This window comes from Ochrobactrum quorumnocens, assembly GCF_002278035.1.
Lineage (GTDB): Bacteria > Pseudomonadota > Alphaproteobacteria > Rhizobiales > Rhizobiaceae > Brucella > Brucella quorumnocens.
The window spans coordinates 517,080-574,750 of the sequence record NZ_CP022605.1; the positions used below are offsets into that span (position 1 = coordinate 517,080).

Here is a 57,671-nt window from a genome sequence, read left to right on the forward strand (position 1 = left end):
ATCTGCTCAAGGAAGTGCCTGGTGCGCGCTTCGTTCGGGTTTTCGAAAAATATGGACGGTGGCGCTTCCTCGACGATCTTGCCCTGATCCATAAAGATGACGCGATCGGCGATCTTGCGCGCAAAGCCCATTTCATGCGTTACGCAGATGATTGTGATGCCGTCCTGCGCCAGGTCTGCCAACGTTTCCAGCACCTCCTTGACCATTTCCGGGTCGAGTGCGGAGGTTGGCTCGTCGCATAGCAGGACCGATGGTTTAACGCAGAGTGAACGCGCGATGGCTACACGCTGCTGCTGCCCGCCAGAAAGCTGCCGGGGATATTTATCTGCCTGCTCGGGTATTCTCACCCGCTTCAGATAACGGCGGGCAATGCCATCGGCCTCGTGGCGGGGTACCTTGTGAACCCACCGTAGCGCCAGCGTGCAGTTCTCCAGCACGGTGAGATGTGGAAAGAGGTTAAACTGCTGGAAAACCATGCCGACATTCTTGCGAACCGCATCCAGCACCTTTGATTTCTGCGAAAGCTCGACACCATTGACGGTGATCTTGCCGCCCTGAAAAGATTCAAGGCCGTTGATGCAGCGGATCATAGTTGATTTACCGGAGCCGGAAGGACCGCAAACGACGATCTTTTCACCTTCACGTACGCTGAGATTGATATCGTCCAGGACCTGGAAGTCACCGAACCACTTGCTCATCTTTTCAATTTCAATCGACTTTTCGATATTCGTGTCGGGCATGCCTGGCCCCTTTCTTTCAGATCATGGGCAGGGTGGTCACAGCGCTTCGACGCCTCCCCGCCCCGAAACGGAAACGAGCGAGAAAAGCATCGAGATAGCGACCCGTGTGATGATGGTGATGCAGAGATATATGATGCCGGCAATCAGCAGCGGCTCATAGATATCGAGCGTGCGTGAGCGGATTTCATTGGCAAAGCCCATGACATCCATGACCGTGACCGTAAACGCCAGGGCCGTCGACTTACAGAGCATGATGACTTCTGTCGTATAGGCGGCGAATCCGTTGCGCAGCATGGCTGGAAAAATTGCTACCCGGAAGGTCTGGAAGCCGGTCAGTCCCAGCGATCTGGCCGCCTCGATCTGCTCCTTTGGCGTCTGATAGTAGGAGCCACGCAGAATCTCCGACGTATAGGCCATTTCTACGATAGCCAGACACAGAATCGCGCACCAGAACGGGCTGGAAAATATGTTCCACAGAAACGTCTCGCGGATGATGGGCAGAACCGGAAAGCCGTAATAGATGACATAGAGCATCAGCAGCATGGGTACGCCGCGAATACAAAACATCAGGTTCCAGACGATTTTTGATGTCAGGCCGCCGAAACGGATCTGGACAAAGGCCATAAGCGCGGCGAGCACAAAGCCGATCAGCAGCGAAATGATGAACAGGCTGAGGGTGGTGGAAAGCCCGCCGAGAATTTCCTGCGTATAGGAGATGATGAGATCCATCACACGCCTCCCATCGGCTGGCGGGAGCGTCTTTCAAGCCGGTGAAACAGCTTCGCCGAGACGAATGCGAAGACGATGAAGATCGCGATGGCAATGCCGTAGAAGGTAAAGGGAGCACCGGTTGAACGCGCCCCGAGCGAGGCGATGCGCACGATATCGGAAATGCCGATAATGCTCAGAAGCGCCGTTTCCTTCATGCTGATCAGCCAGAGAGAACTGAGATGCGGGATCATTTTTCTGTAGACTTGCGGCAGGACAATGAGCCCCAAAGACTGCAAGCCAGAGAAACCGAGCGCCCGGCCCGCCTCATGCTGCCCGGCAGGAATATCCGCCCAGCCGGCCTTGAAGAGCTCGGTTGAATAAGCACCGAGCACGATCGATGTGGACATGATGCCCGGCACCAGCGGACTGATCTTGATGTGAGACATGCCCGGAATGACAGAGATCAGGCTGTTGAGAGTGCCATCAGCGGTGTAGAAAATCAGGATCAGCAGTAGAATGTCTGGAAGGCTCCGGAAAATATAGGTGTAAAGCCTGACGACGAAGGCTGCTCCCTTAAGTCGCGAACTGGCGACCATTGCAAGCATGATCCCGATCAGCATGCTGAAGGCGAAACTGAAGATTGCCACTATCAGGCTGACGCCGAAGGCTCTCGCAAATTGCCAGCCCCAGCCAGATTCCAGATACTCAAGCATGCAGATAACCCGTTTCTGTAGCGCCATGTCGACGCAAAATTTATGCCGATTTCCTGCCAAGCGCACATTTTTCCCGACGCTGCCCGGGAAATACCCGGGAAGCCAGAGGGTGCGACTCCTGATATTATTCGAAGCCGGGTAGTGGCTGCTTTTTAGGCGCTGGTGGAGATGGAATTTCAGGCTTGCTACCGCCCTCAGTTATCGGGGCAGCCGATCATCACAATTGCGCTATGGAAGCAACAGGCCACGAAATCACTTGATTGGCGGGCCCCATTTTTTGGCAAGCTCATCCCAGACACCGTTGTCGCGTGTCGTCTTGAGCGCAGCGTTGAATTCATCCCGCAGCGCCGTATCTGTCGGACGGAAAGCCATGCCTATACCTTCCGATACCTGGACCGGATCACCGATATTGATCAATTTCGGTGCGTCGTCTTTTTTCCCAACAAAGGGCTCGATATCGCCGAGAACTATATCAATACGACCGGTCTTGAGGTCAGAAACCAGGGCATCCATGGATGGATAACGCCGGACTTCCAGACCAGGATAGGTCTTTTCGATATAGGCCGCATTCGTCGTGCCTTGCTGCACGCCAATCGTCTTGTCCTTCATCGTTTCCGGTGAAATGTGGAACTCCTTGCCTTCGATCACACCGAAATATGAATAGGTGCGCGCATAGGGCTCGCTGAAGATAACACGCTTTTTTCGCTCTTCAGTAATACCCATGCCGCCGATGACGACATCGAACTTGTCCGCAAGTAGGGCGGGAATGATACCGCTCCATTCATTGGTCACGAAGCTACATTTGGCCTTCATGATCTCGCACATGGCATTGCCGAGATCGATATCGAAACCCTGGAGCGTGCCATCCGCGGCCGTCATGTTGAACGGAGGAAAGCCGCCTTCATTGGCGATAACAATTTCGCGCTGCTCTTCGGCTTGAACGCCTGACAACGAACCAGCAAACAGCGCAACAGTCAGCGCCGCAATTGATAGAGGCAATTTCATTGTTGTTCCCTTTTTTATTTGTAATTACAATTAAACCTCTCGCAATCCGGATGTCAACGGCATTGCCCAGTTTTTTTGTAATTACAAATGATGGATAGGCTCTCCGACAGCGATGCAGATGCTCAAGGTGACCCCCGCGCTTGCCAACGTGTTTGCAAGACTTTCGAAAATCGGAATAAAGGAATGGCGTCACAAGAGAATAAGAAAACGCAGGATTACCAGATCGAACTGCAATCTAAATGACTGATTGCCAGTCAAAAATCTTTGCTCTACGCAGTTAGTGTAGCTTTTAAAGCTACTTGGATCCGGCGATTTAGCATTACAAACATTAAGTTAACACAATCAAGGCCAGTCCTGCGACAACGAATATCGCTCCAACCCAAGCTCCTGGGGTTGGCTTTTGACCCGTGCGTAGCCACAGCATCGGAAGAATAATGACTGGTGTCGTTGCTGAAATCGTAGAAACTATGCCTGTTTCTCCGCCTGAAAGAGCGAATAATAGCAATGTCATACCCATCGCGAGCGAAAGAAACCCCGATAGAGCGGTCATAGATGCCACTTGCATAGACATGCGGTTACGCGGTCGAACTGCTGCTATCGGAAACGCAGAGAGAACGCTGAGGCAGCAGGCCGCCGTGCCAACACGAAGCAGTGAAGCGAGAAATGGATCGATACCACTTTCCATGACTGGTCGCACAATGATGGAGCCGATTGCCTGTCCAATCGCTGCCAGAAGACCCAATGAAATGCCCGCAACTAAAGAACCTCGAACTGTCTCCCACGGATGTGTAACCACACGGCGATTATTGAAGAATATTGCAAAGCATACTCCGACGATCGTGACTGCGATACCGATGACTATCCGAAGGTTTAGTGTTTCACCCAGCACTGCCCATCCGAGGAACGCCGCGATCGGCGCATTCATGGCGAACAAAATCCCTGCACGGCGCGGCCCCAATCTGTTGAGCGTTGCAAAGAGCATGGTGTCGCCAAGGAATATGCCTATGATGCCGGAAAGGAAAAGCGGGATCGCTGTGGCAATAGTCAATCCATGCCATGTTCCGGTCGCCACCACATAGATAATCAGCAAAAAACTGACAAATATCTGCCGCATCTGATTGAATGTGAACGCGCCGAGATGACCGGCAGGTCCAGCAGAAATGAGACCGGTAAGAGCCCAGCATATAGCGGCTCCTAATGCTGCCAGTTCATAAATAGGCATAGCGACCTTTGGAAAATCTGAAATTTTTAATTTTCGATGTGGGGTACCTGATGGGCTTAACGTTCACCTATCCGACGTCGATAGCGATGGCAAACATGAAACGAAGCTTCTGATAAGAGCAGCGACGAATATTTCGACTTACCTTTTCCCCGAAGATTAAAAGTAAAGATTTATACCCAAACCGCATAAATCCTATACCTGATTTGCGTTTGTTAAATCGAATGGGAGCTTTCAATATCGCGCTTAATAAAAGCACTGAGCAAAAAGCCAGAGGGAACTTGATGACACAGCCATTGATCGGAGACCCAGGGAAACTGGAAATCGTCCCACCGCGTCGTTGGGCAACGAAAGCTCTCGCAGTCGCGTGCGTCGTCGCAGTTTTGTTTCTTATCAGAGCTTTCTGGAAAGGTGACATTGCCTGGCAATATGTCTCTGCAAATCTGTTTGCACCTGCGGTGCTCTCTGGCGTCGTCAATACAATTATCATGACGTTCTGCGCGATGGCGATTGGCATATTGCTAGGCGTGGTAGCGGCAATGATGCGTATGTCGGATAATGGTGTTCTGCGTAGTATTTCAATCGGTTATGTTTGGTTGTTTCGCGGCATTCCAGCTCTGCTTCAATTACTTTTATGGTTCAATCTGGCGCTTATTTTTCCAACCATTGGTATTCCGGGACTTTTTTCAGTCAAGACTGTCGAAATTATGACCCCTTTTGTAGCGGCATTTCTTGGTCTTGGAATTCAACAGGGCGCTTATACTGCCGAGGTTGTGAGAGCCGGCATTATGTCCATTGATAAAGGACAAACGGAAGCCGCTCAGTCAGTTGGTATGACGAGTCTCCGAGCGATGATCAAGATCGTTCTCCCTCAGGCGATGCGTGTGATCGTTCCACCAATTGGCAATGAAACAATCGGCATGGTTAAGCTCACTTCACTGGCAAGTGTCATCCAATATTCAGAAGTCCTTCGAAGCGTTGAAGATATTTATTATGTCAACTCACGCGTTATCGAACTGCTGATTGTTGCTGCAGTTTGGTACATGGTAATAGTCACCGTGCTGAGTATTGTTCAGCTCTATGTCGAACGGCATTTCTCAAAAGGTTGGGGAAGACGCAATCCGAAGCAGCAAATTGTTCAGACAATCGCCGAGGAGGAAGCATGATGGAACCGATCATTCATGCTCGCGGGCTTCAAAAATATTACGACAGTTTTCACGTCCTCAAAGATATCAACTTTGATATTCATAAAGGTGAAGTCGTTTGCATCATCGGTCCATCCGGTTCAGGCAAAAGCACCTTTCTGCGCTGCATAAATCAGCTTGAGAAAATCAATTCGGGATATATTTCGGTCGATGCTGAAATAGCTGGCTTTCGCATTGAAGGAACGAAGCTCTATCCGCTCAGCGACAAGCAAAAAGCAAAACAGCGCCAGGCTGTTGGCATGGTGTTTCAGCGGTTTCATCTCTTTCCGCATCTCACCGTTCTGCAAAACATAATCGCCGGACCCACCGGCGTACAAAAACGCCCAAAGTCGCAATGTGTATCGGAAGCACAGCAGTTACTCAGCCGCGTCGGACTCATTGACAAAGCAGATTCATATCCAGCGGAACTTTCAGGCGGCCAACAGCAACGTGTGGCAATTGCCCGTGCGCTCGCCATGCGCCCCAAAGCCATGCTGTTTGATGAGCCGACCTCGGCCCTTGACCCGGAACTTGTTGGTGAAGTGCTCGGCGTGATGAAAGAACTTGCTGCATCAGGCACCACGATGATCGTCGTCACCCACGAAATCGGCTTCTGCCGCGAGGTGGCAGATCGTGTGATCTTTATGGATGAGGGTCGCATCGTTGAAACGGGAACACCTGATCAGGTGCTCAATAATCCTACAAATCCACGAATTAGAAATTTCGTGTCAGCAGTACTCTAACAAAAAAATAATCACGAGGAGAACATCATGAAGCTTACTACCCTTATCGCAACAGCTATGACGCTGTTATCAGCATCTGCAGCAATGGCAGACAACAATCTCAATCTGGTCAATGAAGGCGAACTGCGCGTATTGGTCAACCCCATTTACCCACCGATGGAATTCGTCAATCCAGAAACCGGCACACTTGATGGCCTCGACATTGATCTTATTAATGCCGTGGCAAAGAAGCTCAACCTGAATGTGCTTCTTGTAACTTCTGCATTTCAGGAACTGCAAAGCGGACTGCAAACCGGACGCGGTGACATTATCGTTTCCGGTATGAGCGACAATCCAAAGCGTCAAGAAAGCATGGATTTTGTCGACTACCTTACGAGCGGCCCCATTCTTTTCACAACGAGTGCAAATGCAGCAGACTATAAGAAGCCAGAAGATCTTTGCGGCAAGAAAGTTGCAGGAAGCCGCAGCACGACCTTCGGAACCAACGTCACCGACTGGAGCGCAACAAACTGCGTAGCAAAGGGCAAACCAGCAATCGTATTTGAAGGCACGGCAGATTCCAATGCTGCACGTCTGGGAATGAAGCAAGGCCGCTACGACGCCGTGGTACAGGGAATTGAAACCATTGCCTATCAGATGCGTCTCGAACCCGATACTTTCACACTCATCGGCGACCCGCTGCTAAGCAATGATACATTCGGCATGGGCTTTAAAAAATCGAACACCGCCCTGCGCGATGCGGTCGCCACAGCGCTCGACGAAGTTATCAAAGATAGCACTTACGCTGAAATTCTAAAGAAGTGGGGCTTGACCCACAACGCGGTCGAAAAGGCCGTCATTAACGGCGTTAAGTAAGCCTCAACAGAGCTTAACAATATCAAAATCAAACCAACGGAACGCGTTTGCGCGTTCCGCAGGCTAAGTGCGCGAACAATTTCAGTATCTGCAAATAAGGTAGCGAGCGTCTCAATGCTGCAGTCTTCTTTACATCAACGACCAATTCTCTGGCCAAAAGGGCGGCGCTCAGCGGTCGCTTTAGCGTTTGACGTAGATGGTCCGACTGGGGACGCGATGCTCGACGGCTCGCTGCGGGACAATGCACGATATTTCACCCAAGGTGCGTATGGCCCCTGGAAAGCCCTGCCCCGACTTTTGGAGCTACTGGCGCGATATGAGCTGAAGGCCACCTTCTTCATTCCAACCTGGGTTGTTTCACATTGGACCGAGCATTGCATCCGCATTGCTACCGAGGGACACGAAGTTGCCTATCACGGCCACCGACATGAGGTTTTTATAGACTGCACTGCGCAGCAACAGCTTGATATTATGGAAACTTCCAAAGCAATCTTCCAACGCTATCTCGGCGTGACGCCTGTTGGCTTCCGCACACCATCCGGGGATTGGAGCAATGAAACAGCAGAATTGCTCAAAACCTTTGGCATTATTTACTCAAGCTCCATGCGTGGTGATGACAGGCCTTACTTCCACGACACATTCATGCCCGGTCACGGTCTCGTCGAAATCCCGGCCCGATGGGACATCGACGACTATACTGCCCTCGCCTATACGGAAGAACCCGATTTTCCTGTTGGGCTGGATCGCATTTCCGATTACCGGACCGTTGAAGCCAACTGGAAAGCCGAATTTGAAGGTTATCATCGTGACGGTCTGTGCTGGACGACGATACTTCACCCAAAGGTTTGCGCCCGTCCGGGACGTCTTTCAATTCTCGAAGGTCTGTTTCGTGCGATCAAAGCGCATGGTGATGATGTGTGGTGCACACGCCTCTCGGAGGTAGCACAGTGGTGGATCGCGACAAACGGCGCACAAACAGACCGGGTGAAAAACTGATGTCTGTACAATCCCAATCACATCTAACCCAGACCATTGGGTCTCAATCGTTTTGGCCAGAAGGCAAGGGCTGCGCCGCTTCAATTTCTATTCTGTTTAGTGATGGACTGGATGCACTCGCCACTGCGCCCGATCTTGCTGATCGTAACAAAAGCTTCTCTGTATGGAAATATGGAGCGGCTCGCGGTGTCGAACGCCTGTGCCGTACATTCGAAGACAAGAAGCTGGCGACCAGCTGGTTCGTCCCCGCGACACTCACTGAGACACACGAAGCACTTCTTCGCGATATACACGCTAGCGGACATGACTTCGCGAGCCACGGCCTCACTATTGAACGTTACGATCTTCTAAGTCCGCAGGTAACGCTGGACCGCATCAGGCAATCGAAAACACTTCTTGAAACCTGCCTCAATCAGGAGATCACAGGTTTTCGGCTCCCAGCAGGCAACTGGCCTCATGGATTTGACCGGCAACTTCTTGAAGCTGGCTTCGAGTGGTCGGCATCGTTGAATGGCGATGACGTCCCATTTCTTCATCAATCGCGGTTGCTGGAAATCCCCGTGCATATCGAACTTGATGATCGTCCCTACTTTCAGTTCAACTTCACTCCAGCCTTTCCAAAAGGTCAGAGCAGGCTTCCGGCATATGAGGCGGTTCTTGCAAACTGGAAAGCTGAATTCGATGCCTATCATCGCTATGGGGGCTGCTTTGTACTGCAAATCCATCCGGAATGGAGTGGCACGCCGGGCAGGATCAGCATCATTGAAGATATGATAGACTACATCCAGAGTCACAATGACGTTTGGTTTGCGACAGCGCCTGAAATTGCACAATGGTGCCTTCAGCATTTGCAGCCTTCTCCACCACAACATCCGATAAATGTTTACAACGATTATGTGCAGGAGACCGCACAATGATAACAGATGCGCTTGCAGGTCTTCTCACTAAAACGCCTGAATCTGCTTTTTCGGAAGCGACAATCGACAAAACTAAAATACATGTTCTTGATACGATCGGGGTCTCTCTTGCAGGCGCACGATCATTTGAAACACAAAAAATGCTGGAAGTACTGCAACCATCTGGTGGCGAAGGTCATTGTGCGGTTTGGGGAACATCTTATTCCACGAACGCCCGCACGGCAGCTTTAATCAACGGTGTCTCGGCTCATGCCTATGAGCTTGATGACAGCGGTGGTTGCGATCATTCGGGCGCTGTCGTAATTCCCGCGGCGATTGCTGCTCTTGCAGATATTTCGGAGCCTGTGACCGGCGCGGCTTTTCTGCGCAGTATTATTCTGGGCTATGAGGTTGGTCGCCGTGTGCTTGAGGCCGCGGGTGGCTATGAGACCCATAACGGTCACGGTTGGCACTCGACCGGCACATGTGGCGTTTTTGGGGCTACGGCCGCAGTTGGCTCTCTTCTCAAACTCAACACGCATGATCTCTCCTCGGCGCTTGGCACGGCCTGTTCATTCGCTGCAGGAACATGGGCTTTTATCGGCAACGGAAGCTCTGCGAAAAAGCTGCACTCCGGACGTGCTGCCGAAGCCGGGGTTCTGGCTTCCTACCTGGCGCGAAGCGGCTTTAAGGGACCAGAGGCTGTATTTGAACCCGATCAGTGGGGAAGCTTCTTTGCAACCTATTGCGGAGACCAAGCTGATCCGCAGACACTTATACGCGATTACGGTGTATTCTGGCGTATCAATCGCTGCTCAATCAAGCCTTATGCGACATGTCGTGGAACCCATTCCGCAATCGACGCCATCAACCTGATTTTCGAGAAAGATGGTGTGAGCACTTCCAATGTGGCTAAAATCGAAGTTGGAATGAGTGCGTTTCAGTTTGCAATGTGCGGCAGCAAGTCAGTTATGACGCGTGCACAGGCGCAGATGAGCCTGCCTTATGCGATTGCCGCCAGACTGCATTTTGGCAAGGTTTTCCTGGATGAACTTGCCAACAATGCTTGGGAAGCGCCTGAAATTGCGCAGTGGCTCGACAAAATGACCATAGAAATCGACAAAACCATGGCCGATGAAGATGAACCGGAAGTCAGGATTATGACCCATAGCGGTGCGGAGCACCGGCAAGTGGTCGAAGCCCCTCTCGGCGGCCCGGACAATCCTCTTTCTGTTGAGCAGATCACCGGTAAATATCACGATCTTAGCAAAGCAATTCTGCCACTTGCGCAGGTTAACGCGATACGGGAACGGATCCTCAACCTCGAAAACATCCCCGACGTGAGGGCGCTTCTTCCCCTCCTGCAATCCCCAATGCAAAACTGAGGACAATGTTAGATGTCAACCAATACGGCTTCCACCTGGTCACCACTGTTTAAAGAAGCAGTCGCTGACGATTTCCGCGATTTCCATGAATGTCTCGATCAGGATAAGCGCATCGCACTGTATGATGTTCATGGCTCGCTCGTACACGCTGACATGCTGACGCGTGCCGGAATTTTAACAAAAGAAGAAAATCTGGCGATCCAGTCCGGTCTGAATAAGATCGCTCAAGAAATGCAATCGGGAGAATTCGTCTGGAAAAAAGAGTTTGAAGACGTTCATATGAACGTTGAGAAGCGCTTGACTGACCTTGTAGGTGAGCCCGGCAAGAAACTTCATACTGCGCGCTCGCGTAACGATCAGGTCGCGACCGATATACGCCTCTACGCCCGTAGTGAACTTGACAAACTCGATACGGAAATTTCTGCTCTTATTCGTGCACTTGTTGATCTTGCTGAAGAACACGCGGAAACAATAATGCCCGGCTTCACGCATCTTCAGGCTGCACAGCCGATTACGTTCGGCCACCATCTGATGGCTTATACTGAGATGTTTTTGCGCGATCGTCAGCGGGCAAAAGAATCTCGCGAACGTCTCAACATATCGCCACTCGGTGCTGCGGCGCTTGCCGGCACAGGTTTCCCGATTGATCCAAACTACAGCGCCGCACAGCTCGGTTTTAGTGCAGCGTTTCGAAACTCACTTGATGCTGTGTCCGACCGTGATTACGTTATAGATATCTGCAGTCTAGGTGCGATCATCATGGGTCATCTTTCGCGGCTATCAGAAGAAATTATTCTCTGGTGCACCCCCATGTTCGACTTCATAGAAGTCGGAGACCAGTTCTGCACCGGATCTTCGATCATGCCACAAAAACGTAACCCCGATCTCGCTGAACTGTTGCGCGGCAAAGCTGCGAGACTGATTGGGAACCTCGCTTTCTCGGCATCACTGATGAAAAGCCAGCCCCTTGCCTTCAACAAAGATCAGCAGGAATCCAAACCCCCACTTACAGATAGTCTTGAAACAGTCCGCGGCGCGGTAGCTGTAACAACACAGATGATCCCTTCGATAAAGGTGAAGAAGGAGAAGATGCTTCTGGCAGCAGATCAAGGTTATTCAACTGCGACAGACCTTGCTGATTATCTTGTGCGTGCCGGCCTGCCTTTCCGGGATGCTCACCACGCCGTGGCTGCTATCGTCGGTCATGCTCGGGAAAAACAGCTGAACACGCTGTCAGATTTGCCCCTGCCAGAAATGCAGGCTTTCGCACCTGTGATCGGCGATGATGTATTCAATGTTCTGTCCGTCGCAGGCTCAGTTGCGAGCCGTAATCATCGAGGCGGCACAGCTCCAAAACAGGTACATGCTGCCATAGCGGAAGTTCGAGCTTTGCTTTAATTCCAAGGGTTTTGGGGCGATACAACGCCCCACAACCAACATTTTATCCGTTTGTTTAAATACATGGCTTTATTTGAGATCAAACTCAAGCTCTTGTATATAATGCAATAATGTTCGCCTTTATTAGCCGACAATGATAGCCTGAATGGCGTCCTTAATCCTTTGAAACCGCGAGCGCCCCTTGGATCTCAAGCTGGACAATAATCGTCTGCCACCATTGCAGACACTTCAAAGCTTTTCAGTTGTCGCTGATACTGGAAGTTTTACGGCTGCAGCAAATCAGTTGAACATCAGTCAAAGTGCGATCAGCCGTCAAATCCAGCTTTTGGAACATTATTTCGGCTGTAGCCTTTTTGACAGGCATACGCGAAAAGTACTTTTGACAGAGCAAGGGCGCGCGCTGCTGCCCATCATCAATGGATTGATGGCTTCGCTTAAAAGCTCCTTTGAAGCTACAAAACGTCCAAGTCGCACACTGACTATCCGTATGCCACCAACGTTGGCTCGGCGTTGGTTCCTCCCTCGCCTCCCGGATCTTTTAAAAAAGCACCCTGATCTGAATATAAATATCGATACTGCCTGGTTTGCGCGTCCGAATTTCTCAGTTGACGATATCGATATGCTGATAACTTATGGAAATGGCAGTTGGCCAGGGATGGTGGTTATCCCTCTGGTCAGAGAAAGTCTGACACCTATGTGTTCGCCGTCGTTGATCGAAACATTAGGGCAGCCTGCGAACATAGACAAACTGGCTGAATGTGTGTTGATTCATTCAAATCCGCGACACAGTGACTGGATGCTCTGGTTACAGGCTGAAGGCGCTTATTCGCTCCGAGGCTCGAGTAATCAGGTTTTTGACACGCAAGATTTTGCAATAACGGCTGCGGCAAGTGGTTTTGGCGTGACCATGGGTGACCTTACATTTGCAGAGGATGACTTAGCCAGTGGGGCGCTTCTGCGCCCTTTCTCCAGAGTTTTGGACACAGGCTATGGCTATTTTGCGCTGTTTCCAGACCGAAAGCAAAATCGCGATAAAATACAGGATATTTCAGGCTGGTTCGAATTGAACGCCATTTAGCTTGGATATATATAACCTAATTTTGTGACATGATTAGAAGTTACAGCATTTTGTAACGTGGGATATTTCAGCTACTCAATCTCACAAGCTGCTATTTAACCATTTGCGATCATTAAACAATTTTACGGTCAACGTTTGATTGCCAGTCAAGATTTTCGGTTCCAGCTAACGTCGGTAGTGATATGAAGCCACGCATGTAGAAAAGGAGCGCAGTTGAGGCACTTCAGCATAACCTCACCTGGACACAGTTCGTTGCGCAAAATACTGTGCTGGGGTGCTGCCGAGAGCCTTTTTGAACAGGTTCCGTTGCAAAAATTCGTTCATCACGGAGCATGCCTTGGCTGCAGACGCAATTATGCTGTGAGGGCTGTGAACTGTTGTTTGAGTGAAAGCGGTGTCGCTGCGGCGAAAATGCCCTGCTGCTTTCGCATCATGTGAATGAGTTCGATACCAGCCAAAGTGATGCTGGCTGAGACTGTGCATTTGAACCCAAGCATGGATCTTATCCGGCGTTTGATACGCCGGTGATCCTGTTCAATGTTGTTGTTCATGTACTTGGAGGATTGAATAACAATCGGGTTTCCACCTCGCTTTAGTCGATCTTCGGCGTCACACTGGATGATTGCTGTTCGGTTTGTCTGGCTGCCATCGACCGTGATGCGGGTCGGTCTGCCATGGCGTGCTAAAGCCTTGCGCATAAAGCGTTTGGCAGCCCTTAAGTCACGCTCTTTACTAAACCAGAACTCAACCGTATCACCATTACTATCAATGGCACGGTAGAAATACATCCATTGGCCTTTGACGCGAACATAGGTTTCATCGACGTTCCATTTTCGAGTGACTCGGCGTTTCTTGCGGTTGAAGCGCTCAAGCAATTTTGGACTGAAATATTGCGTCCAACGGTGGACTGTCGAATGGTCGAGATCGATACCGCGTTCAGCCATCATTTCCTTCAAATCGCGCAAGCTCAAACTGTAGGAAAGGTACCATCGCACACAAAGTAAGATTACTGACTTATCGAAATGACGGCCCTTGAACATCACATAATCCCGGCTTGCTTGAAAACCGGATCATATATCAGCGACCGTTGACGGAAAGTTTGCAACAGTTCCGACTGAACGATGAGCAATCTTTACTGGCTGAGCGAAGGACAGATGTCACGCCTTCGCCCCTTTTTTCCCAAGAGCCATGGACGACCACGCGTTGATGACAGACGTGTCTTGAGTGGAATTATCTTCATTCTTCGCATTGGGTTACGGTGGTGTGATGCCCCTCGGGAATACGGGCCTTGTAAAACGCTCTATAATCGTTGGAACCGTTGGTGTCACAAGGGGATATTTGCTCAGATATTAGAAGGTCTGTCTTCCAAATCGTCGGTTGGAAAGACTGTCATGATGGATGCGACCTATTTGAAAGCTCACCGCACGGCTTCAAGGCTACGGTTAAAAAAGGGGGCGATGGACGACTGATCGGCCGGACAAAAGGTGGCATGAATACCAAGTTGCATGCCGTCACTGACGCGCAAGGGCGCCCCATCAGGTTACACGTCACGGCGGGACAAATCAGCGACTACACCGGAGCTGCAGCCTTAATCAGGCGTTACCGAAGGTCGACTTCTTGCCGATAGAGGCTATGATGCTGACTGGTTCAGAAAACGGTTAAAAGACAAAGAGATAAAGCCGTGCATCCCGGGTCGCAAAAACCGTAAGAAGCCTATCAAGTATGACAAACGTCGATACAAGCGGCGTAATCGTATCGAAATCATGTTTGGCAGACTGAAAGACTGGCGAAGAATTGCTACCCGTTATGATCGCTGCCCGGTCGTGTTCCGTGCAGCAATAGATCTCGCAGCAGCCGTTATATTCTGGCTCGGAAAGCAATGAGTCCTGAGCCTAAAAGAGGCTCTTGGAAAAAAATGACGCGGTCATCTCAACGGCGGGAGATGGCCAGGAAAGCTGTGGCGTTACGCGGGTCAGCATTGCACTGGCCTGCCGTACCTTTGGTGTCAGCGAGACCTGCTATCGTTACAGCGCTAGGTTGAACGAAGAGAACGAGCAGATCGCCGATCTGCTGATCGGGCTAACGAGGGCGAAGAAGAGCTGGGGCTTTGGTCTTTGTTTTCTTTACCTGCGCAATGTCCGGGGGCATCGCTGGAACCACAAGCGCATATACCGCATCTACCGTGAGCTGGAACTGAACCTCAGGATCAAGCCACGCAAGCGGTTGAAGCGCGACAAACCCGATGCGCTGGCCGTGCCCGAAGCGCCAAATTTGATTTGGTCCATGGATTTCATGGCGGATCGGTTGGAGGACGGCAGGCAATTCCGGCTGCTGAATGTCCTGGACGACTTTAATCGCGAGGGGCTCGGCATTGAAGTCGACTTCTCACTACCAGCTGAGCGTGTCATTCGTTGCCTCAACCAGATCATCGAATGGCGCGGCAAACCCCGCACCATTCGTGTGGATAATGGCCCTGAGTATGTCAGTGGTAAGCTCATGGAATGGGCAGAAAAACAAGGGGTTACTATCAGTCACATCCAACCAGGAAAGCCGCAAAAAAACGCATATGTCGAGCGCTATAACCGAACTGTTCGGCACGAATGGCTGGACCAGCACATCATTGCAAGCATCGAAGAGGCTCAGGAATTCGCTACCCAATGGCGCTGGACGTATAACAACGAACGTCCCAATATGGGTATCGGCGGCAAAACGCCCGCACAGAAACTGAAAATGGCTGCGTAAATTCTACTGCAAAGCCCCGTTAAAAACGGGGGGATTACCCCTGAAATTCGCTTGGTCGCCTCAGCAAAACTTCCTTTACACAATATGACAGCGCCTTGATTCTGTCGTATCGCGGGCGCCAATTAATACGACGGGAAAGCGGAGGTGGAGCCAAGTAATGCAACGGGTGCAGGACACACAAAGCTCAGGATCTGGAGAATGACATTAATTGAAGCAACTTGCGAGTACGGAATAATAATTCGGCGAGAAAGCTTAAAACACGCCGAGATAAATCTGGAAAAACTGTGTGAGCTAATGGAACAGTCTCCTCCTTTAGACACTAGCGACGATATCGTGTCTTTTGGCCCGTTATTCGGAGGGGAAGCTGCCGACGAATTTGTTAGACGGCTCCAGGTCGCAGGACTAAAGTACCTAGAGGATTTCTTCGTTTTTAACGGCGACTTTCCAGATTGGTGTCGCTTCAAGGTGTGTTTGAAGGGCTGACCGATGCGATATGTCTTGGATTTCACTGGGTCAACATTGGCTATGCAATCGGGGCGCACCTCTAAAACCCTCAATTATAAGTAAAAAGAGACAATCAAAATCGGCGGTTGGTCGCATTCTAGACGTCGATAGTTTACGAACGCCGCAAGTTCTAAGATTGCATTCCAAATTTCTGGCGAGCGGTCTTTCAGTTTTTGTCCGTGATCGAGTTGTAAAACAACCATCTTTCCTCTTTCGACCACGAAACTTGAGAAGTCGTCATCCAAACTGGTCATGCAGTCGACCCAAGCGCTGAGATTTCTCCCATAAAAGTCTGGAAAACCAAAAGCAGAAATGAAAACATCATGGAAAGACGGCCAGTCCAAGATTTCGGAACAATCGATCTTCTTAATTGTGCAATTCATCAATAACTATCCATAGCAACAGTGTTCCGAATGAGTTAATCACTCTCCGATTCCGACAGATTTTCCAAAAGCTTTTCCGCAAACGAAACTATTTCCGGAACAAGTAGTAAATTATCAGATAATTCAGAGCAAAGTTCAGCGAGTTGTTCTCCGGTAAAAATCTGATTCATTTCGGCTATTGTTATCGCCTTGTCGTTTTTTATTGCGTCTATGCTCTCCCTCTTGAGGTTCCTCAGTTGGGATTTTATCTGCTCAATCTGATCTGCGTCGATCCCGCAATTATATCGTAGCAAGAACGACGCCATATGAATTGGGGAAAAGTCAAATGCATCACGACCACAGCAAGCTGCCTCGCAGACCGTTTCGCAGTGTTTGATGAGGCCAAGCAGCGGATAATCCAATTTCATAAGCTATATACTCGCTATTTGCTCAGGAGTTTAGCCAGCACTCATGGCTTTTAAAAGCATGAAGCAGTGTCTACGCTAGGGAACCATTGGAGCACGCGTTGGATGGCAATTTACCTCCAAGACAGGAGGCGCGAAATTTGATTTGTTTCCGAGCATAGGAACACCATTTGAAATTGATATAAAACCGTGAGGGTGGCCCAATGAAAAATCGCGAGAGAGACGTCATCGATTCCTTCTATGAGGAAGGCGAGATCGATTACATTTTCTTTGCACAAATCATTGCAGCGGTTTCCTATGATGAAAATGACATTGACTTATCGAAGAGTGTTGGCAGAAAATTGAGTGATGCCGTATATTATTAGATTATAATGTTGGTACTGGAGATTTCAAGCTAGGCAAGAGCATCACAAATCGTGACGGTTCTGTTGAGTATATTGAACTAGATAGCAATATTGACAACTTTCTAAAAGAATTGAGAATATCTATAAATGAACATGGCATTGACAGCATTGACGTAAATTATGGCTTTTGGATTGGGAAGGTAAAGGGACGTATTGCTGATTGTCCCATACCCAAAATTATAAAGACTATATTCTCTTAGTACATGATGGAATTGCATTATTATTATGCGTTCGTTGCGACGCATTGATTGCACACACTCTCCTTGCCACAGGAGGCGGATTACGGCGAAAAACGTGCACCGTAGATACCATCCGCAACTTTCAATAACCGGTGCAGCGTTGTTTGCGTGTCATTGATTTTGTGTATGAGTCAGGAATGAACACCCGTGAGCCATTCCAGATAACCAGTCAAGATTCAGGGTCCTGCTTCTCACCCGCAGCAATTGAGCTCCGTAACGCCTTGAAAGGATGTGAACTTACGGCCCTGTCGTAATCTTTCTCTAAGATAATGTTTTCGTTGATATTATTTATCATACTGATCTACCACACTACTTGTATAGGCGAGTTATTTAGCTTAGTCGTTCGCGACAATAGCGTTCGATTTATATCTAAATTTAGGAACGCGCGAATCTTTGAAGCGGTTGAAAGTCGTAATTGTCGCCTGCACGTACAGCGTCGATATAAGCTCTACGCATGGCATTCGCATCGACGAGGCCGGCCCCGCCCCATGTGAAGCGACTGCCGCCCAAAGCCACGACCAGAAGATCGGCCGCAAGACGCGCGTGACGGCCGTTTCCATTTGGGAACGGATGAATCCAGGTCAGTCGCGTATGGAATCGAAGTGCAACTTCATCTGTTGCAAAAGTCGCATGTTCACTCCAGTAGCGCACATCGCCGAGGAGATGTCGCAACTCTACGCCAATTTTATAGGCGTCTACGCCGATGTTTCGCGGTGTCGTGCGGAAACTTCCTGCCCACTTCCAGACATCCTGGAACATCCGCTTGTGCAGGCCTAACAGAAATCGCTCGTCGAGTACGTCGCGCTTTCGGCCGAAAGCCCATCGGTCAGCTTCGGCGATCCCGAGTTGCTCGACCTCGTTCAACTGGTCGCGCGTGGTGATGTAGCTGGGTATCAGATCGCGGCGCTCATCCGGCGTCAACGGCGTCGCAGCATCATCCTCAGCGCCAATCAGCGGATCGGTCATACGTCAGCCCACAAGCGCTTGTAGTCCCTGAGAATCTCCTCTGCGAGGTCATCCCGAGCGCGCTCCATTCGGGCGCGGCTGACCGCTTGATTTTCCAGCCGCATGGTCTGAGCCGTACGTTTGAGCTGTTGCTCGGCAACATGACGAGCCCGGGCTTTTACGACATCTTCCAGCCGAGCCTTGGGCACGACGGCATAGATGAGAACGCAATCCAACGCTTCGGCTGCTTGCCGCAGGCTCTTGAGCGTTATGACTTCGCTTGCCTCGGCGCGCTCGAGGGCTGCTATACGTGGCTGGGCAACGCCCAATCGCTTCGAGAATTGCCCGGTCGTCATGCCAATCGATTCGCGAATAGCCCGGATCCACCCCCTTTCCGGGCGAATCAACGGCTCCATTGTCCGCAGAGGTGTTAGCTGTAAGTCCAGCGCCCATCGAGCGAGAGCATTCAGATTTCGTCTTTTAGAATCCATAGGTTTCAATCTCCTGCTAATTTTATAACCTATGAATTCCACAAATTCCACTGTTCCTGAACTTATAGATTAATATTATCCGAATTGACGGAATGCGTAGGTTCTATCGGTGGAATTTCGTGAACCTCAGCCGGGTAGTGTTAAACGATCGCAGCTGCTCCCTTTAGGCATCAATCCGGGCGAGCGCACGATCAAACGGGTTCTGTACTAAGCCTCAATACCCAGCTGGAGAGTCGACATGTCCGCAGATGGACAGCGCGTGTCGTCCATCACTCTGTTCGGCTCCAATCTTCAATGTTGTTGTGGATAGATATGTTGCAACCTGAAAACGTGATTTAGCAGGCATCAAAGAGCGGATATGCAGGATCATGACCCTCTTTTACCACTCAGGGTCAGTGTGAGGGGAACCATGTACGCACGGGACGATTTCCAGCTGCTGGCTGCTCGCACAGCAAAGGTTCAAGTGGACCTTCCGTGGCGTCGACAGCAGGAATGGATGAACCCTCATGTTTCGTTCAGCGAGCTGCCTCAGACACCAAACTACTCGTCGTCGGAACACATCACTGCTCTGATAGGCAAAAACGGTACCGGAAAGTCGCACCTTCTCAGTTCGATCGTCCAGACGTTTGTGACGTTGGAGCAGTTGCAGACGCGAAAACGTCGCACAATCAGGGAGTTTTCACTCGAGCACCTCTCATACATGATCGATGGGCGCCACTGCACGATAGACTACTATGGCAAGCAAACCTTGGAATGTCGGCTTGACGGAGTAATGATATCTATTTTTGATTTGCCGCTTCCGAGACGGGTTGTCGCGCTAACCATCAGTCCCTTCGATAAATTCCCGGTTCCACGGTCCATCCGACACTCTGTCAAGCCGGTTGATGCCTCGATCTACGAGTATCTCGGGCTTCGCGATCAATTCGGCAAAGCTTCGATGGAATCCCTTCTCTTTCGGTCACTGAACAATCTGTTCGAAGAGGCGGAGAACGAGGCGCTCCGTCGCATCAATATTGGCTCGGTCTTTCAATTCCTTGGGCTGGAGCCGATCCTGACCGTCATTTACAAGATACGGATCCACTCGTCAGTGTTGCGGCGGTTGCAGCGCGGAGAAAGGGTCGATTGGAAAACGATCGGCGACTTCTCGGAGAGCCGCAACGTCGAGGAAATGCTTCGTAGCGGCTTTGACGAAGCGGAGCTGAACAATCTGCTGGACCTGGCAATGGGGCGCGCTGAGGACGGGTTCGTCAAGACGGTTGCGGATTTCAATTACGGAGGCGCTCTCGACGATACTTTTCGCGTCCTGCAACCGTTGCGGCGCGCAGGGTTTCTCCGGCTTTCCGGTGTCGAGGTTAAACAAATCAACGGTCCGGTTTCCAACCTGCGACGTGCCAGCTCCGGACAGCTGAGCATGATCTGCGCGCTGCTTGCCTTGGCTTCGGTCATCAACAATGCGAGCCTCGTGTTGATCGACGAGCCAGAACTCAGCCTGCATCCTGAGTGGCAGGTCGACTACGTCAATTTGCTAATCAAGACGTTCGCCCGTTTCAAAGGATGCCACTTCGTTATCGCCACGCATTCTCCGATGGTCATATCGGAGCTTCCCAAGCATGCGAACGTCATCGCGCTCGACCAACCGTCAATGCCGGCCACAGAAGCTATTACCGGTCAGTCGGCAGACTACCTGCTCGCGGAGGTGTTCGGTACGCCAATGCCCGGAAACCTCTATGTCAGGGGGAGGGTCGTCGCAGCACTCGAACTCATCTCGGAAGGTAAGTCGAAGTCGCCGGAATTCGACGAGGTCACAGCTGATCTTCACAAGATCAGTCAGCAATTGAAACCGGGAGATCCGATTGCGGATATTATCGGCGATATTGCTGATGTCGCTCGGTCTGCGGGAACGAAGGCGTCGTAATGAACCCGGTTGTCTATTCCGACGCAAATCAGCTCATCATCAAAAACTATGAAGACCGTCCTGCTGTCGATCAGGCTGGGTCCTATTGGGGCGACGATGAAGTCTCTCCAATTCGAAAGCAGATTAAGGACCACTACATTGCTGAACAGGGTCAGCGGTGCTGCTATTGCACATTTGAAATCGCGACTAACAACAATGCAGTTTGGGACGGGGAACACATCATATCCCGTGACGCAGCACCCAGGTTCATGTTTGTACCTCAGAACTTGAGCATTTCTTGCAAGGATTGTAATCTTGCCAAGAAGGAGAAAGAGGTCAGGGTCAATCCCGCGCTCAAGCGGTTCCCAACTCGATCTCAGCAATATAAAATCGTGCATCCCCATTTTGACAACTACGCCGATCACATCCAGTGGTTCGGGAAAGTCGTCAAACCTCTCACGGACAAGGGTATCGAAACCGTCGCAATGTGCGGCTTGAGCCGCTTCGGAAAGAAGAAGGCGGGAGCAGAGAAGGTGCCCATCCATCCTGCCATGGCCAAGCAAATCGGTGTCCTTATGGATCCCTTTTCAGATCGGATCGACATGCATGTAGCACTTGCCGGCATCAAAGCGTACTTGGAGACGGTTCAGCAGGATTAGTCGAGCGTCAACATCTGGGAAACGGCAGGGGTAATGTTTGCTAATAAAGTGGCGAAACGCTGTCACACCTTTGAGCGCGAGTGTTCGACATGCAAGCTTGGGTGATCGACAGCAACATGCTGCAATCGGATGAGTTGCGCCAGTACCTTCAATCCAGCATTTGCAACCTGGCCGTCCTACCCGATTTCGCTTGGTACGAAATCTACAAGCAGGAATCACTCGATGGAGTCCGGCATGGGCTTTCAGTCGTGGGGGATCATCCGGATCAGACAATACTGCTCCGGTCCGGCGACCATATTGCGCGGCTTGGGCCGGTGGTAGCCGAAGATTTGGGCCGTCTGATCTGGGAGGGGCCATCTGGAGACATTCGCCATTTCGTCTCGCTGGTTCGATCGGATGCTCCATTGGATGAAGACGCCCGGGTCCACCTGGATGCGCTTTGGGCTTGGGCTCGAACCATGAAGCCATCGTTGATTGAGGGCGCTGTCGATTTCGTCGAATCCTTTCCAGAGATGCAGGCGCAGTTGTTCGACCGTGGCGAAATACGAATCATCAGAACGGGCGGCAAATACACCCGGCAGATGATCGTCACCATTTTTAGTACCGCTATCCAGATCTGGGAGACATTGGCAAAGGAGTACGAGTTGCCCCGTGAAGGGTTGAGCGAGCAGGAAATCTCGCGGACCTATCTGTTCCGTTTCGCGCTTGGGCTCATCATGTATCTACTCTGGTGGATACGGGGCGGAAGCCAGGCCGTCGTTCGCATTGATCGCGCGAGCAACGACTTCATCGACCTAAGTTTTGCGGTCTATGCTACTTATTTCGATGGCTTCTTGACCAGAGACGATAAGGCATCATGGGTTCACCAGAACCTGGTCGCCGCGATTGTCAGCTTTCGGAACCATTACGCGGCTGGTTGAACGCGACGCCGCCCATTAAAAGATTGAAAATCGTCACTCCCATATAATCTCGGCCGCAAGATATTCCCGCATGACCAGCCGAACAATCACACCTCCTGATTGAAGAACAGCATAGCGGTAAACGCCCTCTTGCACAATTATCCAACCCTCATCGAGATCATCGCCAGTGATAAATCGGGTCATCAAGCGACTGCCGACTTCGGGCATCAATCCTTCCGGCCAAACGACATTTTCAAATACTTCAGATTGGGTTTCGTCCAATACGACGAGAGGCCCGAACCATACTCGCGACGGCTCCCCAAGCATTGGTTCCCCTAGTTCATAGAAGGCATGACCGCGGGCATTCTTGATCAGAACCCTCCGCAGGCGATCATGCTCGGGCGACCAAGCGACCGTTTCCTGGCCAAAAAGGTCGCGTTCGACCGTCTTCGACCTCTCTATCCGAGCACGCAAAGCAACATTGCTACGAAACGTCGCTTTAGGTCGGTCCACCACCTGCGCATCGGGATTGGTGCCTCCGGAAAGGACAGCTCCGAGAAATGCAGCAGTGTATTCTTCGTCCTCTGCGAAGCTCGAATTGCAAGGCTGGCACACCCGAGTGAGAGGCAGGTTAGCAGGAAACGGCTCGTCCAGAAGTGCTTTTGAAGGCGCGTGATCGCGGTTCGCGATGACCTGCTCTAGGCGAGAGCCGCAGTGTATGCACCAAGTCTTGTTTCGACGATCAGCGGTGTCCTCGACCTGCTTCACCGTAACCGCTGTTCCAATCCCACATTGTCCTCGCCGCCCTGATCTGTGATCGCCTATCCATGGATGAGCAACGGGAGTTTCTCCATGGAGACTACATTGGAGTTTCTCACGACCAGGAAGTCTGGGCGTGAGCCGCAGCGGCATTGGCCGGACGAGGTGAAGGCGCAGATCGTTTCCGAGACCCTTCGGCCCGGAGCGTTGGTGAATGAAGTTGCAGAACGCCACGGCCTTAAGCCAAACCACCTCTCGACTTGGCGAACGATGGCGCGGCAGGGCAAGCTGGTTCTGCCAGCACCCGAGGATGCGGTGGAGTTCGCGGCGGTTGTCGTCGATCCACCCATTGCGGAGCCGCCCATCAAGAAAGCCAGCCGTCCCGAGATCATCGTCGGCGCTGTCACGATTCGCTTGGAAGAAGGCGCGTCCGCCTGCCGGATCGCCGCTGTCGCACGTGCCTGTGCGGTTCCGGCATGATCTTTCCCTCGAACCGGGTTCGGATCATGGTGGCGACCAAGCCTGTCGATTTCCGCAAAGGTCACGACGGCTTGGCGGCGCTGGTCAAAAACGAACTGCACAAGGACCCGTTCACGGGAACGGTCTTCGTATTCCGGTCACGCAAAGCGGATCGGTTAAAGCTGATCTACTGGGATGGCAGCGGTCTGGTGATGGCATACAAGCGGCTGGAGGAGCATACGTTCACCTGGCCAGACATCCGCGACGGTCTGATGACCCTGGGACATGCCCAGTTCGAAGCGCTGTTTGCCGGGCTCGACTGGCGTCGGGTCCGGTCCGTAGAGGCGCGAGCGCCAGCCGCAATCGAATAGGTGCGTCACGATGACTCGGGTGGCAAATTCGGGCAGCGAGACGCCGCCCAATTTGATAAACTTCCAGTATGTTGGACGCGGTCGATCTTCCAGACGATATTACTGCCCTGAAGGCGATGCTGATCGCCTCCCAGCTTCGTGAAGTCCGCAAGGACGAGCGGATCGAACGGCTGGAGAAACTGGTCGCCGCTTTCAAACAAGCCGCCTTTGGCCGCAAATCCGAGAAGGCCGATCCTGAGCAATTCGATCTTGCACTGGAAGACCTGGAAACGGCCATTGCGGCGATACATGCCGAAGACGACGCCGACAGTGCTCCAGGTAGGCCGCACCCCAAATCTCGCGCCGCCAATCGTGGCTCTCTTCCCGCCCATCTTCCTCGTATCGAAGAGATCATCGAGCCGGAAAGCTTGATCTGCAACTGTGGCGGCGGCCTGCATTGCATCGGCGAGGACGTGTCCGAGCGGCTGGATATCATTCCGGCGCAGTTCCGCGTTATCGTCACGCGTCGGCCAAAATATGCCTGCCGCGCCTGCACCGACGGCGTATCCCCGGCTCCAGCACCAGCACGATTCATCCACGCTGGATTGCCTACCGAGGCGACTATCGCACATGTGTTGGTTTCGAAGTATGCCGATCACCTGCCGCTCTATCGGCAGGCCCAGATCATGAGCCGACAGGGTATTGATCTCGACCGGTCCACACTCGCCGATTGGGTCGGCCGGGCCGCATTCGAACTGCGCCCAGTCTTCGACGCTCTTATTGCCGACTTGAAGCGGTCGACGAAGCTGTTCATGGACGAGACGCGTGCGCCAGTCCTCGATCCTGGCTCCCGCAAGACCAAAACAGGATACTTCTGGGCATTGGCCCGTGATGACAGACCGTGGGACGGAGGTGCGCCGCCCGGCGTCGCCTTCACCTACGCACCCGGTCGCGGCGGAATATATGCCGAGCGGATATTGCAAGGATTCACAGGCATCCTCCAGGTCGATGAATATGCTGGATATAATCGACTGATCGCACCGGATCGTGTCGGTCCCGACATCCAGCTTGCCTATTGTTGGGCTCATGCCAAGCGCAAGCTGGTCGAGATCACGCGCAGCGGCTCAGCACCGATTGCCGAGGAGGGTGTAAAGCGGATCGGCGAACTCTATCGGATCGAGGCCGAGCTACGCGGGCTCTCCGCAGAAGCTCGCCTCGCTGGGCGGCAAGAACGATCATCGCCATTGATTGCCGACATGCGAACCTGGCTGACGCAGCATCGCACCCGCGTCGCTGGTAAATCGCCGCTCGGCGAAGCGCTTTCCTACATCGCCAAATACTGGGATGGCCTCTGCATCTTCCTTACCGACGGCCGGATCGAGATCGACAACAATACCGTCGAACGGACCATTCGGCCGATAGCGTTAAATCGGAAGAATGCTCTCTTTGCAGGCCACGATACTGGGGCCGAGAACTGGGGGACAATCGCCTCCCTGATCGAGACCTGCAAACTCAATGCCGTTGATCCACATGCCTACCTGACCAAGACGCTCACCGCCATCGTCAATGGCCATAGGCAGAGCCGTATCGAAGAGCTGATGCCGTGGAATTATTCGCGGCGGTCAAACGGATAAAGTCTGCTGTCGGCCCAAAGCTGCCATTAGACTCAACGATTTACATTTGTTTTCAAACCGGCTTGCAGTCGCTCGAAGCTTTTCGGATCATGAGCAAATTGTGTAATCGTGGGACGACGAGCGCAGAGTTCACGCATGCGCCTTGTGGTGTCGTGGTGGATGGCCGCGCTGAATGCCACGCCGTCAACCTGCCCCTCGATCATTGCCTGTTCGCTGTATGAGGCGTCTCCTGCGATCAGTACGCAGTGATCTTCCATTTCAACGATTACAGACATGTGGCCGAGCGTGTGTCCGGGGGTGGGTACGATACGAACCCGACTGTCTGACGTGAGCACACTCGACCGTTCAAAAGTCTCCCATGGAGAGTCTTTGAAATCTACGAGGGAAGGCTTGAGCCACTTGGGATAATGGGAGTTGAGATAGCCCACGGCCGGACCCGTCTTCGATAGTGCAGCGGCCGCTTCGGGACGACTGATCAATATTTCGCTGTTCGGGAAGTGGTTGAGACCGCCCGCGTGATCCCCGTGCATATGTGTCATGATTACCCAGCGGACGTCTTTGGGGTCGAATCCCATCGCGCGAAGGCGTGGCCCTACCTCTTCCTCAGGCTTCACCCACCGACGCTCGCAGAACTGCATGAACGGATGCCACCAGGGCTGGTAGCCCGGATCATTGGCATGAGAGCTTTCCCCGGTGTCGACAACGATCAGGCCTTCAGGGTGCTCGACCAGCCAGCATCCAATCGGGAGACGCGGGCTCCAGTTTTTATCTATTATCACATCCAACGCGCGCGCCGGGCGAGGTTCAAACCTAGCTTGCTCGTGCCTGCTTTTGATCTGTACATCGCCAGTTTGAATGCAATGGATTTTCATGGTAGCGTCCTAAAGCAACAAGTGTTGCTTTATGAGTAAGGATACAATTCATCTATGTCAACGGACATCCAAGACGCAAAGTTCGACACGGTGAAAGAACGCCCCGGTGGGCGGAGTTCGCAGGTAAAAATGGCTGTGATGAATGGGGTTCGATCTGAACTTTCGCGTGTCGGTTATTCCAAGCTGTCTCACCGGGGAGTGGCTGCCGCAGCGGACGTAAATCACGTGACCGTCTACCGCCGTTGGCCGACAAAGGCGCGACTGGTGGCCGACCTATTCCGTGATCTCGCCGCCGACTTGGTACCTATACCTGATACGGGCAGCCTTCATGGTGACTTCGACGCCTACCTCTCCAGCATCGTTCAGATGCTCAACGATCAGTCCTTGAAGCACTTGCTGCAAACCTTTTTCGTCGCGTCATTCGATGGAGACGAGGCTGTAGAAAGTGTAATTTCGGAGATATGGCGGGAAAGGTTTTCTGATGCCGAAATCATGATAGATCGCGCGGTCGAACGGGCCGAAATTCCAGTGACCGAGCGAGGAAATGACGCACTCGAGTGTCTTGTGTCGCCCGTCTGGTTCCGCACATTCATAAGTAGAAAGCCGATCGATGGGAAGTTCATCGATCAGCTTGCAGCGCAAGCCTCTTCACTACTTAAGACGGCGAAATAATGGTTCCAACGCTTCAGCGCGACCGCTCTTGGCGCATTCTTGTCATCCACGTCGCCGCGGTAGATTTCGGGACGACACACCGCGCCTGGTCAACGTGCGAGGAAAACACCGCTTACCTTGAGCGCTTCAACCGCAAGAAACGCCAAGTCACTCGAAAATGGAACGTCGATGAAACCTATGTTCGCGTCAAAGGCCAATGGATGTATTTCTACCGTGCCATTGATAGTAATGGTGATACGGTTGAGTTCTGGTTTAGTAAAGAGCGTGACTTAAGGGCTGCCAAACGCTTTATGCGCAAGGCTTTAGCACGCCATGGCAGACCGACCCGCATCACGGTCGATGGCAGCCAGACAAACCGAACAGCAATCATCCAGTGTGACGCCGAAGATCGACTAAAGCGAGGTGGAAACCCGATTGTTATTCAATCCTCCAAGTACATGAACAACAACATTGAACAGGATCACCGGCGTATCAAACGCCGGATAAGATCCATGCTTGGGTTCAAATGCACAGTCTCAGCCAGCATCACTTTGGCTGGTATCGAACTCATTCACATGATGCGAAAGCAGCAGGGCATTTTCGCCGCAGCGACACCGCTTTCACTCAAACAACAGTTCACAGCCCTCACAGCATAATTGCGTCTGCAGCCAAGGCATGCTCCGTGATGAACGAATTTTTGCAACGGAACCGTTGAAAGAACACTGTTCTTGTTGCGCTATATCTCGGACCCGCAGATCCGGCGCTCCATTCGCGCCGAGACGACCAAGATCGAGTCCTACAACGACTTTCTCGACTGGATTACCTTCGGCGGCCCAGTCATCAAGAGCGGCGATCCGGTCGAGCAGGAAAAACAGGTCAAATACGCCAGCCTGATCGCCAACGCTATCATGCTATCCAATGTCGAGGACCTGACCGGTGTCCTTTCCGCCATGGCGGACGACGGTATTCGCGTTACCCCCCGACTTGGCCGCCTCTCTCAGTCCATATACCCGAAAACAAATCCGGCGCTTCGGAAAGTACTCTCTCGACATGGAGGACTTGCCGGAGCCACTGGTTCCTGCCCCGCTGCCCTTCGAAATTCCACTGTGACCGGTTTCTACACGTATCCTGAACCTACCCCAGCCTAACCTCACAGAAATAGAGTCGATGACAAGAAGACGACAAACAAATTTTCTCTTGATATTAGCGCTCGCGGCCCTCGAAATGGGGTGCAGTTCAGCAAGCGTTTTGGTTTTAACATACTTGCTGAGCTTTTTTACATTATTGCAACAAGCAGGTTAATCGGATACACTCACGATGTATTTGGTGCAGATTTCCAAAAACCGAGATCCTTCTAATTACTTGCTTTTTCTCGTCGGTAGAGTGAGCTCGCGTCCGTTCATAATTCCTTTTGGCCGCATAATTAGAATGAGTATCATGACTACGCCTAAGCCAACCTCCTGTAGACCTTTAGGAAGTTGCACGATAGCGTTATCTGTCTCCAGCATACGCAGAACTTCAGTGACACCCGTTAACAGAATAACACCTATTACCGCTCCGGAAAGACTTTGCAGGCCACCGACAATTAACATTGCCAAAACGAGGAATGTCATCGTGAGATAAAATGTATCGACAGAAAGCACACCCATAAAAGAGGAATAGAACGCACCCCCTACCCCGGCAATTACCGCACTAAGCATCCAAGCCGCGAATCTTGCATAACCAACATTTACGCCCGACGAACGAGCTGCAACGATTTCGTCACGACTTGCCTTGAGCATTAAACCATAACGCGATGACTGGAAAGCAAACGCGACTAATACAGCGCTCACTGCACCTACTGCTGCTGCATAAGGCCCAATATCAACTGGTATATTCGATATTGATGCAGTTCCACCAGTAACAGATTCCCAATTGCTGTAGACTGCGAAGACGATTGCCAAAAATGCAAAAGTTGCAATTGACGCGGCTATTCCACTAAGGCGTACTATCAGTACTCCAACGCAAGCCGCAACGATGGCGGATAGGCCCGCCGCAGCGAGAATGCCTGCATAAAGAGGATAGCTGTTGTCCTGAAGTAATGTCGGCAGTCCTGACATGTATAGAGGTTTGACCATTGGAAGTGTACAGCACGTAAACCATACCGAGGCATATGCGCCAATTGCCACAAAACCCACGTGCCCAAAAGACAAAACACCGGAATTTCCTACAAATATATAAACGCCGACCACAATAATGATACGGATCATCATTTCAGTGATAACCTGAGGCATAGAACCTCCAAGCGAAATACTTACGAGGGCGAGTATCAAAAGTAGAGGCACAATAACCAAAACTGGCCACAGGTATCTGATAGAAGAGTTCAACATAGAAAAATCCTTAAATCCGTTCTTCCAGTGCTTTTACTCGGATGATTCCGCCTGGGCGGAATGCGAGAAAGAGGAACAGCAAACCAAACAGGAAAGCATCTCTAAAAGAACGCAGATCGATAGGAAGATAAGCTTGCAAAAACGAGCTCGCCATTCCGACAGCGAGAGCGCCAAGGACAGCTCCGGTTAAGCTTCCCATGCCGCCAATAACTGTGGCTATGAAGGCATAGGTTATCACTGAAGCGCCCATTGTCGGCGAAAGAACACCCGTTTGCGCTACAAGTAGTAGAGACACGGCAGCTGCCATGATTCCACTTATGGCAAAAGCAAGGCCAATAACGAAGTTACCTTTTACCCCAAGATAACGCGCCATTGTAAAGTCTTCCGATGCGGCTCTCATTTGAATGCCGTATCTGGTTTTGTGCAGAAATAATGTTAGCGCGACAAGAAGGACTACTGTTGTAATGATAACGACGAACTGAAGCGCAGGAATTCGGACGCCAGCTATTTCAATGATCTGAGATAGTGAAGGCCAGAGCCCAATAGACTTTGACCGCCCACTATAGATCATAAGAATAATATTTTGCACCACGTATCCCAGTGCGAAGGATGCAACCATGAGAGTTGCGGGGTGTGCTCTTCTAAGACGTGAAAAGACCAAGCGGTCTGAAAGCAATGCAAATCCAACAACCACGCAACAGACGGCTGGTACTATAACCCAGATGGGAAGTGAACCGATGAAGGCGGTAGCTGTTACTGCCGATGACGGAACGATCAAGCTGTATGCGCCGATCGTAATAAATTCGCCATGAGCGAAGTTTATAAGACGAAGAATGCCGAATAGAAGCCCAATACCAAGAGCGACAAGAGCATATAAACTTCCGAGACTTATGGCGTCAAAGAATGTTTGGATGAAGTAGCTCACTATACGACCTCATTTGATACCGATTCATGGGACGACGAGTGGCCAAAATATGCGTCGGAAAGTGCTGTGCTTTCCTTCATGCTGGCCGCAGAGCCACTGAGTCTTATCGACCCTTCGCGTAGCACATGTATCTCGTCAGCAACGCGAAGCGCTCGTTTCGATGTTTGCTCGTTGATAAGAAGTGTCAAGTTATTCAAACCGCGTGAAGCTAAAAGTGTTTCATAAACTTCATCAACTATCTTAGGCGCCAGTCCAAGTGACGGCTCATCAATCATCAATAGTGAGGGACGCGTCATCAACGCGCGAGCGATAACAAGCATCTGTTGCTCGCCACCTGACAGTTTACCTGCGGCCTGTGAGAGCCTTTCACCGAGCCGAGGAAACAGTTTTAGCATTCGCTCAAAATCTTCAGGAATATTTTCACGATCCTTACGCATGTAAGACGCAACGATAAGGTTTTCCCGGACGCTCATGCTTGGAAATACATGTCTCCCCTCGGGAACCAGAGAAACACCTAACGTTGCGATCGTTTCCGGTTTTTTGCCCCGGAAGGAGTTGCCCTCCAACAATATATCACCGTCTGAGAATCTCACGCCTCCCGCGATCGCTTTCATTATCGTGGACTTTCCAGCGCCATTGGGTCCGACAATCACGGTGATCGACCCAGGTCTGAGCGAAAATGATATACCTCTGACTGCTGTCATCTTTCCATATGAAACTGTTAAGTTTGACACTTCGAGTATGTGGCGTGAATGAGAAATCAAAGTTCTGCTCCCAGATATGCTTCGATTACCGCTGTATTGTTACGGACTTCGTCGGCACTGCCCTCCGCCAACGTTTGCCCCACATCAAGAACATGAAGCCGATTACTCACGCTCATGACCACCGTCATATTATGTTCAATCAGCAGAACCCCGCAGCCAAATTCTGTAGGAAGCACTTTGATTATTTCCATTAGCTCATGACATTCGCTGTCGGACATTCCCGCGGCTGGTTCGTCCAATAGCATGTATGTTGGGTTCATTGCCAAAGCTCGAGCGATACCTACCCGACGTTCGTCCGTGTATGGTAAAGTAGAAGCATCTTTATCTCCGACAGGACCAAGACCGAGCCGCTCTAAAAGAATAGTTGAATCGCGACGAGCACGAGCGCGCGACATGCCTAGCGCTACCATTGGAACCTCTATATTCTCTCTCACAGAAAGATCCGCGAAAAGACGTCCTGATTGAAATGTCCGAGCAACACCATTCAGACGATAATCGGCAGCAGACCATCTAAAGGCGTCCACTCCGTCCACTGTTATATGACCATCGCTTAATTTTTGAAAACCGCTGAGGCAGTTAACTAGGGTTGTCTTCCCTGCACCATTGGGGCCAATCAGCCCCACGATTTCTTGCGGCTTCAACGAAAGGCTGATGTTGCTGAGTGCTACTAATCCGCCAAACCGAACCGAAACACTATTTGCCACAAGTTCTTTTCGCGTTTGATCTTCTACCATCTGTTCCTACATCGGTCGCAGAGTATTCAATGAAAATGCACGTTGGTCCGGACACCTTGGCAATGGAGATACTTCTATCTAAACACCAGTATCTGTGGGATTATTTACCAGCTAGTGTAGCCGCCATCCACCATCAGCACAGTACCTGTGATGTAACTCGCCGCATCGCTTGCCAGAAAGTGTACGGCAGAGGCAACTTCGTCCGGACGTCCGAAACGCCCCATTGGGGTGAGCTGGCGCCATTTCTCGACAGTTGTTTTAGGATAGGTGCCGGTCATTTCGGTTTCGATAAAGGCTGGAGCTATCGCGTTTACGCGCACTCCGGAAGTAGCCCATTCAGCAGCCAGGGATTTTGTGAGCATATGGACACCAGCTTTACTCGCATTGTAAGCGGTTACTACCGTGTCCTGTATGGCAATTTTTCCTGACATAGACCCTATATTGATTATAGATCCTGCCCCTCGCTCCGCCATTTTAGTGCCGACCTCGCGGCAGCAGAAAAAAACACCGTCAAGATTTACCGACAGCACTTTGCGCCAATCTTGGTCAGATGTTTCCGATGTTGGAGAAGCCATGCTAATTCCTGCATTGTTAACAAGAATATCAGGGCAACTTCCAATAAGTTTCATTAAACGACTTAAGGCCTGGGAGTCTGTAACATCCAGCCGGTGTCCTACTGCATTATTTCCAATAGATGCTGCGGCATTCTTTACTGCCTCCTCATCAATATCGGTCATCACAACTTTTGCGCCGAATCCAGCTAGTGTTGCAGCGATTGAAAGACCTATACCACGAGCAGAGCCCGTAACCATAGCGACCCGGCCCGCCAGATCGTAAATATTTGTACGCGGATCCACTTTAACCTCCGAGTTTCGACAAAGACGAGGAGGAAATGCCCGATCCTGAGTAGACGTTGAATACACGCGTTCCGACGACGAAGTCGAAATCAGCTATTGGCTGAAACATTATCGAACCCCTTATTTATTTTTTTGGAAAGTTACGCGATCATTTCACGATAAGTCAAAATATTAATTTTCATACTAATTGATAAATATTTTTAATCGAAATACATTGCTTGGGCTCGAATTAAAATAATAGGGGGAGCCTAATGGTTGATTTTAGGGGACTTGAGACACTTGTTTGGGTGGCTTCACTCGGTAGTTTCAGAAAAGCTGCGGAGAAGTTAAGCGCGACCCAACCCGCAATTTCTCACAGGATCACCCAGCTTGAAGATCATGTTGGAGCTAAACTTCTAGTTCGTGACGGACGGCATGCGGCACCGACGGCCCACGGCAGAATTATGCTGAGCTATGCGGAAAAAATGCTCGCACTCAGGGCTGAGATGCTCTCGCAAATCCGCGATAAGTCTGCAGTTAGAGGCGTCGTTCGACTTGGAGCAGCGGAAAGTATTGTTCAGACCTGGTTGCCAGACTTCATCAAAAAGGTAAGCGAAGTCTATCCTCAGCTTTCAATTGAGATTGAGGTTGATATATCGCTTAATCTACAGGCTATGCTGCTAAATCAGGAAATCGATATCGCATTTCTTCAAGGTGCTGTGTCCGCACCCAGCGCATGCAATAGGTTGCTCTGTGAGTACCCTATAGGGTTCATAGCCAAATCGGATCTGAAATTACCTAAAACTGTTACGATTAGCGATATCGCATCATATCCTATCATTACTTTTTCGAGGAAAACGCAGCCCTACGAGGTGGTCAAATCGCTTTTTAATCACTCGTCATTTTCTCGTGTTAAAATCCATGCAAGTGCCTCTATGGCGACAGCGATTAAGATGGCCTTAGATGGAATGGGGGTTGCTATAATCCCACTAGACCTCGTTTTGACTGAAATTGCTGATGGTAAACTGAAGGTTCTGGAATGCGATGCCTCCATACCGTCACTCTCATTTTTTGTCAGTTGGTTGGATGCACCTGACAATTATGAAGTCGCACTCGTTGGGGAAATAGCGTTTACCGTCGCATCGCAGTGGCAGAAGTCGCGTATGGCTGAGGGCGATTTCCGAACAGCTTAAGTGATTTCCGGATTTTTTATCAATAAATTAAATTCATCGTTTGTCATGAAAATTCGGAAATTGACTAATCGATTCTTGGTGCAAGTATAGCTACATGTTCCACGGCCAAGTGCGATTCACCATGACGATGCCAATTATACGCAGTATATATGACAATGCACACTCTGCTCGATTAGCTTCCCGCAAAGGTGAGTTAACAACCTCAACCTCCGGTGTTGCGCCCGGGTATCAGCAAGGCAATTTGGTTATTCTTCCTAAAAAAGATGCGGAAGATTTTCTGAGGTTTTGCGTCCTCAATCCGAAGCCGGCTCCAATACTCGATGTTAGTGAACCTGGCGATGTTTCGCTCGCTCGTTTAGGTAGCGAAATTGATATACGCTTTGATGTACCAAAATATCGTATTTTCCGGGATGGTATTCATGCCGAAACTGTCAGCGATCTTAGTTCAGTTTGGCGCGCCGACCTCGTAACATTCGTATTAGGCTGTTCTTTTTCGTTCGAAGATGCGCTCGTGAAAGCGAATATACCTGTTCGGCACATGGATAATGGCAAAAATGTTCCGATGTATGTCACAGACGTGGAAACAGTATCTGCGGGATGCTTCGGCGGGCCAATGGTAGTTTCGATGCGCCCTTTTGCACCCAAAAGCGCTATTCAAGCAATGATCCTTTCGGCTCAGATGCCTGAGGCGCACGGCGCCCCGATACACTTTGGAGATCCAAGCATTATCGGAATCAAGGATATTATGAAACCTGACTTTGGCGATGCACCGGATATTCTGCTTGGAGAGGTTCCTGTTTTTTGGGCATGTGGCGTAACTCCCCAGACGGCAATTTTGCGCGCAAGACCTTCTTTGGCAATTACGCATGAGCCTGGGCACATGCTTGTAACCGATCTTCGCTCCGACGGGGGGCGTACCTTCTAAACAAATATCGCCATCATAATCAAAAAAGGGGAATATATAAGAAATGACTATTAGTAAAACTCTTCTCAAAGCCCTCACGACTGTAGCTGCATTATCGTTCTTTTCTCCCGCTCTCGCTAAGGAAGACGAAATTCTAATCGGGCTCGCGATCGCCGAGTCGGGATTCATGGCAGCCTATGATAGTGATGGTACCAAATCAGTAAAGCTCTGGATTGACGACCAGAACGCAAAAGGTGGCTTGCTGGGCCGCAAGATTAAATCAATTACTGTAGACACAAAGACGGACAGAGCGCAGGGCAGTCGAGCGGGGCAAGAACTCGTCGATCAAGGTGTCGATCTTTTGGTCGTGTCTTGTGACTATGACCAGGGCGTGCCTGCAGCCAGCGCCGCTCAAAGAGCGGGCATCCCATCGGTATTTCTTTGTGCAATGGACCCGAAGGCTGGGGTGCAGGGCGCAGGTGCTTTAGCATTCACCTCAACGATCGCGGCTCAGGTGCAAGGTGCTGCTGGTGCCGGTTGGATCAATTCAAAACACGGTGCCAAGACATATTATTCGCTTCTGGATACGACAACAGAGTTCGATAAGTCAGTTTGTGCTGGATTTGAATGGGCAGCAAAAGAAGTGGGTATGGAATCAATTGGATCCGATACCTTTAAAAATGATGACCTTTCTATTCAATCGCAAATAACTCGTATTCTCAGTCTGCCAAAAAAGCCTGATGTAATTGCGCTATGCTCATGGATTCCCGGCGGAGCTAGTGCCGTTCTCCAGTTGCGCTCAGCTGGTTTGACCATGCCAATTATTGCAACATCATCTTTTGACGGTACTTACTGGACAGATGCCGTTCCTAATCTGGACAATCTTTATGTACCTGTTCAGGCTTCCGTACACGGCAATGATCCTCGACCAGAGGTTAATGCCTACATAGACCGCTTTAAGGAAAAGTTCGGTGAGGCTCCCGCAACCATGTATGGTGTTCCTATCTATCCCTTCATGGAACTTTGGGGTGCGGCTGTATCAAAGGTAGGCAATACCGATGGTGCTAGCGTGGTTCACGAGCTTGAAACGCTTAAAGACGCTCCAACAATCATCGGCCCGATGAGCTTCACTCCGGAATGGCATATCCAGCGCGATGCCGAGATCGTAATGCTTGGCTTCAAGGACCGGAAGCCGGTAGCACTTGATACCTATCGCTTCGGTAAGCCTATTCCGACAAACGTTCTGTTTCGGACAAAGTAGAAGCTTCACTAACAACTGAAAGTAATGTCCCGCTCCGGCGGGGCAATGAACAGCTACGCCGACATTACAGACAGAATTGGATACTATCGTGACCAAGATTAAAGATAAGAACATCATCGTGACGGGCGCTGGCCGTGGCATTGGAGCAGCAATCTCGGAGGGCCTCGCAAGGGATGGCGCACTTATTACCGTCGCCGATCTTTCGACCGAAACAGCTGAAGCGACCGCACAGAAAATCCGCAACGCAGGCGGAAAGGCGATCGCGGTCACGGTTGACGTATGCGACCGTGAAGGCGTTCGCAAAATGATTGATGCTTCGATAGAGGCGCACGGTGAACTCCATGCTATTTTTAACAATGCTGGCATTGTGCAGGTTAAGCCTTTTCTGGAAATATCTGATCAGGACTGGCGCGTGATGCATGACGTAAACGGTCTCGGCGTGCTCATTGCCATGCAGGAAGCCATCACAACTTTCATTAAACAGGGCAACGGCGGCAAGATCATCAATACCGCATCGATCGGTGGCCGCCTCGGCACCGAACCGCTTGCGCACTATTGCGCCAGCAAGTTTGGTGTGATCGCATTGACGCAGGCTGCAGCCCGAACATTCGGCAAGCATGGCATTCGCGTGAATTCAATCTGCCCTGGTAATGTCGCCACTGACATGTGGAAGAAGATCGACGAAGGATTTGTCGAATCCGGTCTCACGAGCAAGCAAAACGAAGCCTTCGAGAAATTCGCTTCAACCGCGGCTCTTGGTCGTCCCTCTGTACCGGAAGATCTTGTCGGCATCTCTCGCTTCTTATCATCCCCGGATTCCGACTTCATCACCGGTCAGTCGATCGTGGTGGATGGTGGAACCATCTTCTGGTGAGAGCGGACTGCTCCCACTAAATGATTGATCAATGAAGGAAAAGATCATGTCGGAAGGCAATAGCTCTCATCTTGACGCTGGGGGTGTACTGGACAGTGACGTTGACGTACTGGTTATCGGTGCTGGGCTAGCCGGTATCTACAGCATTCACAAAATCAGAGATGATCTTGGCTTGACAGTCCAGGGTCTGGAAGCATTCGAGGATCTTGGAGGCGTCTGGTACACAAACCGCTACCCGGGTGCCCGGGTAGATTCGCTCAGCCAAGTCTACTGTTACACCTTCAACGAAGAGCTTATCAATACCTGGAATTATACCGAAAAATATCCAACGCAGCCGGAAATTCTTCGTTATATAAACTTTGCAGCAGACAAGCTCGATGTTCGTAGAAATATCAAGTTCAACACGCGGGTGTTAAGACTCGATTGGAATGAGGCCGACAAACATTGGGTGGCCATGACCGACCGCGGCGATACTGTTCGCGCACGTTTCGTCATCTCTGCAGCAGGCGCGCTGTCCGCGGCAAATAAACCCAGCTTCAAAGGGTATGACGATTATCGCGGCAAGGTGTATTTCACCGCGCATTGGCCCCATACCGACGTTGATTTCAAGGGCAAGAAGGTCGGCGTCATCGGTACGGGATCCAGCGGCATTCAGGTCATTCCCGAAATTGCCAAGGACTCAACAGCCTTGACGGTGTTCCAAAGAACTCCACATTACGCTACGCCGGCTAAGAACGTCACGCATACTGCTGAGGAGCAGGCGCGCTATCGCGCCGAAGCACGTGATCTGCATGCCCGGATGAAGTGGAGCTATGGCGGCAACCCGTTATTACCCATGGAACTTTCGGCGCATGAGGTTACGGCGGAGCATCGTAAGGAAACCTTCGACCGGCTTTACGACGCGGGTGACTTCTCATTTTGGCTGGCGAGCTACAAGGACCTGCTCACCGACATGGGTGCAAACGATTACGCATCGGAATACCTCCGTGAGCGAATTCGCGGTATCGTCACGGACCCTAAGACAGCAGAAAAGCTTACACCGCGGTCTTATCCATACGGAACAAAGCGCCAGCCGCTTGAAACTAATTACTACCATACATTCAACCTGAATCACGTATCCCTGATCGATATCAATGAAGACCCCATTATCGAACTTACAGAGAAGGGTATTCGTACGAAGAGCGGTGAGCATGAGTTCGATGCTATTGTCTTTGCAACCGGTTTTGATGCGATGACAGGGGCATTGACCCGGATGAAGATCACCGGTGTCGATGGTGTTGTTCTTTCCGAGAAGTGGAAGGATGGTCCTGCTAACTATCTCGGTATCAGCGTCGCCGGCTTCCCAAACTTGTTCACGATCACAGGACCCGGAAGCCCCGGTGTTCTGGCCAACGTTCCAATGGCCATCGAGCAGCATGTCGAGCTTGCCGCGGATATCATATCCTTTGCGACGAGCCACAATATTAAGGCTCTGGAAGCGAATGGCGATGCGGAGAGGGCTTGGACCGAGCGCGTCAACGAACTCGCGGCGAAAACGCTCTTCCCTGTTGCCGCCAGCTGGTACATGGGGGCTAACGTTCCAGGTAAGCCGAGGGTCTTCATGCCTTACATCGACGGTATGGCCAGCTACCGCAGCATCTGCAATGAAGTCGCATCAAAAGGCTTTGAGGGCTTTGACCGTCGAAGCTGATGGTCGCTTACCCTGCGCGTTCAGAAGATCCCAGCGCCTGAACGCAGAATATTAAGTTGAAGGAGAAAAACATGTCAGGACGTATGCATGGAAAGAAGGTTTTGTTAACGGGCGGCGTTGCCAATATCGGCCTTGCCGTTTTGGAATCCTTTGTTGCCGAAGGCGCGATAGTATCGGTCGTTGATATCGATGAAACTCGTGGCGCTGATCTTGAAAAACGTTTCTCAGGCAAGGTGAAGTTCATCAAGGCCGATCTCAGGCGTGAGCAGGACATCATCGCAGCCATTGGTACTTCTGTCGACTGGATGAGGGGACTGGATACTTTGTGCCTGAACGCTGGTGTTCAACTTTCTGGGAACGTCGACTCTTTTACAACTGAAAACTGGGACAAGGTATTCGCCATCAATGTCCGGTCGGGCTTCATATTCGTACGCGAAGCGCTGCCCCATCTTCGCAAAGCAGGTAAATCTTCAATCGTCATGATGTCATCGCTCGCTGGCAAGCGCGGCGCTCCAGGCTTGACTTGCTATTCATCATCAAAGGCGGCTGTTATCGGTCTTGCAACCACGCTTGCTGTGGAACTTGCGCGAGATGGCGTTCGCGTCAATGCCGTCTGTCCTGGATGGATTGACACCCCCTTCAATGGCCCTGCCATCGAGTTTATGGGTGGTCGCGAAAAGCAGGAAGCCGCCGTTCGTGCGGCGATTCCGCTTGGCAGGCAGGCCACACCCGCTGAAGTCGCACCATTGTTCGTCTATCTGGCGTCGGATGAATCGTCCTACGTCACAGCGCAAGCAATCAATGTTGACGGTGGTGTTTACAACTGATCTGCGTAATCCGGATATATGAGGGAACACTATGAGAAAGATTATCACGCACGAGGCTGCTTTCGCTGCTTTGGAAGCCGGGGCAAAAAAAGCACGGGAAATATGCGAACCATCATCACTTGCTATTGTTGATGCTGGTGGAAACCTTCTGGCATTTATGCGGGTTGATGATGCAGCATTAGCGACAGGTGATATAGCTGAAGGCAAAGCCTACACCGCGCTTGCGCTTCGGTCCCCAACCTCCAACTGGCTTGAAATCGTGCAGCCAGGTGGTGCTTTGTTCGGACTTGAGGCTCTTGGCGGCAAAAAACCTTTCGTAGTGTTTGGCGGCGGGCTTCCAGTTGTTACAGATGGCAAAGTAATTGGCGGCGTTGGGGTTTCTGGAGGGCCGGTGGATGCGGACGTCGCAATCGCCACTGCGATGACAGAGGCGCTGCAAATTAGTTTGGCTTGATCACAGATATTTCAAGCGGTCGACGATATCCGGTCTCCAACTTATGTGCTTAATTCCTACATCAGGTTTCTCTCAATGGCAGCTATCGATCTCAACAGCGATCTTGGAGAAGGCTTCGGCCCATGGCCTATGGGAGACGACACAGCAATGCTGGCGATAGTGACCAGCGCCAATATTGCCTGTGGCTTCCATGCGGGCGACCCTGCCGGAATTCTCACTGTGCTACGTGAAGCTGCCCGACGTGGCGTGTCGGTTGGTGCGCACATCGGCTATCGCGATCTGGTTGGCTTTGGCCGTCGCAACATGGACCCATCAAGCAGCGAACTTGTTGCCGATACGATTTACCAGATCGGCGCATTGGAGGGGCTGGCACGGGCTGCCGGAACAAAGGTGCGTTATGTGAAGCCGCATGGCGCGCTTTACAATACAATCGCTCATGATGCGCGGCAGGCAGCCGACGTGATCGCAGGTATCAAAGCAATCGACTCATCGCTCGTGCTGATGGCGCTAGCTGGCGCGCCTATCGTTGAACAGGCCCGCAAAGCGGGTCTGACTGTTGTGTGCGAAGCCTTTGCCGACCGCGCCTATAATGTAGATGGTAGTCTGGTTAATCGTCGTCTTGAAGGTTCCGTTATCCACGATCCTGAAGTGATTGCAGAACGGATGCTGCGCATGGTCAATGAGCAACGCGTAACTGCCATTGATGGAACAGATATTGCGCTTGATGCGCAGTCAATCTGTGTGCATGGCGATAATCCGACTGCGGTTGCAATCGCCGCCGCATTGCGCGAGCAACTGGAGACGCGCGGCGTGGAACTTAAGCCTTTCGTTGATGTCACATCATGAGTGAACGCCTGCGCTTTCTGCCATCGGGCAGTGACAGCTTTCTGGTCGAGCTTGACGACCTTGCCAGAACACTCACACTGCTCGACGCTTTGCAGGCCGCAAAGCTCGAAGGCGTGTGTGAAGTCATTCCGGGCGCGCGCACGATCATGGTGCGTTTCGACCGATGGCTGACAGATCGTGCCAAGCTCACGAGCCAGATTGCAGCACTTGATCTCTCGGTCCGCAGCACCCGCAGTGGCGAACTGTTTGAAATACCCGTCACCTATGATGGCGAAGATCTGGGCGACGTCGCCGCCTTCCTTGGCTGCACGATCAACGAAGTCATTGAGCGCCATACTGAGGCGACCTATACAGTCGCCTTTACCGGCTTTGCGCCCGGATTTGCCTATATGACCTGCGACGATCCCGGCTTTGACGTGCCGCGCCGCAAGAGCCCGCGTGTGAAAATACCGGCGGGATCGGTAGCGCTTGCGGGCAAATTCGGCGGCATTTATCCGTCTGACAGCCCCGGCGGCTGGCAGTTGCTCGGCACCACACCGCTTGCCATGTGGGACACAGCACGGGAACGCGCAGCACTGCTTGCGCCCGGTGACCGCGTGCGGTTTCGAAACATGGCCAAGGGCGAAACAATCACCGTATCAACACCAGCCGCAACAGTAGTGAAGACACAGCCTGCCGACGGCCTGCTTATAACACGCGCTGACCGTCCGGCACTGTATCAGGATATGGGCCGTCCGGGCCTTGCCAGTCAGGGCGTGTCGGAATCCGGCGCGCTTGATCGCATCGCTATGCGTGAGGCCAATCGCTGTGTTGGCAATTCCGGTAATGCGGCGGCTATCGAGATTTCCTTTGGTGGCTTTGCGCTCAAGGCGGACCGTCCTGTGATTGTTGCAGTGACCGGCGCGCCTTGCCCGCTGACCATTCGCACCCCGGAAGGCACGACCCTTACAGCAGGCTTTTCGCAACCAGTGGCACTCAATACAGGCGATGAACTGTCGCTCGGCATCCCGCCAGAAGGGATGCTCAGCTACCTCGCGCTTCGCGGCGGATTTGAGGTTGAACCTGTTCTCGGATCAGCGGCACGCGACACACTCGCCAAGGTCGGTCCATCACCAATAGTTGAAGGCAATATTCTTGTGCCTGCCAACCGGCCCGCACTGGCGGTTTCATCCGATGCAAGCGCACCCCGCGCGCTGCCGCGCGCCGGAAAAGTCGTTACACTCGACATTGTTCTCGGTCCGCGCACCGACTGGTTCACCCAACAGGGACTTGCAACCCTCACATCGCAGGACTGGGACGTGACACCGGAATCAAGCCGCGTTGGTATGCGCTTACAAGGCGCTAAAACCATTGAACGCGCCATTCACGATGAGCTGCCATCGGAAGGCACAGCCCTTGGTGCCATTCAGGTACCTGCGAGCGGACAACCGGTTCTGTTTCTTGCCGATCACCCATTGACCGGCGGTTATCCGGTCATTGGTGTGGTGGCACATCATCACCTAGACCTTGCAGGCCAGATACCCATCGGTGCCCGCATCCGTTTCAACCCAATCTCCAATTTCGAACCGCAAGAAGTTATAGCCTGATGAAGAAGCTGCTTATTGCCAATCGCGGCGAAATCGCCATCCGCATCATCCGCGCAGCACGCGATTATGGCGTTGCATCCGTCGCGATCTATTCCGACGCTGATGCGAATTCGCTGCACGCCGAATTCGCCGACGAGGCCTATGGCCTTGGTGCAGGCCGGCCGGCAGATACCTATCTCAACATTGCAAAGATACTCGACATTGCAAAGCGTTCAGGCGCGGATGCTGTCCATCCCGGCTATGGCTTTTTGTCAGAACGCGCCGAATTTGCCAAAACCGTGATTGATGCCGGTCTGATCTGGGTTGGCCCATCGCCCGAAGTCATCACGTCGCTGGGCGATAAGGTTGAAGCACGGCGTATTGCCGAGAAAGTCGGCGCACCACTCGTCAAGGGTTCAGACGGCCCACTGGCATCGGCGGCGGAAGCTGTGGCCTTTGCGCGTGAAGCGGGCTTGCCGCTGGCGATCAAAGCTGCATTTGGCGGCGGTGGACGCGGCATGAAAGTGGCGCATCATCTGGAAGAAGTGGGCGAATTGTTTGATTCCGCCGTTCGCGAGGCGGTGGAAGCTTTCGGACGTGGCGAATGCTATGCCGAGCAGTTCCTTGAAAAGCCGCGCCATATCGAGGCACAGGTTATCGCCGACACACACGGCAACACTGTGGTTCTGGGCACGCGTGACTGCTCGCTGCAACGCCGCAACCAGAAGCTGGTTGAGGAAGCACCAGCGCCGTTTATCACGGAAGACCAGCGCGAACGGATTCATGACTCCGCCCGCGCAATCTGTGCGGCAGCGGGCTACACAGGAGCAGGCACCGTTGAGTTTCTGCTTTCGCAAAACGGCACGATCTCATTTCTCGAAGTCAACACACGCCTTCAGGTTGAGCATCCGATTACCGAAGAAACCACTGGCATCGATATTGTCATTGAGCAGCTGCGCATTGCGGACGGAAAAGAACTGTCAGTAACAGAAACCCCGGCAGCGCGCGGTCATGCCTTTGAATTCCGCATCAATGCAGAAGATCCGGGCCGTGGCTTCCTGCCGACGCCGGGCCTGATCACGCGTTTCCGCGCTCCTTCGGGTCCGGGTGTGCGTCTTGATACAGGTGTCGAAAGCGGATCAGAAATTCCAGGCCTCTACGATTCACTGATGGCAAAGCTCATCGTGACAGGTGCCACACGCGAAGAAGCACTTATCCATGCGCGCCGTGCTTTGGCAGAGTTTAAGATTGAAGGCGTGGCCTCGGTGCTGCCATTCCATCGTGCGGTTGTCGAAGACAAAGCCTTTACCGGCGAAGACGGGTTTAAGGTGTTCACCAACTGGATCGAAACTGAGTTTCGGGGTGTTGAACCATCGGCACGGATTGATCCGGTCGATACGGGTGTGATCCGCAGTTTTATCGAAATCGATGGCAAGCGCCATGAACTTGGCCTGCCTGCTGCACTCTTCTCCGGTCTCAGCGCACCGAAGCACGTAGGCTCTGCCACTCAACAGGTTGCAGAAGGTGCCGTCACAGCCCCCATTCCCGGCACATTCCAGCAATGGCTGGTTGAAGATGGCGCAACGGTTGCAGAAGGCGAAGTTGTTGCCATTATGGAAGCTATGAAGATGGAGACCCGCATAGCCGCGCCTAAGGCTGGTAAGATCAGCCTGCGTGCGGAACCGGGCAAAGGCGTTGGGCTTGGCGCGGAACTCGCAACCATCGAATAATACTAGGGGTAGCAATTCCCCTTTCTCAAACCAAAAAAGACCGGCGAATTTCACAATCCGCCGGGGTTTAAGCAACATATATTTTGGTAAAATTTTTATTGGAAGTCTCAATTTTAAAGGAAGGCTATAAAATAGATGCCGTCAGGAGCGCCTATTTCCAATGTTTTTATCCTTTATGCGACGTTTTATTTTCTCCTACTCAGTTTTCTGTCTCACTCCTCGATCATTTATGTTTGAACGTGGCGTAGACGTTGATCCTGCCAAACTGAAGACGTTGAATTTTGGATGAGACACGGCTTAAAATAGTATTAGCGCATCACATGTTTACGTAAACGGGTCCCTCGCCGCCTTGTGGCGGAACCCAGTTGATGTTCTGGTTCGGGTCCTTAATATCGCAAGTCTTGCAGTGGACGCAGTTCTGCGCGTTGATTACAAAACGAACATCCTTGGCCTGCGGATCAGCCGCTGAATTGCCATCAGCATCAACCCACTCATAAACACCTGCCGGGCAGTAGCGTGTCGATGGTCCTGCAAAGACGTCGTGTTCAGATATCTGCTGCAGCTTCACGTCCGCGACCTGCAGATGAACAGGCTCGTTTTCATCGTGATTGGTGTTCGACAGAAACACTGATGAGAGGCGGTCAAAAGTCAGCACACCATCCGGCTTTGGATAGGTGATCTTTTTGTGCTTCGCTGCCGGTTCCAGTGCCTGCGCGTCGGTCTTGCCATGCTTCAACGTACCGAAGAACGAAAATCCGAAAAGCTGGTTGGTCCACATATCGAGGCCACCGAGCGCCACACCCACGACCGTTCCGAACTTGGACCACAATGGCTTGACGTTGCGGACTCTTTTGAGGTCCTTGCCAATTGCACTGTCGCGCCAGCTGTTTTCGATCTCGATCGGCTCATCATTGGCTCGACCAGCGGCAAGAGCCTCTGCGATCTTATCGGCAGCAAGAATGCCCGAAAGGACTGCATTATGGCTCCCTTTGATGCGTGGTACGTTCACAAAACCGGCCGAACAGCCGATTAGTGCGCCGCCCGGGAAGGAAAGCTTTGGTACCGACTGGAAGCCACCTTCAGTAATGGCGCGAGCGCCATAGGACAACCGCTTGCCGCCCTCAAAAGTATCCCGGATCGCTGGATGTGTCTTGAAACGCTGAAACTCTTCGAACGGAGCCAGATACGGGTTCTTGTAGTTGAGATGCAGCACGAAGCCGACCGCAACCATATTGTCTTCGAGGTGATAGAGGAATGAGCCGCCACCGGTCTTCATATCGAGCGGCCAGCCAAACGAATGCTGCACCAGACCCGGCTTATGCTTGGATGGATCAACCTGCCAAAGTTCCTTGAGGCCGATACCAAATTTTGCTGGCTCGCGACCTTCATCAAGCTTGAACTTCGCTATCAGTTCCTTGGCAAGCGAACCGCGCGCACCTTCCCCGATCAGCACATATTTGCCGAGCAGAGCCATGCCGCGCGTATAGTTCGGACCGTGTGTGCCATCGCGTTCAATGCCCATGTCGCCAGTTGCGACACCAATCACAGCGCCTTCATCATTATAAAGCACTTCAGTCGCCGCAAAGCCCGGATAGATTTCAACGCCAAGTTCTTCAGCCTTGGTACCAAGCCAACGGCAGACATTGCCAAGAGACACAATGTAATTGCCATGATTGTTCATCAATGGCGGCATGGCGAAATTCGGTAGACGCACCGAGCCTGCAGGACCGAGCAGCAGAAAATGATCTGCGGTTACTGGTGTTTTGAACGGGTGTCCCTCTTCATCACGCCAGCCCGGCAGCAGTTGATCGATACCACTTGGATCGACGACTGCGCCTGACAGAATATGAGCGCCGACTTCCCCGCCCTTTTCAAGAACGACGACTGAAAATTCGGGATTGATTTGTTTGAAACGGATAGCCGCAGCAAGGCCAGCAGGGCCTGCGCCGACAATCACAACATCAAATTCCATGCTTTCGCGTTCGGGAAGCGCATTTGCATCGTACATTTAAATACCTGTCCGCGACTCAGGTAGTATGGTGAAGATATCGCCAACGATGCCATAATCAGCGGCCTGGGAGATTGGTGCTTCTTCGTCCTTGTTGAGTGCCTCGATTAAGCGGCTCTCTTTCATACCGGCCTGTTGCTGAATTGTGGCGGAAGGCTTGGCAATAGCGTTTGTTTCCTCGCCTGCAACCAGAATATCCACATCGACACTAAACTGGACTGCGGAAATCAGTGCCTTAGCGTTGCGATTGTAGAGGCTTGTATTGTCGCTTTTGGAAATAAGAAGAATTGCCATGTATTCGCCTTTTAAATATCTCGGCGTTTGAAGCTTCTCGTGCTAACTAATTCAAATTCGAAGAAAATGATGACACGCAAAAATCGAAGCAGATCGTAATTTTGTATATGAGCATCGGGACCTCAGCAGCACTCGTTGTGCAGACAACCTCTCGGAGGGGCCTTAGGCTATGTCGTCTATCGTCGCTAAATATAACGCATAACTAATGGCAAGCTTCAGATATTTTATAGAGCTTCAACCTCTGTTCGAGCAAATCGCGCTTCAGCCTGCTTTATTTGAACATGTCCAATTTGTGTTATTTGATATTTAATTACATCGACAAATTTTTCTGCACTTGATAAATATACTATAGTTATCAAAGCAGAAAAAACACATATTATACGATACAAGTTTCTCATTCTCGTCCCCATTTTTTCTTAAAATAACATATAATATTATATGGTCAATATAGTATCATATGTTATTTAATATTATATAGTTTACAGATAAATATGTACAACAGCACATTTTATATAAAACTGTGCTGTTGGAATAAAATATAATAATTCTGCACAATGCATATTAAAGGTTCTATTAATTCCAAGGCATAATTTCTACTTAATTTCGCTCCATTGTCTTTGGATGCATCATCTATTCTAGACTAGACGCCTTAAACTCAACAAGGTGAGTGAGTTACAAGATCAGGAAGAGCTTCTCCCTGCAACGCGCGGCGGGCACGCTCCACAGCCTGCTCCTGCAGGGCGTCAAGCGAAGTGGTTGAACGCCACGCAACATGCGGCGTGAAAAGTGTATTGGGTGCATCGCGCAACGGATGGTTTCCAACCAATGGCTCCTGTGCAAAAGTGTCGAGACCCGCACCAGCAATGGTTCCTGCCTTGAGTGCAGCAGCCAGCGCTTCTTCATCAATCAAACCGCCACGCGATACATTGATAATCACGGCATTTTTGCGCATACGTTCCATGACCTCAGCTGAGATGAGGTGACGAGTGTTAGAAGTGAGAGGAACATGAAGCGAGATAACGTCCGATTCTTCCAATATTTCTTCTAAACTGGCTGTCTCGACTTCCGAGAAAGTGGACATTGGATCAAAGGCATGGACCTTCGCGCCAACTGCCGCCCACCATTTCGCAACCAGCTTGCCGATCCGACCCATTCCGACGACGCCAACACGAAGGTTCGTGAGTTTCGGTGTATCAAGACCGACAACGCCAGCCCATTCACCAGCACGGATTGCCGACTGCCCCTGCGGAATACGGCGTGCAAGGCTTAGCCCCATCGCAAATGCATGCGATGCTACTTCTTCCGAAGCTGTATCAGGAACGATTGTAACCGGCACACCGACATCATTGGCGGCATCGACATCAATATTGTCATAGCCTACACCATAACGAACAACCGCTTTACAGCGCTTCAACATGCTAAATTCTTCAGCCGTCATCTTTGCGTAAGGGGTGACCATTACGATCTCAGCTTCAGCCATACGGCTGCGAAATGTAGCCTGATCTTCGGCAACATAAATTTCGCGACCAAATTTCTCAGCGAATGCACGCTCCCTGTTCACGTTCGGGAAGCGATGGGGAGCAACCAAAATGATCCCCTTTTCGTCTTGCATCGTCATTTTTGAATTCTCCGCATTGGGTGTAAATCAGGTGAAAGGAACAGCGCTATCAAGGGTGTGAACAGATGGGGTTTGAAAACCCTCAGCTCATCGTGTCGAGATCAATCAGCTCAATTTTGTAACCGTCAGGATCTTCGACAAAAGCAATCACAGTCGTCCCGTGCTTCATCGGTCCTGCAGGACGGGGAATGCGCGCACCGCTTGCCGCCAGTTCATCACAAATGCTGTAAATATCCCTCACGCCAAGGGCAACATGCCCGTAGCCATTGCCAAGATCATAAGGCGTTTCCTGATCCCAGTTATGGGTCAGTTCGATCACCGCATTTGACTCTTCCGGGCCGTATCCAACAAATGCGAGCGTAAACTCGCCTTCGGGATAATCGAGCTTGCGCAGCAACTTCATTCCAAGGAGGCGGGTGTAAAAATGGATCGATTTTTCGAGGTCTTTCACACGAACCATTGTGTGCAATACTTGAAACTTAGCTTCGCTCATCGGTCTTTTCCTCTCACATATTGGCCGTAAAATTAACCCGCACGGATGACCAGTCAGACGCAAACAAAGTTGCTTAGACGAACGTCTCAATCGGTCGGATTGCACTTATCTTCAGCGGCAGTGAACACTATGATCCTATTGTGTGTCAATAGGATCAACTGATCCACATCCAGTTTCTTTCGCGTCAACCGGGAGTATTTAAACGCGCCGGACACTGAAAACTAAATTTTGAAGAAATGTCCGTGGTGCAGATAAGCCGCACAAGGCATACAGCCGTGGCGTCATTCACACCCAAACAATGTGGGTGAGAATGACCGATGGTGGGCGCTAATTTTCAGCGTTCACCATCGATCTAACGCACAAAGGTCACTCTAAAAGTTTATGTCTGCTGCAGAATAATATCTTAAATTGTCGCAGATTTTAGGATCAGGAAGTCAAGCGTATCAGCGAACAGCGTTACGCAATATACCAACATTTTCGAGTTCAACCTCAACAGTATCTCCTGGCTGCAACCACATTGGCGGATTACGCTTGGCACCAATACCCTGCGGTGTACCAGTGGTAATAATGTCGCCTGGAGCAAGACTCATGAATTGCGAGATATAGCTTACCAAATGGCGCACTGGAAAAATCATGAGACGGGTGTTGGACGACTGGACCTGTGTACCATTCACGCGGGTCTGAATATTCAGGTTCTGAATGTCACCAACTTCATCAAGCGTTGCAATTGCTGGACCAACCGGCGTCGAACCATCGACAGCCTTGCCTGCAAGCCATTGCGTACCGCGATATTGAAGATCGCGTGCGGTGATGTCGTTTAACACGGTCACGCCCGCAACATAATCAAGCGCATCTTCCTCAGAAACCGAACGGCAATTCTTGCCGATAACGATCGCCATTTCACCTTCAAAATCGAGATTTGGGGTGATCTTGCAGCAATCTATCTCGTCAAACGGACCGATAAGCGAGGTTGCAAATTTTGCGAAAATATCGGGGTGCGTTGGCAGGGCGCGTCCGGTTTCCGCAACATGGTCGTTGTAGTTGAGACCTATGCAAAGGATCTTAGCCGGTTCAGTAATCGGTGCTCCAAGACGCACATCTTCAAATGCACCAACTGCCGCCGATGCGTTATTCTTTGCTGCAGCGGTTAGTTTCTGCGCAAGATCTGACAATGCGCCGCCATATTCACGGAGCAATTCCAGCACCGAGGATACAGGCTTTAAGACCTTATCTGCGTCACTTTTCAGAAGTGTTTCAACGTCAAAAACCGACGTATCCACAATGATGCCTGCTCTCCAAGAGCCATTTGAATCATAAGTAACGAGCTTCATAAGTCCTCCCGCACCGTGCCGGTGCTTTCAATTCATCAGAAAATGGATGGGAATTTTCGTGCTGCGCTCTAAATATGGTTTCCCTTAATGAAATCAGCAGCACGCTCACCGATCATTATCGCCGGTGCATTAAGATTGCTGGATGAGACAAACGGCATCACGGAAGTATCCGCAACTCTGAGCCCGTCGATGCCATGGACGCACAACTGACGGTCGACAACGGCCATTGCGTCTTTTCCGATTTTGCAGGCACCGCTTAAGTGATAAGCGCCTTGCGAATATTTGCGGACAAAATCTTCAAAATCCTTGCGTGACTTCAACGGTTTTTCAGGCAAATGTGCATTGCTAACGAATTTGCGGATCGCCGGCTGGTCCATAATCTCCTGCCCGAGACGAATGCCATCGATAAGACGATCAACATCATAAGGGTCGCTGAGATAGTTGGGGTCGACGATAGGGGCAACGTTGGGATCAGACGAACGAAGCGAAATCTGCCCACGCGATTTTGGCCGGCATGCATAGACATTCAAGGTGCAACCATTGCCGCTTTCAGTCGTTTCCACACCCTCTTCAATGCCCGCTCCCGCGAGAAAATGATATTGCAGATCTGGTGTCGGATCAGATTTATCACCCCACCAGAAAGCGCCGCCTTCGCAGATATTGGACGTAATTGGTCCTGATCCAAATAGCGCATACTGAGCGGCAGCAGCCATTTGCCAGCGAATTTTTTTATACTTGTCGTAGCTTGAATCCGACTTCAGATTATAGATCATGAAGCAATCGGTATGATCTTGCAGATTTTGCCCGACGCCCGGCAAATCGTGAATAACCTTGACGCCAGCCTTCTCAAGACTGGCAGCAGGCCCGATGCCTGAAAGCATCAGCAGACGCGGAGAGCCAACAGCGCCCGACGAAATAATGACTTCGCGTTCAGCCCGCATAGTGGCTACACGGCCACTCTCGATATATTCAACGCCGACAGCTCGGCCACCCTCTATGATAATTCTGGTGACTTGCTTGTTGGTAACGACATTAAGATTACCACGCTTTTTAGCCGGACGAAGATAAGCATCCGCGGAGCTGCACCGTCGGCCGTTCTTCGTTGTCAACTGATAAAGCCCTGCACCCTGTAATTCACCGGAATTAAAATCCGGATTATAGGGGATTCCCGCTTCCTGACACGCCTTTACCCAGGCCTTTGTCAGCGGCAACGTATATTGCTGATTGGAGACGCTCAGCGGTCCATCCTGACCGTGGGCCTCATTCGAATAAACCTCATTATTCTCTGCCTTGCGGAAAAAAGGCAGCACATCTTTATAACCCCAGCCTTCTGCACCATGTTCTACCCAGCGATCGAAATCCGATGGAGCGCCGCGCATATAGATCATAGCATTCAGAGAACTGCCGCCGCCCAAAACGCGCGCCTGACCAACGAGCGGTTGTGTGTTGTTCTGGTGCTTGAGTGTTTCCACCTTGTACCATTGAAGCATCGAGCTTTTGAACGACTTATAGAATGTTACCGGAAAGCGAATCCAGATGCTGCTGTCTTTAGGGCCAGCTTCAAAGAGCGTTACCGATACATCCGGATCTTCGCTCAGCCGACCAGCAACAGCGCATCCCGCAGAACCGCCACCCACCACGATAAAATCGGGCATCACATTATCCTAATCTGAGAAACTGGTAAGATTCCGGAGCACATCTCTGAGCTGCAAAAGCGGTGTTTGGGATGTACATTTAATTAAATACTCCGATAGATAATCGGAGCATCGCAGATTTATTTTACGTCACTGAAGAACGCATCGACTTCAGCCTGACGCATATCGCAAAACCAGCATTCAACGATCTGCTCATTTTCAAAACGATAGGCAGCAAGACGGTCAGTTTTGACCGACTTATCGCCACGCGTCCAGATCTCGTGAACCATGATCAAAATCGATTCATCAGACTCCGAGATGATCTCATCGTGGCCTGCTTCACCGCCAACAATCCATTTGTCAGTGTAAGCGGCAACTTTGTTCACCCAACCATCGACAAAGCCATTGGCACCATGAAAATCACCCGAAAGCACGGGATGCGTTCCGCCCATATGGACGACGAGATTATCTGCGTAAAAACTGCAGCCTTTTTTGACATCGCCGCTCGACCAAGCATCGTGGTAATCACGCAGAATGTCTTTTGCTCGCTTCTTGCTCATCTAAATCTCCTCAATTTTTCTATGCACGGTAGCAGACTAAACGCGAATTTACGCTGTTAGCTGTCTTGCTTGGGTAGACACAACAGATTTCCCGTCTTCGGAAATCGCTACGCCATAAATATCAAGCGCAGACTGCTTTGATACAACGCCATCGCGGACATCGCGCAGAACAGCAGCGGGATCACGATGATGTGGATTGCCCCAGCCACCGCCAGCGGTCGCTTCAATTTTAATGTGAAGAGGACGGACTTCTTCTACGCCGTAAGGAGGGCAATAGAGTTCTTCGCCAGTTTCCAAATCAAAAGCCTGGATTGAGCCCTTTTCGCCCCAATGTCCGCCGTTTACGCCCGCACCGGTTTTCTTGCGTGCGCCTTCGCCGCGCAAAAGATGTTCGCCGCCTGCAAGCACGTCAACTACATAATCGACACCTGTTCCACCGCGATACTCACCAGCGCCGCCTGTGTCGCAGCGCATCTGATAGCGATGCACACGGATCGGGTAGGACTGTTCATAGGTTTCGACATTCGGGATAAACATGCCGCCGAGTGTCATCTGATGGCTCGATGTTGCGAATCCATCGCGGCCCTTAACGGCACCACCGCCGGAGCTGCCATGCCAATGATAAAGAACGAACACATTACCGTCAGGCTTTTTGCCTGAGGAAATGCCGAACACCGATTTACCCCAGCCTGCGCAGGCGCGTTCCGGATCAGCCTGAGCCAATGCACCCCAGCAAGCATTCATAATGTCAATCGCCGGAAATACCGTGTTCATGGTCATTGGCGCTGGCGGCAACGCGTTCACAACGCAGCCTTCCGGTGCAATGATTTTAACACAACGATACGTGCCTTCATTGTGAGGAATTGCTGGATCAAGGAAGGCAGAAAGGGCGCAATAGACAGCGGAATGCGTGTTAGCAATGCCGCTATTCTTGAAGCCTTTGATCTGCGGAGATGTGCCGGTGAAATCAAACATGATCGAGTCATCATCGATTGTCATCGTAATGCGGGTTTCAATGTCGACAAGTTCAAAGCAATCGGTATCACTGAAGTCGGATGCCCGCCAAACACCATTTGGAAGCTCTGCCAAGGCCTGACGCATTCTGCGTTCGCCGTAGTCGAGCAACGCATCGAGATAATCGCGGCCTTTTCTGGCACCAAGTTGACCAATAACATCTGCCAAACGCTGACCACCGATGCGTGTGGAACCGATCATCGCACCAAGGTCGCCTTCCAGCAAATCCGGGCAGCGCGAATTCAGAAGCAACATACGCCAAAGATCGTCGCGCAGATTGCCCTTCTCGATCAGTTTGAGAACCGGCAGACGAATTCCTTCGTGGAAAATCTCAGTCGCTTTTGCATTGTAAGTTCCAGCCGCACCACCGCCAATATCCGATTGATGCGCACGGTTGCTACAGAAACCGACCAGTTCGCCTTCAACGAACACCGGACGAATAAGTGTCCAGTCAGGCAAGTGATTACCACCTGCGGCGTAAGGATCGCTGAGAATAAACACATCTTCTGGATCAATGCGGCCTGCGAAATCCCGAAGCACCGCACGCACAGCAAAGCCGCCACTGCCGGAATGGATCGGCAAGCCGTCCGCCTGAGCAACAGTTTCACCATCCGCATTGCTGAGGAAGCACGAGAAGTCGTGGCTCTGGCTGAAGATCGGACTGCGTGCAGTCCGCGTCATGATAGTGCCCATCTGTAGGCTGATGTGATCCAGCTGCCGCTGGAGAATGGCGATGAGAACCGGATCATATTCGGGAGACGTAACAGTGCTCATAACTTGACCTCATCAATTCTTACAAAAGCGCAACCGCAGCGCGGGGCATTTGACTCTTGCGGTAACAAAGACACGCAAATTTTCAGATAGTTTTCAGGGATGCTTTGCGTTTTCATGCAGCCTCGCTTTGCGAAATCTCGACATGATAATTCCCAGCGTCAGTCATCGTCAGCATGTCACCGGCTCCAAGCAAAAGAGTGGTTGTGGCTTCTTCAATAATGGCCGGGCCAGTCAGCTTCTGACGTGGTAACAAGGTCGTTCCGTCGTAAACAGGTGTTTCAACGAAGCCGGTCTCTTTGTCGACCCACACAGGGCGGCGTGAAATAGGCATCGGATCGGATATATCTGCCGATGCAGTTGCAACTTGCAGGGCATCCAGTTTGCCAATCGCTGCCAGTCGAAGATTGACCACTTCGATTGCGCCCGCAGGCTGCACATATCCGAACAGACGCTGATAGACCTGTTCAAAAGCCGCACGCATGGTTGCCGCATCCGTCGAAGAACATTCAACCGGAATGGTCCATTGCTGACCAAAATAACGAAGGTCATAGGATCGTTTAAGGAGTGCCTTATCACCTGTAAAGCCCTCGCGCGCCAGCACATCAGTTGCTTCAAGCTGCATCTCTTCGAAAGCCGCTTCAAGCTGTGAAGGGCTTGAACTTTCAATGCTATCCAGCTCTTTAAGCCAGCTGCGTACATAGTCGTGACGCAGATCAGAATTGCACATGCCGAATGCACAGAAAACGCCAGCCAGTCGCGGAATATAGAGGCTTGAACAGCCCAACAACCGTGCCGTTGATGGACCATGGAGGGGGCCAGCGCCACCGCAAGCCACAAGCGTGAAGTCGCGTGGATTGTAGCCCTTTTCAAGTGAAGCTTGCTCTACCGCGTGCAGAATATTCTGCTCAACAAGCTGTAGAATACCGGCAGCAGCATCGTTTACGCTCAAACCAAGCGGCTTAGCAACGTGGTTATTAATCGCATCGACCGCATTTTCCAGACTAAGCGTGATCACGCCGCCCGCGTAAGGACCAGGCTTAAGGCGTCCGAGTACAAGCTGCGCATCGGTAACCGTCGGGCGTGTGCCCCCGCGTCCGTAAGAGGCAGGTCCCGGAGTTGATCCCGCACCTTCTGGTCCGGCTTTGAGAAGGCCTGCACCATCAACGGAAGCAATCGTACCGCCACCTGCGCCCACCGTGTGAATATCGACAGATGGAATATTGAGGTGATAGCCATCGACGACAATCTGGTCAGTCATAGAGACCGAACCATGTTCCATCAATGTGACATCACAGCTTGTTCCGCCAACTTCAATCGACATCAGCCTATCAGAACCTGTATCGGCTCCAAAGAACTTAAGCGAACCAACGCCAGCAGCAGGACCCGACAGAACGAGGCTTGCAGGTGCGTGACCAATTTCGTCAATCGAAATAGCGCCACCGTTTGACTGGATCATCAACAGCTTGCGTTTGAGGCCCAGTGATGTGAGCTTCTGCGAAAGATTTTCGAGATAAGGCACAACACGACGGGCAACATAAGCGTTCACCACCGTTGTTGATGTACGTTCATACTCACCAATCGTTGGTGCAATTTCGGAAGACGTTGTAACCCAGACATCTGGAAGAAGCTTTTTGAGTTCAGCTTTCGCTGCCTTTTCATGCGCAGGATTTGCATAGGAATGCAGGAAGCAGACAGCAATCGCCTCCACGCCCTCTTCCTTGAATACACGCGCGGCTTCAGAAACAGACGCTGGATCAAACGGAACCCGAACGGTCCCATCCTGCTCAAGACGTTCAACAACAGGAAGACGTAAATAGCGTGGAACAAGAACTTCCGGGAACGGCTTTCTGTGATCCCAGACAAATTCACGCATAGAGCGTCTGATCTCTAGCGAATCGCGGAAGCCATCAGTGACCAGAAGTCCGACCTTTGCCCCCTTTTTTTCCAGCAGCGTATTGGTGGCAATGGTCGAGCCGTGAACGAAGAGTTCTGTATTGGAAAGAAATGTTTCCACATCACTGTCGAGAGATTTCGCGGCCAGTGTGATTGCTGCAAGCACACCCTCTGTCGGGTTAGACGGCACAGAAGGCGCCTTAAAAGCGCGCACCGCCCCGCGGGAATCGACCATAACAAGGTCAGTAAATGTACCGCCGATATCAACTCCGACGCGGTAAGGTGCAATTAACATCGGCTGTCCACTCATCGTTGCTTCACCATATCCTTATGCTTCAAGTTAGAGGTCGCTGAAAATGCAAACCTCAGGTCGCCGATTATTATTGAGCGTTAAGTTCCCGCTTGACCACGCTTACCAGTTTTTCCGCTATCGAAAATACTTCCACTTCGGTCATAGGGCTTGAAAGAGAGCCAGAGCAATTGGGTGTAAGAAGAACATTTTCTTCCAGCATTCCCAGCTGAACCTGGCGAATAATTTTTGCGTTTTCTGGTGTTGGAAACGCGGTACGATAACCTGTTACTTCACCGGCTCCAATATGCAGACGGAAGAGCGACCCCATTCCAGTGACAGTTGCAGCAAGACCAGCTTCAGCAAGACCTTCGCGAATTTTTACCCGCAACTCTTCGCCGAGCTTATTGAGACGATCCACGACTGGCCGCGAATAATGTTCCAGAGACGTGAGGCCAGCAGCCATGCTCAGAGGGTTGGCACTGAAAGTCCCGCCCATTGATACTTTTGGCTTTCCGGCAGAATGATCGAACACTGACATATAGTCAGCACGACCTGACACAGCGCCAATCGGCAAGCCACCACCGATGATTTTAGCGGTTGTGATCAGATCTGGCTCAAGACCAAACAAAGGCGATGCACCTTCATAAGACAAGCGGAAGCTGATGACTTCATCGGCAATGAGCACGATGCCATCGCGACGGCAAGCTTCCTGAATAACAGCTGTCGTTTCCCGTGACATTGGGACTGTGCCGGCACGCGAAGCGTTCGGATCAACGATAAGTGCTGCAAGCGTTGGTCCTTCGCGCTTGAGAATATCTGCGCAACGCTGTGGATCATCATAAGGAAGCACAACAACTTCCTGCAAAACTGATTCAGGCGTACCTGCATTGCAACGAACCGATGCTGGATTGCCATTTTCGTCGTCCCAATTGGCAGGCGACGAGTCGAGGCTCACCTCAATCCAGTCGTAGGCGCCATGATAGCAGCCCTCAAACTTAGCAATCTTGTAGCGACCTGTAAGCCCACGCGCGCCCTTGATTGCAGCGAGAACTGCTTCGGTTCCCGAATTGCAGAAACGGGTCTGCTCCATGCGCGGGCTTCTGGCTGCAAGCATTTCGGCGAGATGAATTTCGCTCTCGGTCGGCATACCAAATGCCGTCCCCTTGGTCATTGCTTCGCGAACCGCTTCAAGAACAGGTTCGTAAGCATGACCGTGAATAAGCGAGAAAAAGTTGTTTGCGCAATCAAGAAGGCGCTGGCCATCAAGATCAACGACCCAACAACCTTCACCGCGTGCAGCATAAGGTGGATGTGGCTTCAACCATGATGCTGCCCGCATCGATCCACCCGGAACTACCTTACACTCTCGCGCATAGGCAGCTTCTGACCGCTGGCCGATGATGGAGCCTCCTGCAACGCTATTGTGTTCTAAGCCGAGCTTCATCTTGTTCTCCATTTACTTCTCATTGATGAGCAATAAACAACATGATCCAACATCGTGTCAACAGGATCATGTGATCCACGCATACTTTTTCTGATTTACCAGTTGAACTCCTTGACCACATATTCTTAGAAA

52 protein-coding genes and 4 pseudogenes (1 of these 56 only partly in view) are annotated in these 57,671 nt (G+C 51.3%); 29 read left to right on the forward strand and 27 right to left on the reverse strand.

Annotated features, from left to right (window positions below; genetic code table 11):
- From CES85_RS24615 to CES85_RS24635, 5 genes are all read right to left on the reverse strand, one after another.
- Positions 1-740, reverse strand: partial view of an amino acid ABC transporter ATP-binding protein gene (locus CES85_RS24615; RefSeq protein WP_095448429.1) — the 5' portion only. Its footprint begins 10 nt before the window's first position; only the first 740 of its 750 coding nucleotides appear in the window; the start codon lies at positions 738-740; its stop codon lies beyond the left edge, outside the window.
- 36 nt (positions 741-776) lie between these two features.
- The gene (locus CES85_RS24620) at positions 777-1,469 is read right to left on the reverse strand and encodes an ABC transporter permease subunit (protein WP_095448430.1); all 693 of its coding nucleotides are present in this window, start codon (positions 1,467-1,469) and stop codon (positions 777-779) included.
- A complete protein-coding gene (locus CES85_RS24625) occupies positions 1,469-2,164 on the reverse strand; it encodes an ABC transporter permease subunit (protein WP_157743511.1) in 696 nt (231 codons plus the stop codon). The genes CES85_RS24620 and CES85_RS24625 overlap by 1 nt, the downstream gene beginning before the upstream one ends.
- Before the next feature lie 252 nt (positions 2,165-2,416).
- Positions 2,417-3,169 carry a transporter substrate-binding domain-containing protein gene (locus CES85_RS24630; protein WP_095448432.1) on the reverse strand — a complete coding sequence of 251 codons (753 nt, stop codon included), beginning with the start codon at positions 3,167-3,169 and terminating at the stop codon, positions 2,417-2,419.
- A 328-nt stretch (positions 3,170-3,497) separates the two neighbouring features.
- Positions 3,498-4,391 (reverse strand): DMT family transporter, encoded by an 894-nt coding sequence (locus tag CES85_RS24635; RefSeq protein WP_095448433.1) that lies wholly within the window; start codon positions 4,389-4,391, stop codon positions 3,498-3,500.
- A 281-nt stretch (positions 4,392-4,672) separates the two neighbouring features.
- Here CES85_RS24635 and CES85_RS24640 point away from each other — a divergent pair, with 281 nt between their 5' ends.
- The 8 genes from CES85_RS24640 (at position 4,673) to CES85_RS24675 (ending at position 12,923) form a co-directional block, all read left to right on the forward strand.
- Positions 4,673-5,554, forward strand: a complete 882-nt coding sequence (locus CES85_RS24640; RefSeq protein ID WP_095448434.1) for an amino acid ABC transporter permease — start codon at positions 4,673-4,675, stop codon at positions 5,552-5,554.
- A complete protein-coding gene (locus CES85_RS24645) occupies positions 5,554-6,315 on the forward strand; it encodes an amino acid ABC transporter ATP-binding protein (RefSeq protein WP_095448435.1) in 762 nt (253 codons plus the stop codon). The genes CES85_RS24640 and CES85_RS24645 overlap by 1 nt, the downstream gene beginning before the upstream one ends.
- A 27-nt stretch (positions 6,316-6,342) precedes the next feature.
- A complete protein-coding gene (locus tag CES85_RS24650; RefSeq protein WP_095448436.1) occupies positions 6,343-7,170 on the forward strand; it encodes an ABC transporter substrate-binding protein in 828 nt (275 codons plus the stop codon).
- Between the two features lie 114 nt (positions 7,171-7,284).
- Positions 7,285-8,166: a polysaccharide deacetylase family protein gene (locus CES85_RS24655; RefSeq protein WP_095448437.1), complete on the forward strand. Its 882-nt coding sequence runs from the start codon at positions 7,285-7,287 to the stop codon at positions 8,164-8,166.
- A complete protein-coding gene (locus CES85_RS24660) occupies positions 8,166-9,083 on the forward strand; it encodes a polysaccharide deacetylase family protein (RefSeq protein ID WP_095448438.1) in 918 nt (305 codons plus the stop codon). The genes CES85_RS24655 and CES85_RS24660 overlap by 1 nt, the downstream gene beginning before the upstream one ends.
- Positions 9,080-10,447 carry an MmgE/PrpD family protein gene (locus CES85_RS24665; RefSeq protein ID WP_095448439.1) on the forward strand — a complete coding sequence of 456 codons (1,368 nt, stop codon included), beginning with the start codon at positions 9,080-9,082 and terminating at the stop codon, positions 10,445-10,447. The genes CES85_RS24660 and CES85_RS24665 overlap by 4 nt, the downstream gene beginning before the upstream one ends.
- 12 nt (positions 10,448-10,459) lie before the next feature.
- Positions 10,460-11,845, forward strand: a complete 1,386-nt coding sequence (argH, locus tag CES85_RS24670; RefSeq protein WP_095448440.1) for an argininosuccinate lyase — start codon at positions 10,460-10,462, stop codon at positions 11,843-11,845.
- A gap of 181 nt (positions 11,846-12,026) precedes the next feature.
- Positions 12,027-12,923 (forward strand): LysR substrate-binding domain-containing protein, encoded by an 897-nt coding sequence (locus CES85_RS24675; RefSeq protein ID WP_095448441.1) that lies wholly within the window; start codon positions 12,027-12,029, stop codon positions 12,921-12,923.
- Between the two features lie 353 nt (positions 12,924-13,276).
- Here the strand turns inward: CES85_RS24675 and CES85_RS24680 are convergent, their stop codons facing one another.
- Positions 13,277-13,963 (reverse strand): IS6 family transposase, encoded by a 687-nt coding sequence (locus CES85_RS24680; protein ID WP_095448442.1) that lies wholly within the window; start codon positions 13,961-13,963, stop codon positions 13,277-13,279.
- Between the two features lie 81 nt (positions 13,964-14,044).
- On the opposite strand from CES85_RS24680, the pseudogene CES85_RS24685 reads away from it, so the two are divergent.
- Positions 14,045-14,806, forward strand: a pseudogene (locus CES85_RS24685) (IS5 family transposase).
- Between the two features lie 26 nt (positions 14,807-14,832).
- Positions 14,833-15,665, forward strand: a pseudogene (locus CES85_RS24690) (IS3 family transposase); the annotation flags it as partial.
- 557 nt (positions 15,666-16,222) lie between these two features.
- Here the strand turns inward: CES85_RS24690 and CES85_RS24700 are convergent.
- From CES85_RS24700 to CES85_RS24715, 4 genes are all read right to left on the reverse strand, one after another.
- On the reverse strand, positions 16,223-16,552 hold the full coding sequence (locus CES85_RS24700; protein ID WP_095448444.1) for a barstar family protein: 330 nt from the start codon (positions 16,550-16,552) through the stop codon (positions 16,223-16,225).
- Positions 16,553-16,587: 35 nt separating this feature from the next.
- Entirely contained in the window at positions 16,588-16,959 is a 372-nt protein-coding gene (locus CES85_RS24705) for a DUF6331 family protein (RefSeq protein WP_095448445.1), read from the reverse strand.
- A gap of 1,015 nt (positions 16,960-17,974) precedes the next feature.
- Entirely contained in the window at positions 17,975-18,565 is a 591-nt protein-coding gene (locus tag CES85_RS24710; RefSeq protein WP_095448446.1) for a mobile mystery protein B, read from the reverse strand.
- The gene (locus CES85_RS24715; RefSeq protein WP_095448447.1) at positions 18,562-19,035 is read right to left on the reverse strand and encodes a mobile mystery protein A; all 474 of its coding nucleotides are present in this window, start codon (positions 19,033-19,035) and stop codon (positions 18,562-18,564) included. Before CES85_RS24715 ends, CES85_RS24710 begins: the two co-directional genes overlap by 4 nt.
- A gap of 409 nt (positions 19,036-19,444) precedes the next feature.
- Between CES85_RS24715 and CES85_RS24720 the strand changes: the two genes are divergently transcribed.
- The 3 genes from CES85_RS24720 to CES85_RS24730 all read left to right on the forward strand — a co-directional run bounded on the left by CES85_RS24720 (position 19,445) and on the right by CES85_RS24730 (position 22,508).
- Positions 19,445-20,950, forward strand: a complete 1,506-nt coding sequence (locus CES85_RS24720; RefSeq protein ID WP_157743512.1) for an ATP-binding protein — start codon at positions 19,445-19,447, stop codon at positions 20,948-20,950.
- Positions 20,950-21,588 (forward strand): HNH endonuclease family protein, encoded by a 639-nt coding sequence (locus CES85_RS24725; protein WP_095448449.1) that lies wholly within the window; start codon positions 20,950-20,952, stop codon positions 21,586-21,588. The genes CES85_RS24720 and CES85_RS24725 overlap by 1 nt, the downstream gene beginning before the upstream one ends.
- Before the next feature lie 89 nt (positions 21,589-21,677).
- Positions 21,678-22,508, forward strand: coding sequence for a hypothetical protein (locus CES85_RS24730; RefSeq protein WP_095448450.1), 831 nt, complete (start codon positions 21,678-21,680; stop codon positions 22,506-22,508).
- 33 nt (positions 22,509-22,541) lie between these two features.
- Here CES85_RS24730 and CES85_RS24735 read toward each other — a convergent pair whose 3' ends face one another.
- Entirely contained in the window at positions 22,542-23,255 is a 714-nt protein-coding gene (locus CES85_RS24735) for a hypothetical protein (RefSeq protein WP_095448451.1), read from the reverse strand.
- Positions 23,256-23,339: 84 nt separating this feature from the next.
- Here CES85_RS24735 and tnpA point away from each other — a divergent pair, with 84 nt between their 5' ends.
- The 3 genes from tnpA (at position 23,340) to tnpC (ending at position 25,689) form a co-directional block, all read left to right on the forward strand.
- A complete protein-coding gene (tnpA, locus tag CES85_RS27300) occupies positions 23,340-23,726 on the forward strand; it encodes an IS66-like element accessory protein TnpA (RefSeq protein ID WP_244923312.1) in 387 nt (128 codons plus the stop codon).
- A complete protein-coding gene (gene tnpB / locus CES85_RS27305) occupies positions 23,723-24,076 on the forward strand; it encodes an IS66 family insertion sequence element accessory protein TnpB (protein WP_157743514.1) in 354 nt (117 codons plus the stop codon). Before tnpA ends, tnpB begins: the two co-directional genes overlap by 4 nt.
- A gap of 68 nt (positions 24,077-24,144) precedes the next feature.
- Positions 24,145-25,689: an IS66 family transposase gene (tnpC, locus tag CES85_RS24745; RefSeq protein ID WP_095448452.1), complete on the forward strand. Its 1,545-nt coding sequence runs from the start codon at positions 24,145-24,147 to the stop codon at positions 25,687-25,689.
- 32 nt (positions 25,690-25,721) lie between these two features.
- Here the strand turns inward: tnpC and CES85_RS24750 are convergent, their stop codons facing one another.
- Positions 25,722-26,468, reverse strand: a complete 747-nt coding sequence (locus CES85_RS24750; protein WP_244923313.1) for an N-acyl homoserine lactonase family protein — start codon at positions 26,466-26,468, stop codon at positions 25,722-25,724.
- Positions 26,469-26,615: 147 nt separating this feature from the next.
- Here CES85_RS24750 and CES85_RS24755 point away from each other — a divergent pair, with 147 nt between their 5' ends.
- The 3 genes and pseudogenes from CES85_RS24755 to CES85_RS24765 all read left to right on the forward strand — a co-directional run.
- The gene (locus CES85_RS24755) at positions 26,616-27,233 is read left to right on the forward strand and encodes a TetR/AcrR family transcriptional regulator (protein ID WP_095448454.1); all 618 of its coding nucleotides are present in this window, start codon (positions 26,616-26,618) and stop codon (positions 27,231-27,233) included.
- A 56-nt stretch (positions 27,234-27,289) separates the two neighbouring features.
- Positions 27,290-27,868: pseudogene (locus tag CES85_RS24760) on the forward strand (IS6 family transposase); the annotation flags it as partial.
- Positions 27,869-27,916: 48 nt separating this feature from the next.
- A pseudogene (locus tag CES85_RS24765) lies at positions 27,917-28,322 on the forward strand (Tn3 family transposase); the annotation flags it as partial.
- Between the two features lie 248 nt (positions 28,323-28,570).
- Here CES85_RS24765 and CES85_RS24770 read toward each other — a convergent pair.
- The 5 genes from CES85_RS24770 to CES85_RS24790 form a co-directional block, all read right to left on the reverse strand.
- Positions 28,571-29,485: a branched-chain amino acid ABC transporter permease gene (locus CES85_RS24770; RefSeq protein ID WP_157743515.1), complete on the reverse strand. Its 915-nt coding sequence runs from the start codon at positions 29,483-29,485 to the stop codon at positions 28,571-28,573.
- Positions 29,486-29,591: 106 nt separating this feature from the next.
- Entirely contained in the window at positions 29,592-30,506 is a 915-nt protein-coding gene (locus CES85_RS24775; protein ID WP_095448457.1) for a branched-chain amino acid ABC transporter permease, read from the reverse strand.
- Positions 30,506-31,210, reverse strand: coding sequence for an ABC transporter ATP-binding protein (locus tag CES85_RS24780; protein ID WP_095448458.1), 705 nt, complete (start codon positions 31,208-31,210; stop codon positions 30,506-30,508). The genes CES85_RS24775 and CES85_RS24780 overlap by 1 nt, the downstream gene beginning before the upstream one ends.
- 56 nt (positions 31,211-31,266) lie before the next feature.
- On the reverse strand, positions 31,267-32,004 hold the full coding sequence (locus tag CES85_RS24785; protein ID WP_095448459.1) for an ABC transporter ATP-binding protein: 738 nt from the start codon (positions 32,002-32,004) through the stop codon (positions 31,267-31,269).
- A gap of 104 nt (positions 32,005-32,108) precedes the next feature.
- Positions 32,109-32,861, reverse strand: coding sequence for an SDR family NAD(P)-dependent oxidoreductase (locus CES85_RS24790; protein ID WP_095448460.1), 753 nt, complete (start codon positions 32,859-32,861; stop codon positions 32,109-32,111).
- A 251-nt stretch (positions 32,862-33,112) separates the two neighbouring features.
- Here CES85_RS24790 and CES85_RS24795 point away from each other — a divergent pair, with 251 nt between their 5' ends.
- From CES85_RS24795 to CES85_RS24840, 10 genes are all read left to right on the forward strand, one after another.
- Positions 33,113-34,033 (forward strand): LysR family transcriptional regulator, encoded by a 921-nt coding sequence (locus CES85_RS24795; RefSeq protein ID WP_095448461.1) that lies wholly within the window; start codon positions 33,113-33,115, stop codon positions 34,031-34,033.
- Between the two features lie 121 nt (positions 34,034-34,154).
- Positions 34,155-34,958, forward strand: coding sequence for a putative hydro-lyase (locus tag CES85_RS24800; protein ID WP_095448848.1), 804 nt, complete (start codon positions 34,155-34,157; stop codon positions 34,956-34,958).
- Between the two features lie 43 nt (positions 34,959-35,001).
- The gene (locus CES85_RS24805; RefSeq protein WP_095448462.1) at positions 35,002-36,198 is read left to right on the forward strand and encodes an ABC transporter substrate-binding protein; all 1,197 of its coding nucleotides are present in this window, start codon (positions 35,002-35,004) and stop codon (positions 36,196-36,198) included.
- A gap of 88 nt (positions 36,199-36,286) precedes the next feature.
- Positions 36,287-37,072 carry an SDR family NAD(P)-dependent oxidoreductase gene (locus CES85_RS24810; RefSeq protein WP_095448849.1) on the forward strand — a complete coding sequence of 262 codons (786 nt, stop codon included), beginning with the start codon at positions 36,287-36,289 and terminating at the stop codon, positions 37,070-37,072.
- Between the two features lie 31 nt (positions 37,073-37,103).
- The gene (locus CES85_RS24815) at positions 37,104-38,762 is read left to right on the forward strand and encodes a flavin-containing monooxygenase (protein WP_244923315.1); all 1,659 of its coding nucleotides are present in this window, start codon (positions 37,104-37,106) and stop codon (positions 38,760-38,762) included.
- A gap of 71 nt (positions 38,763-38,833) precedes the next feature.
- Positions 38,834-39,589, forward strand: coding sequence for an SDR family NAD(P)-dependent oxidoreductase (locus CES85_RS24820; protein ID WP_095448463.1), 756 nt, complete (start codon positions 38,834-38,836; stop codon positions 39,587-39,589).
- Positions 39,590-39,620: 31 nt separating this feature from the next.
- On the forward strand, positions 39,621-40,043 hold the full coding sequence (locus CES85_RS24825; RefSeq protein ID WP_095448464.1) for a GlcG/HbpS family heme-binding protein: 423 nt from the start codon (positions 39,621-39,623) through the stop codon (positions 40,041-40,043).
- 75 nt (positions 40,044-40,118) lie between these two features.
- Positions 40,119-40,889: a LamB/YcsF family protein gene (locus CES85_RS24830; protein WP_095448465.1), complete on the forward strand. Its 771-nt coding sequence runs from the start codon at positions 40,119-40,121 to the stop codon at positions 40,887-40,889.
- Positions 40,886-42,475: a 5-oxoprolinase subunit B/C family protein gene (locus tag CES85_RS24835; protein ID WP_095448466.1), complete on the forward strand. Its 1,590-nt coding sequence runs from the start codon at positions 40,886-40,888 to the stop codon at positions 42,473-42,475. Before CES85_RS24830 ends, CES85_RS24835 begins: the two co-directional genes overlap by 4 nt.
- Complete coding sequence (locus tag CES85_RS24840; RefSeq protein ID WP_095448467.1) at positions 42,475-44,184, forward strand: acetyl/propionyl/methylcrotonyl-CoA carboxylase subunit alpha; 1,710 nt, start codon at positions 42,475-42,477, stop codon at positions 44,182-44,184. The genes CES85_RS24835 and CES85_RS24840 overlap by 1 nt, the downstream gene beginning before the upstream one ends.
- 316 nt (positions 44,185-44,500) lie before the next feature.
- Here the strand turns inward: CES85_RS24840 and CES85_RS24845 are convergent, their stop codons facing one another.
- From CES85_RS24845 to CES85_RS24890, 10 genes are all read right to left on the reverse strand, one after another.
- Positions 44,501-46,192 (reverse strand): electron transfer flavoprotein-ubiquinone oxidoreductase, encoded by a 1,692-nt coding sequence (locus CES85_RS24845; RefSeq protein ID WP_095448468.1) that lies wholly within the window; start codon positions 46,190-46,192, stop codon positions 44,501-44,503.
- Positions 46,193-46,486: a hypothetical protein gene (locus CES85_RS28375; protein WP_095448469.1), complete on the reverse strand. Its 294-nt coding sequence runs from the start codon at positions 46,484-46,486 to the stop codon at positions 46,193-46,195.
- Positions 46,487-47,141: 655 nt separating this feature from the next.
- Complete coding sequence (locus CES85_RS24855; protein WP_095448470.1) at positions 47,142-48,104, reverse strand: C-terminal binding protein; 963 nt, start codon at positions 48,102-48,104, stop codon at positions 47,142-47,144.
- 82 nt (positions 48,105-48,186) lie between these two features.
- Entirely contained in the window at positions 48,187-48,597 is a 411-nt protein-coding gene (gene gloA / locus CES85_RS24860) for a lactoylglutathione lyase (RefSeq protein WP_095448471.1), read from the reverse strand.
- A gap of 443 nt (positions 48,598-49,040) precedes the next feature.
- Positions 49,041-49,928 (reverse strand): fumarylacetoacetate hydrolase family protein, encoded by an 888-nt coding sequence (locus CES85_RS24865; protein WP_095448472.1) that lies wholly within the window; start codon positions 49,926-49,928, stop codon positions 49,041-49,043.
- A 68-nt stretch (positions 49,929-49,996) separates the two neighbouring features.
- Positions 49,997-51,583 (reverse strand): GMC family oxidoreductase, encoded by a 1,587-nt coding sequence (locus CES85_RS24870; protein ID WP_095448473.1) that lies wholly within the window; start codon positions 51,581-51,583, stop codon positions 49,997-49,999.
- A gap of 119 nt (positions 51,584-51,702) precedes the next feature.
- Positions 51,703-52,122: a nuclear transport factor 2 family protein gene (locus CES85_RS24875; protein ID WP_095448474.1), complete on the reverse strand. Its 420-nt coding sequence runs from the start codon at positions 52,120-52,122 to the stop codon at positions 51,703-51,705.
- A 48-nt stretch (positions 52,123-52,170) separates the two neighbouring features.
- Positions 52,171-53,910 (reverse strand): hydantoinase B/oxoprolinase family protein, encoded by a 1,740-nt coding sequence (locus CES85_RS24880; RefSeq protein ID WP_095448475.1) that lies wholly within the window; start codon positions 53,908-53,910, stop codon positions 52,171-52,173.
- 112 nt (positions 53,911-54,022) lie between these two features.
- Complete coding sequence (locus CES85_RS24885; RefSeq protein WP_244923316.1) at positions 54,023-56,113, reverse strand: hydantoinase/oxoprolinase family protein; 2,091 nt, start codon at positions 56,111-56,113, stop codon at positions 54,023-54,025.
- A 70-nt stretch (positions 56,114-56,183) separates the two neighbouring features.
- Positions 56,184-57,539, reverse strand: a complete 1,356-nt coding sequence (locus tag CES85_RS24890) for an aspartate aminotransferase family protein (protein ID WP_095448852.1) — start codon at positions 57,537-57,539, stop codon at positions 56,184-56,186.
- Between the last annotated feature and the right edge of the window lie 132 nt (positions 57,540-57,671).

Excerpts from the sequence above, each read along its gene's own strand:
- CES85_RS24620 (WP_095448430.1), bottom strand. The coding sequence starts at position 1,469 with ATGGATCTCATCATCTCCTATACGCAGGAAATTCTCGGCGGGCTTTCC.
- CES85_RS24625 (WP_157743511.1), bottom strand. The coding sequence starts at position 2,164 with ATGCTTGAGTATCTGGAATCTGGCTGGGGCTGGCAATTTGCGAGAGCC.
- CES85_RS24630 (WP_095448432.1), bottom strand. The coding sequence starts at position 3,169 with ATGAAATTGCCTCTATCAATTGCGGCGCTGACTGTTGCGCTGTTTGCT.
- CES85_RS24635 (WP_095448433.1), bottom strand. The coding sequence starts at position 4,391 with ATGCCTATTTATGAACTGGCAGCATTAGGAGCCGCTATATGCTGGGCT.
- CES85_RS24640 (WP_095448434.1), top strand. The coding sequence starts at position 4,673 with ATGACACAGCCATTGATCGGAGACCCAGGGAAACTGGAAATCGTCCCA.
- CES85_RS24645 (WP_095448435.1), top strand. The coding sequence starts at position 5,554 with ATGGAACCGATCATTCATGCTCGCGGGCTTCAAAAATATTACGACAGT.
- CES85_RS24650 (WP_095448436.1), top strand. The coding sequence starts at position 6,343 with ATGAAGCTTACTACCCTTATCGCAACAGCTATGACGCTGTTATCAGCA.
- CES85_RS24655 (WP_095448437.1), top strand. The coding sequence starts at position 7,285 with ATGCTGCAGTCTTCTTTACATCAACGACCAATTCTCTGGCCAAAAGGG.
- CES85_RS24660 (WP_095448438.1), top strand. The coding sequence starts at position 8,166 with ATGTCTGTACAATCCCAATCACATCTAACCCAGACCATTGGGTCTCAA.
- CES85_RS24665 (WP_095448439.1), top strand. The coding sequence starts at position 9,080 with ATGATAACAGATGCGCTTGCAGGTCTTCTCACTAAAACGCCTGAATCT.
- argH (WP_095448440.1), top strand. The coding sequence starts at position 10,460 with ATGTCAACCAATACGGCTTCCACCTGGTCACCACTGTTTAAAGAAGCA.
- CES85_RS24680 (WP_095448442.1), bottom strand. The coding sequence starts at position 13,963 with ATGTTCAAGGGCCGTCATTTCGATAAGTCAGTAATCTTACTTTGTGTG.
- CES85_RS24700 (WP_095448444.1), bottom strand. The coding sequence starts at position 16,552 with ATGAATTGCACAATTAAGAAGATCGATTGTTCCGAAATCTTGGACTGG.
- CES85_RS24705 (WP_095448445.1), bottom strand. The coding sequence starts at position 16,959 with ATGAAATTGGATTATCCGCTGCTTGGCCTCATCAAACACTGCGAAACG.
- CES85_RS24710 (WP_095448446.1), bottom strand. The coding sequence starts at position 18,565 with ATGACCGATCCGCTGATTGGCGCTGAGGATGATGCTGCGACGCCGTTG.
- CES85_RS24715 (WP_095448447.1), bottom strand. The coding sequence starts at position 19,035 with ATGGATTCTAAAAGACGAAATCTGAATGCTCTCGCTCGATGGGCGCTG.
- CES85_RS24720 (WP_157743512.1), top strand. The coding sequence starts at position 19,445 with ATGTACGCACGGGACGATTTCCAGCTGCTGGCTGCTCGCACAGCAAAG.
- CES85_RS24725 (WP_095448449.1), top strand. The coding sequence starts at position 20,950 with ATGAACCCGGTTGTCTATTCCGACGCAAATCAGCTCATCATCAAAAAC.
- CES85_RS24730 (WP_095448450.1), top strand. The coding sequence starts at position 21,678 with ATGCAAGCTTGGGTGATCGACAGCAACATGCTGCAATCGGATGAGTTG.
- tnpA (WP_244923312.1), top strand. The coding sequence starts at position 23,340 with ATGGAGACTACATTGGAGTTTCTCACGACCAGGAAGTCTGGGCGTGAG.
- tnpB (WP_157743514.1), top strand. The coding sequence starts at position 23,723 with ATGATCTTTCCCTCGAACCGGGTTCGGATCATGGTGGCGACCAAGCCT.
- tnpC (WP_095448452.1), top strand. The coding sequence starts at position 24,145 with ATGTTGGACGCGGTCGATCTTCCAGACGATATTACTGCCCTGAAGGCG.
- CES85_RS24755 (WP_095448454.1), top strand. The coding sequence starts at position 26,616 with ATGTCAACGGACATCCAAGACGCAAAGTTCGACACGGTGAAAGAACGC.
- CES85_RS24770 (WP_157743515.1), bottom strand. The coding sequence starts at position 29,485 with ATGCCTCAGGTTATCACTGAAATGATGATCCGTATCATTATTGTGGTC.
- CES85_RS24780 (WP_095448458.1), bottom strand. The coding sequence starts at position 31,210 with ATGACAGCAGTCAGAGGTATATCATTTTCGCTCAGACCTGGGTCGATC.
- CES85_RS24785 (WP_095448459.1), bottom strand. The coding sequence starts at position 32,004 with ATGGTAGAAGATCAAACGCGAAAAGAACTTGTGGCAAATAGTGTTTCG.
- CES85_RS24795 (WP_095448461.1), top strand. The coding sequence starts at position 33,113 with ATGGTTGATTTTAGGGGACTTGAGACACTTGTTTGGGTGGCTTCACTC.
- CES85_RS24800 (WP_095448848.1), top strand. The coding sequence starts at position 34,155 with ATGACGATGCCAATTATACGCAGTATATATGACAATGCACACTCTGCT.
- CES85_RS24805 (WP_095448462.1), top strand. The coding sequence starts at position 35,002 with ATGACTATTAGTAAAACTCTTCTCAAAGCCCTCACGACTGTAGCTGCA.
- CES85_RS24815 (WP_244923315.1), top strand. The coding sequence starts at position 37,104 with ATGAAGGAAAAGATCATGTCGGAAGGCAATAGCTCTCATCTTGACGCT.
- CES85_RS24820 (WP_095448463.1), top strand. The coding sequence starts at position 38,834 with ATGTCAGGACGTATGCATGGAAAGAAGGTTTTGTTAACGGGCGGCGTT.
- CES85_RS24825 (WP_095448464.1), top strand. The coding sequence starts at position 39,621 with ATGAGAAAGATTATCACGCACGAGGCTGCTTTCGCTGCTTTGGAAGCC.
- CES85_RS24830 (WP_095448465.1), top strand. The coding sequence starts at position 40,119 with ATGGCAGCTATCGATCTCAACAGCGATCTTGGAGAAGGCTTCGGCCCA.
- CES85_RS24835 (WP_095448466.1), top strand. The coding sequence starts at position 40,886 with ATGAGTGAACGCCTGCGCTTTCTGCCATCGGGCAGTGACAGCTTTCTG.
- CES85_RS24840 (WP_095448467.1), top strand. The coding sequence starts at position 42,475 with ATGAAGAAGCTGCTTATTGCCAATCGCGGCGAAATCGCCATCCGCATC.
- CES85_RS24845 (WP_095448468.1), bottom strand. The coding sequence starts at position 46,192 with ATGTACGATGCAAATGCGCTTCCCGAACGCGAAAGCATGGAATTTGAT.
- CES85_RS28375 (WP_095448469.1), bottom strand. The coding sequence starts at position 46,486 with ATGGCAATTCTTCTTATTTCCAAAAGCGACAATACAAGCCTCTACAAT.
- CES85_RS24855 (WP_095448470.1), bottom strand. The coding sequence starts at position 48,104 with ATGACGATGCAAGACGAAAAGGGGATCATTTTGGTTGCTCCCCATCGC.
- gloA (WP_095448471.1), bottom strand. The coding sequence starts at position 48,597 with ATGAGCGAAGCTAAGTTTCAAGTATTGCACACAATGGTTCGTGTGAAA.
- CES85_RS24865 (WP_095448472.1), bottom strand. The coding sequence starts at position 49,928 with ATGAAGCTCGTTACTTATGATTCAAATGGCTCTTGGAGAGCAGGCATC.
- CES85_RS24870 (WP_095448473.1), bottom strand. The coding sequence starts at position 51,583 with ATGCCCGATTTTATCGTGGTGGGTGGCGGTTCTGCGGGATGCGCTGTT.
- CES85_RS24875 (WP_095448474.1), bottom strand. The coding sequence starts at position 52,122 with ATGAGCAAGAAGCGAGCAAAAGACATTCTGCGTGATTACCACGATGCT.
- CES85_RS24880 (WP_095448475.1), bottom strand. The coding sequence starts at position 53,910 with ATGAGCACTGTTACGTCTCCCGAATATGATCCGGTTCTCATCGCCATT.
- CES85_RS24885 (WP_244923316.1), bottom strand. The coding sequence starts at position 56,113 with ATGAGTGGACAGCCGATGTTAATTGCACCTTACCGCGTCGGAGTTGAT.
- CES85_RS24890 (WP_095448852.1), bottom strand. The coding sequence starts at position 57,539 with ATGAAGCTCGGCTTAGAACACAATAGCGTTGCAGGAGGCTCCATCATC.